The following is a 55,622-nucleotide window of genomic DNA, read 5'->3' on the forward strand; positions in this document are numbered from 1 at the left end:
ATTTTCAGAAGTTTTCAAAGTTTCGCTTGGAAATCTTTAACAACTTCAACCACTTGCGCTTCCGATCACTCGGTAGCGGGAGGCGAATTCTACAGCGTTACACGCTGCTGTCAACACCTCTTTTTCAACTCCTTTCGGACTTCGATGAACTGAAGCCACTCACTGCCGAAAACTGCGTAACTCTTTGTTTACCAATGAGTTTTCCGTTTCGACTGCGCCGGAAGTGGGGCGAATTATAGACACCCTGAATCTGCCGTCAAGCACTGATTTGGCTTTTCTATCAAACAGCCCAAAATCATTGCCATATATAGACGTACACGCCACGAATGCGCACTATATTGCCCAACTGCACAACAAAGAACTTCCGCTTCCTACTTCGGACGACTCCACGTAATGAACGATCAACCCCGCAGCCTTGCCTCGACCTTGTTCTCGGTAGGCCTGCTCATAATAGCCATGGCGTCGATCCAGTCCGGAGCTTCTTTGGCTAAAAGCATGTTCCCGGTTATCGGAGCTCAAGGAACCACCACCCTACGCCTCATTTTCGCCAGCGTGATCATGCTGCTCCTGCTTCGTCCATGGCGGGCGAAGCTCACTGCAAAATCCCTGCGCACCGTCATCATCTATGGCATGGCACTGGGCGGCATGAATTTCCTCTTCTATATGTCCTTACGCACTGTCCCTTTGGGAATTGCAGTAGCCCTGGAGTTCACCGGGCCATTGGCAGTGGCGATCTATGCTTCGCGCCGGGCAATCGACTTTTTGTGGATAGCGCTGGCGGCTGCGGGCTTGCTGCTATTAATCCCCACAGACGCATCAACCGTCGGAATCGACCTGGCAGGGGCCGGTTACGCCCTGGGGGCGGGAGTCTGCTGGGCCCTATACATTCTGTTCGGCCAGAAGGCCGGTGCCGACAATGGTGTACAGACCGCAGCACTGGGCGTGATGATTGCCGCATTGTTCGTGGCCCCTATCGGCATCGTCCATGCAGGGACCGCGCTGCTGACTCCTTCGTTGATCCCCGTGGCCATAGGGGTCGCCATTTTATCCACCGCCCTGCCCTACACGCTGGAGATGGTCGCCCTCACCCGCATGCCCGCACGGACTTTCGGCACATTGATGAGCATCGAACCTGCGATTGGCGCCTTGTCAGGCTTGTTGTTCCTGCATGAGTATCTATCGCTGTCACAGTGGATGGCTATCTTGTGCATCATTCTGGCTTCCGTGGGCGCAACCATGACTATGGGCAGTGCTGCCAAGCCAGCAGTTGCGGCAGATTGATACAGGATTTAACGCAGGTCTGGTAATTGACGCTCAATTAGGCCATGTTTAGGCCCGTAACCCAGCGCCAGACATGGATTTTTCAGGATAGGGATACCAAAACGCTTAAGCGAAAGCGAATGCAGCCAGACCCGGGCACAAGATCCGGGAACGCTAGTAAGGACAGCAATGAAACGAATTTTGATATTGATCGCCGTTCTGGCAGTTGCGGGTTGTGCGGCGACCTCGAAAACACAAGTCAAACATGGCAAGAAAGGGCTGCATATCAACTGTTCGGGGCTCTCATCCTCGTGGGAAAAGTGCTACACCAGCGCCGCCAACTCTTGCGCACCCAAAGGGTACAAGGTCATTGCCAAGTCGGGGGACGCGGTGGAGGAGCCAGGCGATTATCCGTTCGGTCTCAACCCTGCCGGTTACACCAGCCGCAGCATGATCGTCATTTGCAAATAGGCTGATGCCGCCCCGCAATCTGACGGCCAATCTCGTCGTAACTGGATTTCAACACATTGCGCTGGATGTCTGGCGTTGCCAGCATCCGTGCGACAACTAAAGCACCGATGCATTGCGACAGAATTGCCCAAGCCAGGCTGTCGCTTTCCAGAATACGCGCCCAACTCTCCTGTAGCTGACAAATCCAGCGCTCTGCCTGTTTGCGAACCACCATGTCCGAACGAGCAATTTCCGCGCCCAACGCGGGCAGCGCGCATCCGGATTCCGGATGTTCGACATGCGCCATGCTCAAGTAATGCTTCAGGCATCGCTCAAGTTTTTCGCTCCCCCCATCGGTGCCTAATCGTTCCACGCTTTGGCCCAGTTCACGCTCGACGATTGAAGAGAACAGTTCATCCTTTGACGAGAAGTGACTGTAGAAAGCCCCGCCGCTCAAACCGATTGCCTTCATCAATCCGTCGACGCCGACCGTGGAAAAACCTGACTTCTTGGCAGACACCGAACTGCTTTCCAGCAACTTTTGTTTGGTTTCCAACTTGTGATTGGCCGAGTAGCGCATTGCAAGTCCTCAGGATTGATCGTCTTGACGTCTGTGGAATCGTAGCATAACGTTCGTTTAGTTAACGATCGTTTATCAAAGGGGCCACCTATGAATAATAAGAAAGTCGTACTGGTTGTCGGCGCTGGTGATGCTACCGGCGGCGCCATTGCCAAGCGTTTTGCACAGGAAGGCTTCGTCGCCTGTGTCACCCGGCGCAGCGCAGACAAACTTCAGCCATTGGTCGATGCCATCAAAGCTGATGGCGGAGATGCCCATGGCTTTGCCTGCGACGCACGCAAGGAGGAAGATGTAATCGCGCTAGTCGAACAAATCGAAAGCCAGATCGGGCCCATCGAAGCATTTGTCTTCAATATCGGCGCCAACGTGCCCTGCAGCATTCTTGAAGAAACCGCCCGCAAGTATTTCAAGATTTGGGAAATGGCCTGTTTCTCAGGTTTTCTCAATGCTCGCGAAGTCGCCAAGCGCATGGCCAAGCGTCAGCGGGGCACGATCCTGTTCACCGGGGCTACAGCAGGCATGCGCGGTGCTGCGGGCTTTGCTGCGTTCGCTGGTGCCAAACATGGTATTCGTGCCTTGGCGCAAAGCATGGCGCGAGAACTCGGCCCGATGAATATTCACGTTGCTCACGTCGTTGTCGACGGCGCCATCGATACTGACTTCATCCGTGAGAGCTTTCCGGAAAAATACGCAACCAAGGACGAAGACGGCATTCTTAACCCCGAGCACATCGCCGAAAACTATTGGTATCTGCACAGCCAGCCACGGGACTCCTGGACATTCGAGCTGGATTTACGCCCCTGGAGCGAACGCTGGTAAGCCCTCCCCTACAACAATAAACAGAGTGCACCGACCATGAGCAAAACCGTGGAGTTCTTTTTCGACCTCGGCAGCCCTGCCACCTACCTGGCTTATACCCAGCTACCGAAAATCTGCGAACAATCCGACAGCCAACTGATTTACAAGCCAATGCTGCTGGGCGGCGTGTTCAAAGCCACCGGCAACGCTTCACCGGCGACCATCCCGGCCAAGGGTCGTTATATGTTTCAAGATCTCGACCGCTACGCAAAACGTTACGGTGTACCACTGAAATTCAATCCGCACTTCCCCATCAACACACTGATGCTCATGCGCGCAGTGACTGGAATTCAGTTACGTCAGCCCGAACGTTTCCCGGCGTTTATCGACTGCCTGTTCACTGCCCTCTGGGTCGAAGGCCGTAGCCTTGATGATCCTGCCACCGTTGCCGCCGTGTTGACTCAAAACGGTTTTGACCCGCAAACAGTGCTCGCCCTGACGGCCGATGAGGAGGTCAAAGCCGCTCTCAAGGACAATACCGAGAAAGCCATACAGCGCGGTGTATTCGGCGCACCGAGTATGTTCGTCGGCGATCAGCTGTTCTTCGGCCAGGATCGGTTGGACTTCGTGATTGAAGCCCTGAGTTAAATCTCGATCACTAACCGCCCCTTCGCTGCTCCCGAAACGAGCAGTTCATGAGCAGCCTCGGCAGTTTCCAGCGTGAACTGCCGAGAATCGAGCAACGGCTTCAACTGACCCGCCTCAATCAACCGCGCCGCTTCATTAAGAATCTGGCCATGACGTTCAAGTCCCTTCCCCGTCAGCAACGGCAATAGCGTAAACACCCCGGAATAACTCGCCCCACGAAACGAGAGCGGCGCAAGGCTGTGCTGCCCCCAACCCAGACAGCTCACTACATGCCCCTCATAAACCCGAACGGCCTTGAACGAGTCATCCAGCACCGCGCCACCCACCGTGTCATAGACGATATCGAAGCCCTCCCCGGCCGTGAATTCAGCCACATAGCTTTCAACCGAAGACGCGCGGTAATCAATAAACGTTGCACCGAAACTTTCGATAGTTGCCCGCTGCCCCGCTGAACCGGTTGCGAACACGTCAGAACCGAACGCCCGGGCAATTTGCACAGCCACATGTCCGACACCGCCGCCGCCGCCATGGATCAGCACCTTCTGACCGGCCCGCACCCGAGCCCGATCAACTAGCCCTTCCCACGCGGTGATCAATACCAAAGGCAGCCCTGCGGCCTCGCGCATACTCAAGTTGCCCGGTTTGCGTGCCAGAAGCCGCGAATCGACCACCGCGAACTCCGCCAGGGAACCCTGCGCGCCACCGATACCGGTCGCCATCGCGAAGACTTCATCACCAGGCATCCATCCACTGACGCCCTCTCCCAGCGCCTCAACTGTCCCCGCTAAATCCATGCCCAATACGGCCGGTAACGGCTGACGCGCATGAGCAGCTTGCCCCGCACGAATCTTTCCATCCAAAGGGTTCACCCCGCTGGCCTTGATCCTGATCAGCACCTGACCCACTCCCGGCACGGGCCGCGACAGGGAAACCAAGCGTAAAGGCCCATTGGCCGAGTCAACAATCAGAGCGCGCATTTCAAGTGAGTCAGTCATTTCGCAGATTCCCGTCAGAAGTGTGTGTGCGGGATTCATCTTCGTCCAGATCACTCATGCCGATAAGACACCATATAGCTATAGTACGTATGCCCATTTGGCATCAATGAGAACTCCCGTGGACACACTCAACGCAATGGCAACCTTCGTCCGTGTCGTCGAACGCGGCAGCTTTTCGGCCGTCGCCCGGGAGATGCAGACCAGCCAGCCGACCATCAGCAAAATTTTAAAAGCGCTCGAAACCAAACTCGGCACAAAGCTGATTAGCCGCAGCACCCGTCAACTGTCACTGACGGATGAAGGTCAGAGGTACTACGACGAATGTCGCCAAATCCTTGCAGCGGTGGACGCGGCAGAACATCGTTTTCAATCAGGACGCGAATCCATTTCCGGCAACTTGAAAATCGGCTCATCCGTGAGTTTCGGGCGCCTGCAGATTGCACCGCGCCTCCCCGACTTTCTAAAAACGCACCCTCAGGTTCAAATTGACCTGCAACTCAGCGATCAAAACCAGGACCTGGTCAGTGAAGGGCTGGACGTGACATTCAGAATCGGTGAGCTGAGCGACAGCGGTCTGCTCGCACGCCACATCGGCACCACCCACCGGATAACCGTTGCAGCGCCTGAGTACCTCAAGCAATTCGGCCAGCCCCAAACCCCGGAAGACCTCGGCGCGCACAACTGCCTGCAATTCAACTTGCTGAACAGTCAAAACCTATGGATTTACAAAAGAGGCGCCCGGCAACACGAAGTACGCATCAAGGGTAACGCACAAAGCAACAACTCCGAGGCGATCCGCGAGATGGTGCTGGGGGGATTGGGGATTGCGTTGTCGCCAGTCTGGCTGTTCAGTGAGGATCTGAAGGCCGGCCGGGTGAAAGCCATTTTGCAAGACTACACGACGCAGTCACTGCCGATTCATGCAGTGTCCCCGGCGAATCGTCGCCAATCCGCCAGGGTTAAAGCATTTGTCGACTACATGAGCCAGGCGCTCGACCAAGCGCCTGACCTCCAACCCGTCAAATAGCCGCGGTGCGGGTGTTCAACCACTCAAGGGCGGCGCCATCGAGCAATGGACTCAAGCGTTCGCGCACCTCGGCGTGGTAAGCGTTGAACCACTGCTTCTCTTCCAGAGTCAGCAGCGACGGCTCCAGACAGCGGGTGTCAATCGGGCATAGCGTCAGGGTTTCGAACTTGAGGAACTCTCCGAACTCGCTTTTGCCCGCCTCACGGTTCAGCACCAGGTTCTCGATCCGCACGCCCCAACGCCCCGGACGGTAAGTGCCCGGCTCGATGGAAGTGATCATGCCCGGCTGCATCGCGGTTTGCGGCGCAGCAGCGGCCTGATAGGCGATGACCTGCGGGCCTTCGTGAACATTGAGGAAATAGCCAACGCCATGGCCAGTGCCGTGACCGTAGTCGACGTTTTCTGCCCAGATTGGAGCGCGTGCGATGGCATCCAGCAGCGGCGACAAGATCCCTTTGGGGAATTGCGCGCGGGACAGTGCAATCACACCTTTAAGTACTCGCGTGCAGTCGCGCTTCTGCTCATCTGTCGGAGTCCCCACCGGCACCATTCGCGTGATATCGGTAGTGCCACCCAGGTACTGACCGCCGGAGTCGATCAGCAACAGGCCGTCACCCTCGATCACCGCGTGCTCTTCTTCGGTCGCGTGGTAATGCGGCATCGCGCCATTGGCGTTGAACGCGGCGATGGTATTGAAGCTCAGCGACACGTAATCGGGACGTCGGGTACGCGCGGCAGTGAGGTGCTCATCGATGGTCAGCTCGGTGATGCGTTCACGACCCAAGGCCGAGTCCAGCCACGCGAAGAATTCACAGAGGGCGGCACCGTCCTGCTCCATGGCCTGGCGAATGTGCTCGGCATCGGCCAGGCTTTTCTGCGATTTGGCCAGCGTGGTCGGGTTCAGGCCTTCGACCAGTTTTACGCCGGCATCGAGGTTGCCCAGCAAACCGGCGGTGACACGCGCCGGGTCTAGCAGCAGGCTCGTGCCGCTCGGAACGGCGCGCAAGGCAGCGTCCACTTCACTGTAATCACGCAGGATCACACCGTCTTGTTCCAGTACCGCACGCAGCTCGGCATCGACTTTGCTCAGTGCCACGAACAGGGTTGCCTGCTCCTGGCTGACCAGGGCGAAGGACACGAAGACCGGGTTGAACGACACGTCTGCGCCGCGCAGGTTGAACAACCAGGCGATGTCATCGAGGGTGGCGACAAAATGCCAGTCAGCGCCTCGATCTTTCATTACCTCGCGCACCTTCGCGAGCTTTTCGCCACGGCTGACCGTCGCTTGCGGTGGCAAATGTTGATAGATCGGCTCGTTCGGCAACGTCGGGCGATCGCTCCAGACTTCGCTCAACAAATCGATATCGGTACGCAGGCGGGCGCCACGCTCTTCGAGCTTGCCACCCAGCGTTCGCGCCGAGGCCACGGCCATGACCGCACCGTCCACCGCGACGACGCCACCTTCTGGGGTTTGCTCGGCCAGCCAGTCCAGCGGGCCTGGTTGGCCCGGCTGCAGCTTGACCAACTCGATGCCGCTGCCTTTGAGCTCCTTGGTCGCTTGCTCCCAATAACGGCTGTCGGCCCAGACGCCAGCAAAGTCCGGCGTCACGATCAGTGTGCCGACCGAGCCATGGAAGCCCGACAACCACTGCCGTCCCTGCCAGTAGCCTGGCAAGTATTCCGAGAGGTGCGGATCGGCCGACGGCACCAGCAAGGCATGAATGCCTTCGCGGCTCATCAGTTCGCGGGTTTGCGCCAGGCGCTGGGGCACCGATCCATTGATCGAAGGCTGCGTACTCATCATGTCTCCTGCTAATCACTTCAGCTTATTGTTGAGTGCCGATCTGAGTCGGCGCTTTAAGGCGCTACTGCCAGAATGCCGGGGCACTGGCGCAGGCGGCTTTGATCAGGTGCACCGCTTGGTCGATGTCTTGCTCGGTGGTGAACCGCCCGAGACTCAAGCGAATCGTGCGGCTCGCCGAGCGGGCGTCATGCCCCAGGGCCAGCAACACATGGGATGGAACGTTGCTGGCAGAGTTGCAGGCCGATGTCGCGGAAAATGCGATCGAATGGCTCAATGCCGCGGAGTTGAACTCGCCTTCGCTGAAGGTCAGGCTCAGAGTATGGGGAATGCGTTGGGTCGGGCTGCCATTGAGACGAACGCCGGGAAGGCTCAGCAGTTGCTCAAGCAAGCGCTCCCGCAACCGGACGATCGTGGCTTTCTCTTCATCGAACGCAGCGCCAGCCAAGGCGAAGGCCACCCCCATCGCTGCGATCTGATGAGTCGCGAGGGTGCCGGAACGTAAACCGCCCTCGTGACCGCCGCCGTGAATCTGCGCCTGCAAGCGTGGTTGCGCGCGCGGGCCGACGTACAGCGCGCCGATGCCTTTGGGGCCGTAGATTTTGTGGGCGGAAAACGACATCAAATCCACGGGCAGGTGGGCCAGATCGATGGCAACTTTCCCTGCACCTTGAGCGGCGTCAACGTGAAACAGCGCATCGCGGGCGCGTACGATTTCGCCGATGGCCGCGATGTCATTGAGCGTACCCAGTTCGTTGTTGACCAGCATCAGCGACACCAGGAAGGTGTCTTCGCGCATCGCTTCGCTGACCGCTTGCGCCGTGATCAAACCGTCGGTGTCTGGCACCAGATACGTCACCGCCACACCGGCGTCCTGTAACTGTTTGGCCGTGTCGAGAATCGCCTTGTGTTCGATCTGGCTGGTAATGAGGTGCCCGCCACTGACGCCGCGTGCCTGGGCCACGCCCTTGAGTGCGAGGTTGTTCGATTCGGTGGCGCCGGAGGTCCAGACGATCTGGTCAGCGGTAGCGCCCACCAGTTCGGCGACCTGCTGCCGTGCGTGGTCCACCGACCGCCGAGCCTGCTGGCCATAAGCATGGGAGCTGGAAGCCGGGTTGCCGAAATTGCCGGTAAAACCCAGACACTCGACCATGACCTTGATGACCCGCTCATCCACCGGCGTGGTGGCGGCGTAGTCGAAATACAACGGACGTTTATTCATAAAAGACTCGCAGAGCGTGTTCCGGGATCAGGAAGCTCATAACGGAAACGTCAAAGCGCAGCCTTGTGAGCTGCGCCGATACTTCAGCACGTTAGAAATACCTGATCGGAAGCCGTTAAAGAAGAACAACTTCATTTAAAAGTGCGTAGGAACGCTCCTGAAGTCGAGCTTAACAGGCATCGGGCAACCGGATGAAGCAATGCGTCAGCTAAAGCTTTCAAGAAGTAACGGATACAGAGAAGCCACCAACAGCAGGGCCATGCCCCAATTGAACAGGCGCAACCAGCGGCGGTCCTTCAACACATTGCGTAACAACGTGCCGCACCCGGCCCAGATACCAACGCTCGGCAGGTTGATCACGGCAAACACCGCCGCAATGATGATCACATTGGTGAAATAGCCCTGCATCGGCGTGTAGGTACTGATGGCACCGATGGCCATGATCCACGCCTTGGGATTGACCCATTGGAACGCCGCTGCGCCCAGGTAAGTGATGGGTTTGCTTTCGCCGTTCTCGCTCTCGGAGACCGGACCTGAATGGGCGATTTTCCATGCCAGATAAAGCAAATACGCCGCGCCGACGTAGCGCAACACGGTGTAGAGCAAAGGATAGGTTTGAAACACGGCGCCGAGGCCGAACCCGACGGCGACCACCAGGACAAAGAAACCACAGGTGACGCCCAACATGTGCGGGATGGTGCGGTTAAAGCCGAAGTTCACACCCGATGCCAGCAACATGGTGTTGTTGGGGCCGGGAGTAATCGAGGTGACAAGCGCAAACAGGGCCAGGCCCATCAGCAGATCGAGTGAAAGCGTCATGAGCGGCAGTCCATAAGGGTCAATCGGGTGTTAAGACCCTATCGCACGCCTTGCCGGAAACCCACGGACAGTTTCGGAAAACTTCGAGCGGTACAGTTCTTGATCAGCTTGGGCGACCGTGAAGCTGTACAGCACGCTCGGCGTTCATCTCGCCTTGTTTATCGAAACCAAAGGATTTTTGCGGCTGCCCGAGCAAGGCGGCTTTCCTGGCGTGGTACTCCTCAAAAGACAGACCACGACGGTTCAATTCCTCAAGCGCCAGTTCCTTGGATTCTTCGGCGGTATATGGCCGCAATTCCGGAGACACATGGCTGGCACAACCGGCGAGAACAGAGAGCGCGAGCAGCAGGAAAGTGGCGGTGAGAGTGTTCATTGTTAGCGTCCTGGCATCTGGGTTCGGGGCAATGAACACAGGCTACCTGCGCGGCTTCAAGGGCAGAAATCAACGCTCTCGATAGTGGCTATCAACTTTGGCAAACGTCGTTCTGTTCTCAACCTGCATATCTCCAAAAGATCTATAAATATTTATTTATGTTCTTTTACGGAATAACAGACTCTCTTTATAACACCTCCAGCGCCTCACCCACTGCCGACTGGCCCGCGTCCCATGTCTTTCAAACGAGAGGCTGAGTCAGGACTTGTTTTCATAGCCATTTCCTCATGGAGCGACCCCCATGCAACTGCTGACCTTGCCGCCCTCACCCGCGCTGGCGACCTCGATCCGCGCCACCGCGCAGGTGTTCGAAGATCCGAAATCCCAAGCCTTGCTTGCCCATGTGCAGCAGGTCGCGCCCAGCGAAGCCAGCGTACTGATCAGTGGCGAAACCGGCACTGGCAAGGAGTTGGTGGCGCGGCACATCCACAACCTGAGTACCCGACGCAACCGGCCCTTCGTGGCGGTGAATTGCGGCGCATTTTCCGAATCGCTGGTTGAGGCCGAATTGTTCGGTCACGAAAAAGGTGCATTCACCGGCGCGCTGAACGCCAAGGCCGGCTGGTTCGAGGAGGCCCACGGCGGCACGCTGTTTCTCGATGAAATTGGCGACCTGCCAATGGCGATCCAGGTCAAGCTGCTGAGGGTGCTGCAGGAGCGTGAAGTGGTCCGACTCGGCTCGCGCAAGAGCATTCCCATCGATGTGCGCGTAGTGGCGGCGACTAACGTGCAATTGGAAAAGGCCATCAACGCCGGGCATTTTCGCGAGGACCTTTATTACCGACTCGACGTGGTCAGCCTGGACCTCAGCCCGTTGCGCGAACGCCCCGGCGACATCCTGCCGCTGACCCGGCATTTCATCCAGGTCTACAGTCAACGCTTGGGTTACGGCAGCATCACCCTCAGCAAAGAAGCCGAACTGAAACTGCGAGGCTACAGTTGGCCGGGCAACATCCGAGAGCTGGAAAACGTTATTCACCACACGCTGTTGATCTGCCGTAACGGCGTGATTGAACGCGATGACCTGCGCCTGTCCAACATGCGCATCGAGCGTCAGGATGACCAACACGTCGGCACCGATGATTCACCGGAAGCCATGCTGAATCAGGCCTTTCAAAAACTCTTCGCAGAACAGGCCGGTGCACTGCATGAAAAAGTCGAAGATGCGTTGTTGCGCGCAGCCTATCGCTTCTGTCATTACAACCAGGTGCACACCGCTGCCCTGCTGGGTCTGAGCCGTAACGTAACCCGCACGCGGCTGATCAAAATCGGCGAACTGGCAGTCAACAAGCGTCGGGTCACGGAGAATGTCCAGGGCGAGCGCGTGATGCAGTTGTCGATTTAGCCCACCAGATTGCAGTGCAGCGCATCATCGGGGCCAAGCGCCAAGCTGTGCAGCACCTGGAACGAACCGAACGTCACAGTTTTCGCCTGGTGGGCGCGGATCAAACCCCAGAAATCCTGCTCACCCCGTTCAAAGCTGCGAAATGCGGCTTCACCGGCTTCGCGCGTTTGCCATTGCAAGTAGTTGAGTACCCGCCGGCCATCATCGCTGGCCTGGATACTCGCACTCAAGAAGCCACTGAAATCCCGGGCCAGGCGCTCGGTCTGCAGGGACAGGGCCATCACCAGCGCCGGTTGCCGATGGGGCTCGATCTCGAATTCGATCAATTGGGTGAAGCCGCGGTTGTTTGCTGACAATTGCATGAACAGTCCCCTTCATGTGTAAACCGATTGTTGCGATCCGAAGGCCTGCAGGGTAAAACCTCTAGCTAACTAGAGGTCAATAGGCAATGTTCAAATGATCACCCCGGAAAATCTGCATAAAGAACTCACCGTCGGCCAACTGGCCGCCCGCAGCGGTGTGGCGGTCACGGCGCTGCACTTTTATGAGTCCAAGGGTTTGATCAAAAGCAACCGCAATCAGGGCAATCAGCGGCGCTATCCACGAGAAGTGTTGCGGCGGGTGGCGTTGATCAAAGTGGCCCAGCGTCTGGGAATTCCATTGGTGGAGATCGGTGAGGCGCTGAAATCGTTGCCGGATAACCGGGCGCCGACGGCGGCAGACTGGAAGGCGTTGTCAGCGCAGTGGAGCCGGGATCTGGACGCGCGGATCAATCAGTTGATGTTGCTGCGCGACAAGCTCAATGGCTGCATCGGGTGTGGATGTCTGTCGATGGAGGCGTGTCCACTGCGCAATTTTGGCGATGTGCTGGGGGAGCGTGGGCCGGGCGCGCAGCTGCTGGAATCCGCTGCAGAACCGAAATAGCGACGCGGCCTTCGCGGGCAAGCCCGCTCCCACAGGTACAGTGGTGAACTTGTTCGCGAAGGCGACCTTCTGGTCGGCGAGTGTTTAGAACCCCGGCGCAATTTGCCCTTTATAGCGGGTCAAGATGAACTGCCGCACTTCATCCGAATTCAATGCTTTTGCCAGTTTCTGCAAGCCAGGATCATTGATGTTATCCGGCCGTGCCACCAGAAACTCGATGTACAAGCTCTTGCCCTTCTCGACGATCAAGGCGCTGTTGGTGTCGATCCCCGCTTCAAGTGCGTAGTTGGCGAAGACAAAGGCCAGGTCGACCTGACTCACCGAGCGCGCCAGCAATGCGCCTTCCAGCTCACGAATCTTCAGGTGTTTGGGGTTTTCGATGATGTCCCGCTGGGTGGCCAAGGTGTTGCTCGGGTCCTTGAGTTTGATCAGCCCGGCTTCGTGCAACAGCACCAGCGCACGGCCGGTGTTCACCGGGTCGTTGGGGATCGACACGGTGGCGCCATCCTTGAGCTCGGCGATGTTTTTGATTTTGGTCGAGTAGGCACCGAACGGTTCAATGTGCACGCCGACGACCGGCACCAGATCGGTGTGGCGAGTCTTGTTGTAATCATCGAGAAACGGGCGGTACTGGTAATAGTTGGCGTCGAGGTTCTTCAGGGCCAATTGCTGGTTGGGCTGGATAAAATCGGTGAAGACTTTGATGTCCAGGTCCACGCCTTCCTTGGCCAGGGTCGGTTTGATGAACTCGAGGATTTCCGCGTGCGGCACCGGGGTCGCGCCGACGATGAGTTTTTCGTTGGCGTGAGCGCTCAACGACACTAAGGCAGCCAGAATGGCCAGGGTCTTTTTCATGCTTTGCTCCTAGACAGATTAAGTGGCCGTCGTGGGGTGGACGTGGGGCCTGTTGTATTTTTTTGGATCGAATATTTAACGTCGGCTGTAACGCGCCACCAGTCGGTCGCCGGTCATTTGCAGGGCCTGAACCAGAATCAGCAACAGCACCACCGTGACCACCATGACGTCAGTCTGAAAACGCTGATAACCGTAACGAATCGCCAGATCGCCCAGTCCGCCACCGCCAATCACACCGGCCATCGCCGTGTAATCGACCAGCACGATCGCAGTCACGGTGACCGCCGCCAACAGCCCTCCCCGTGCTTCGGGCAACAAGGTGTGGCGGATGATCTGCCACGTATTCGCGCCCATCGCCTGGGTCGCTTCCACGACACCGCGATCCACTTCGCGCAACGCGGTTTCCACCAGCCGTGCAAAAAACGGCGTGCAGCCGACCACCAGTGGCGGAATGGTCCCCGGCACGCCGAGCGAGGTGCCGACCAGCAGCGTGGTCAGGGGAATCAACACGATCAGCAATATGATGAACGGCAGCGAACGCAGCATGTTCACGACCACCGACAGCACACGGTAAACGCCGACCGCTTCATGCAACTGGCGCTTGCCGGTAAGAAACAGCACCACCCCCAACGGCAACCCCAACAGCACGGTGAACCCCAGCGCCGCACCGAGCATGCTCAGGGTGTCGAGGCAGGCCTGGGCGATGTCGGCCCAATAGATATTTTTCAGCAACTCGGCCATCAATCACGACCAGTCGTGGCGCGGCGGTTTCACGCCGTTGAGTAGCCAGTTGCCAACGACGTGGTACTTCCAGCGCACCGGATCGTGCAGGGTATGGACCCGGGCGTTGCGCCAGTGCCGGTCGAAATTGTGCTTCTTCAAGGTCGAGCGGGTGCCACCGAGCTCGAAGAGTTTATTGCTGGTTTCGATGGCGATTTCGGTGGTCAGCACTTTGGCCTTGGCCACCGCCAGGGAGGCTTGGGCGACGTTGTCTTCATCGGGCGCCGGACGCGCCGCATCCAGCGCTCGCCCTGCCCGTTCCAGCAAGGCTTCGGCGGCTTCCAGACGGATCTCCAGGCCACCGATCTGAATGATGGTCAGCGGATCTTCACTGGCCTTCTCCACGCCCGCGTCGATCCACGGCCGAGCGTATTGCTGAACGAAAGCAATGGTGTCACGCAGTGCCGCACGGGCAATGCCGGCGTCGATGGCCGCCGTGGTCAATTGCGCGAAGGGGCCGGCCAGCGTTGGCGTTTCATAGGACCGATAGGTCGGGAACAGATTGAACGCCGACACGTGCAAGTCTTCGGCGAGCACGGTGCCGCTGGACGTTGTGCGCTGACCGATGCTTTCCCAGTCATCCACGATCACCAACCCTTTTGATCCGCGTTCGACGAAGGCCAACTGCCCCTTCTGTTCTTCATCCAGCGCCAGCACCGCCAGCCAGTGAGCATAGAGCGAACCGGTGCAATAACCCTTGCGCCCGTTGATCACATGACCATCGCCATAGCGGCGGATCGTCGCCTGGATGTCCTGCACGTTTTTGCCGCCGGTTTCCGACAAGGCATTGGCAAAGCGATGCCCTTGCAGCGCCAGTTCGAAAAAATGCGCCTGCTGTTCGGGCGTGCCTTGCAGACGGATGTCTTCGAGCAGGCAATAGTGGTTTTGCGGAATCTGCCCCAGTGACGGATCGGCGGCCGAGATGATCGCAATGACTTGCGCCAGCACCGCACAGGACACCTGCGCACCACCAAATGCTTTCGGCACGCTGATGCCCCACAGTCCACTGTTGGAATACAGATCGACGATCTCGGCGGGCACCTGTCGGGTGCGGTCGCGTTCGGCGTCCTGCTCCAGCAATACAGCGGCAACGCGCTCGGCGACGCGCAAGGCTTCGGTGTCATCGGCGATCCGATGGGCGGCCGGCGGGTTAATCGGATAAACGGCAGATTCAGGCATTTGAGGTTCCGGGCAGCAGTGTTTATCAGAGCCATTGCAGCTTCTGTGCCGAGGTCCATCGCCAATGTTTTCGGGCAGTTGACGGGGGTTTTTCAGGTCTTGGGGTCACGCAGCCCAGCAATCTGCTGCTTCGCTGTTGATGGCTGAACAGTGTTGCTGCTCGTCGGGTGCGCGGATGCCAACAAGGGAGTGACCTATATTTATCCGGTCGGAAATCGGTACAGGACACCTTTTCACCCACAACAACAAACAGGGAGATTCATCATGAGCGTTAAACCCATTCCAGAGGGTTATCACAGCATCACCCCGTACTTGGGCATTCAAAAAGCCGCCGAAGCCATCGAGTTCTACAAGAAGGCCTTCGGTGCCATAGAAGTCATGCGCCTGGCCATGCCGGACGGCGGGATCGGGCATGCCGAACTGCGGATCGGCGACTGTCCGATCATGCTCGGCACACCTTGCGACCAGGGTCCATTGAGCAACCCGGACACGTCACCGTCGGTGGGCCTGCATCTGTATGTGACGGACGTGGACAAGTCCTATAAACAGGCGATTGACGCGGGCGGCACGGTGGTGTCCGAGGTCAAGGATCAGTTTTACGGCGACCGCTCCGGGACGTTGAAAGATCCGTATGGGCACCTTTGGTTCCTGGCCACGCGCAAGGAAGACCTGACTCAGCAACAGATTGAGCAGCGGGCGAAGGAGATGTTCCAGCAGGGTTGAGGTCGTTGTTGCCACTTCTGGCCCCTTCGCGAAAGAGGCCTCACCGTCAACACACATTTCAGACCTGAAAAAAACCCGCTGACGGGCCACCGGTTCAGCGGGCTTTTTTTAGGCGCAACATGGAACCCATGCGACTCAGATGGACTGCAACGGCATGGTCAGCTCAACCCGCAACCCGTCCGGCTGACTGTTGAAATGCAACGTGCAGCCGCAACGCTGGACTATCGCCTGGACAATGGCCAGCCCCAACCCGCAACCGGTGCTCTGACCGTTGCGCCAGAAGCGTTGGGTCAGGTGTTGCAAGTCCTCTTCGGCGATACCCGGGCCATGGTCGCGAACCAGAAAACGCACACGGTTGCCAGTGGTTTCCAGGCTCAACTCTACCGCCCCATCCCCAGGGGTGTGGCGCAAGGCGTTATCGAGCAGGTTGCGCAACGCAGCAATCGACAACACAGCGGGCATCTGCACCGGCGCAGTGGAGAATGTGCTCGGCATCTGCAGTCTGATGCGTTGGCGATCACCGCTGGCCGCATCCTGAATCGCCAGTTTCGCCACTTGCTCGGCGCTGCACTGCACACCGTCGTCAAACGACAGGCTGCCCTCGACCCGCGCCAGCAACAGCAATTGTTCAAGGGTGCGGTGCATGCGGTCAGCGCCCTCTTCGGCCCGGGCCAGTGATTGATCCCGAGACGCGCCGTCGGTCATGCGCGCCACTTGCAGGTGGGTCTTGATGGCGGTCAGCGGGCTGCGCAGTTCGTGCGCCGCGTCGCCGGTCAGGCGTCTTTCGCGCTCGATGGTCTTGCCGATGCGCTGCAACAGCTGATTCTGGGTTTCCAGCAGCGGTTGCAGTTCACTCGGCAGCGGCTGGATCTGCAAGGGTTCAAGGGAGTCGGCGCTGCGGCGCATCAAGGCATCGCGCATCCGGTTGAGCGGCGCCAGACCTTGTCCGATACCGAGCCACAACAGGCACAGACAACCGAGCAACGCCACCCCGACAGGCACCGACGCCGCCAGCAGAATCGACATGTTCAATGCCTCGCGCTCGATTTGCCGGTCGGCCGTGGTAATGCGCAGGTCACCCCGGGCCAACGTGAAACTGCGCCACGGCGCACCATCAATCATCTGATCGTGGAAACCCATTTTCTCGGCTTCCAGTTTTTGTTCGGGATCGCTGTGACTGCGAGCGAGAATTTCCCCACGCAATGAACTGACCTGACAGGCCATGCCACCAGGAATGTTCAGTTGCTCCGCACTGAAATGGGTGCCCTCGCCTTTGCTCGGCAATGCCGGCAATTGTTCCAGCAACCCGGCGACCATCCGCGCTGAAGCCACCAGCCGCTGGTCGAGGGAAAACATCATTTGGTTACGCAAGTCGCTGAGCATCCAGGCTGCCGCCAGGGCCCAGATCAAGGCAAAAGCGGCGCCAAGAGTCAGGCTCAGGCGCAAACGCAGGCTCATCACTTCGACTGTTCTCCGCCATCAGCCGGCCCCAGGCGATAGCCCAGGCCGCGCACGGTTTCGACGATGCCGTTGCCGAGTTTGCGCCGCAGGTGATGGATGTGCACGTTGAGGGCGTTACTTTCCAGTTCGTCGTTGAAACCGTAGACGCTGTCTTTGAGTTGCTCGGTGGAGAGCACGCGCCCGCGATTATGCAGCAAGGCCTGCAATAACGCCTGCTCGCGGCGCGACAGGTCCACCGGTTGACCGCCGAGCAAGGTTTCGCGACTGCTGGGGTCGTACGTCAGGCGACCGTGCTCGATCAAGTTGACACTGCGCCCCGCCACGCGTCGCAACAAGGTGTGCAGGCGCGCGGCAAGCTCACGCAGATCGAAAGGTTTAAGCAGGTAATCATCCGCACCGGCTTGCAAGCCATCGACGCGATCCATCACTGAATCGCGCGCGGTGAGAATCAGCACCGGAATCTCCAGGCCATTGTGACGCAGCTGTTGTAGCAGCTTGAGGCCATCCTCATCGGGAAGACCGAGGTCGAGCACCATGACGTCAAATTCCGCGACCTTGAGCATCGCTCGCGCCGACGACGCGGTGGCGACGTGCTCGACCGTCAGGCCCTGTGCGGTGAGCCCGGCAACAATGCCGCTGGCAATCAGCTCATCGTCTTCACAAACCAGTACGTGCATGGGAGCCCCGCAGAAAAAAGGTGATTAAGCCGTTGGCCGATTAAGCGGACATTATGCCGCAAGCACCATGACAACAAGGCCGGCACGGTTAATCACTGGTTAATCGCCACCTCCCATTGTGCACCTCACCTGCACAGGGATAAGGCTTACCCATGCGTCGTCTGTTTCTATTTTTTGTCCTCTTGATCTCGGGTCTGGCCCAGGCAGGGACCAATCCGTTCGATACCAAACCTGAATTTCTACCGGTGGAAAAGGCGTTCGCTTTCACCTCTGAACGCCTTGAGACGGGTGAGACCCAGCTCTATTGGCAGATCACGGACGGTTATTACCTTTATCAGAAGCGCCTCAAACTCGACGGCTTGCCTGCTGAGCAGCACCCCGTGCTACCTGAAGGCGAAGCGCACAGTGATGAGTTCTTTGGCGAACAACAGGTTTACCGCCAGGGCCTGGAACTGAAGATCCCGGCCGGCGCGACCGGTCAGATCAAAGTCGGTTTCCAGGGCTGTGCCGATGCAGGCTTGTGTTACCCGCCGCAAACGCAGGTGGTGGATTTGGGCGGCAACGTCACGGTTGCCGCAAACGAAGCACCGGATCAAGCCTTGGCCAGCGACCTGCAACAGCGGGCACTGGGCTGGAGTTTGCTGGTGTTTTTCGGTTTGGGGCTGTTGCTGGCGTTCACCCCTTGCTCGTTGCCGATGCTGCCTATCCTGGCTGGTTTGATTGTGGGCAGCGGCGCCACCTCTAAACGTGGTTTTGCCCTGGCGGGCAGCTATGTGGTCAGCATGGCGCTGGTGTATGCGGCGATGGGCGTATTGGCCGCACTGCTCGGTGCGAACGTGCAAGCGTTGCTGCAAAACCCGTGGCTGCTGGGCAGTTTCGCGGCGGTGTTCGTGTTGCTGGCATTGCCGATGTTCGGTTTCTTCGAACTGCAACTGCCGGTGGCCGTGCGCGACCGTCTGGAAAATGTTTCACGCAATCAGCGTGGCGGCAGTCTAGTCGGTGCCGGTGCACTGGGCGCCTTGTCTGGTCTGCTGGTGGGGCCGTGCATGACCGCGCCGTTGGCCGGCGCCCTGCTCTATATCGCGCAAAGTGGTAATGCACTGCATGGCGGACTGATTCTGTTTGCCATGGGCATCGGCATCGGTGTGCCACTGCTGTTGCTGGTGACGATCGGCAACCGCTTCCTGCCCAAACCGGGCGCCTGGATGAACCTGCTCAAAGGCGTGTTTGGTTTCCTGTTCCTCGCCACTGCACTGCTGATGTTGCGCCCGGTACTGGATCAATCGCTCTGGATCGGTTTGTGCGGCGCGCTGCTGTTGATTGCCGCTTACAGTGCCTGGCGCCAGTCCGGTGGTTTTGGTCGAACGGCGCAGGTGTTCGGCGCCGGTTCATTGCTGCTCGGTTTGTGGGGCAGCCTGCTGATGATCGGCGCTGCAGGTGGCAGCGATGACCTGTTTCAACCGCTGCAGGTCTATCGCGGCTCCAACACGGCCAGTGCCTCTACATCGACCGGCCACGAGGCATTCACTACGATCAAAGACCCCAATGCGCTGCAACAGGAACTGGACGCGGCGCGGGCGCAGGGCCAATGGGTGCTGCTCGATTACTACGCCGACTGGTGCACCTCCTGCAAAGTCATGGAAAAACAGGTCTTCGGTAAAGCCCACGTGATGCAAGCGTTGAGCGATGTGCGCTTGCTCCGGCTCGACGTCACCGCCGACAATGCCGCCAGCCGCGAACTGCTCGGCCGTTATAAAGTGCCGGGGCCACCGAGTTTCCTGTGGATCGGCGCCGACGGCGAAGAGCGTCGCAGCCAGCGCATCACCGGCGAGGTCGATGCCGACACCTTCCTGCAACGCTGGACCACTACCCGAGACGCCCGTTAATGCTGACTTTCACCCTCGGCACCTTTGCCATCGCGCTTAACCACCTGCTGCTGATCAGTGCTCTGGCGCTGGCAACGTTTGTCGGCTGGCGGGTGGCCAAGCGCGGTGGCGATAATCCCGAGTCGGTGCTGTTCAGCCTGTTCCTGATCGGCATGCTGGCGGCCAGGGTCAGTTTCGTGGCTGTGTATTGGGCACACTATCGCAACGATCCGTGGCAGATTATCGACCTGCGCGACGGTGGTTTCCTGGCCTGGCCTGGCGTGATTGTGCTGCTGCTTGCCAGCCTGTATCGCGGCTGGCGCCGTCCGGGTTTACGCCGGCCGCTGGGCTTTGGCGTAGGCAGCGGCCTGGCGTTCTGGCTGCTGGCAACGTTCTCCCTGAGCATTTACGAACAAGGCACGCGCCTGCCGGAAATCTCCTTGCGCAATGCCGCCGGCGAAACGGTGCAACTGGCCGATTACAAGGGTGGCCCGCTGGTGATCAATCTCTGGGCGACCTGGTGCCCGCCCTGCCGTCGGGAAATGCCGGTGCTGGAAAACGCCCAGCAGCAACGCCCGGACTTGATCTTCCTGTTCGTCAATCAGGCTGAAAGCATGCAAAGCGTCAGCACGTTCCTGGAAACCCAGGGCCTGAGCCTGAGCAACGTGTTGTTCGATGGCAGCGGTCGCCTGGGCCAAGCCGTGGGTTCCATGGCATTGCCGACTACGCTGTTCTATAGCAATGACGGTCGCCTGCTGGGCAGCCATTTGGGCGAACTCTCGCAAGCCAGCCTGGCCCGTGCCCTGGAAAACTTCGACACCCCTCCTTCTGCCACACCGTCCACCCCTTCAAGGAAACTGCCATGCCACGCCTCCGCCACCTGCTGACGCTCACCCTGGGCGCAGCCCTGCTGCACCTGCCGTCGGTACAGGCCGCCGAAGAACTGCCTGAAGCGATCAAGAAGATCGAAGCCAAGGGTGCGAAAATCGTCGGCCAGTTCGACGCGCCTGACGGCTTGCGCGGTTATGCGGCGCAATACCAAAACCGTGGCATGGCGCTGTACCTGACCCCGGATGGCAAGCATGTGTTGCTCGGCAATCTCTACGATGCTGACGGCAACGACCTGACCTCCGCGCCGTTGCAGAAGCTGGTCTACGCACCGATGTCGAAGGAAGTCTGGGGCAAGATGGAAGCCAGTAACTGGATCGGCGACGGCAAAAAAGATGCCCCGCGTGTCGTCTACCTGTTCAGCGATCCGAACTGCCCTTACTGCAACGTCTTCTGGGAGCAGGCGCGGCCGTGGGTCAAGGCTGGCAAGGTGCAATTGCGCCACATCATGGTCGGCATCATTCGCGAAGACAGCCCGGGTAAATCGGCTGCACTGCTGGCGGCCAAAGACCCGGGCAAAGCGCTGGAAGAACACGAAAAGGCTGGCAAGGACAGCTCACTCAAAGCGCTGAAAGAAGTCCCTCCAGCGATTCAGGCAAAACTGGCGGCGAACATGCAGTTGATGGAAAACCTGGAGTTGCAGGCCACGCCAGCGATTTTCTATATGGACGACAAGGGTGAACTGCAACAACAGCAAGGTGCGCCTTCGCCGGACAAACTGGCGAAAATCCTCGGGCCGAAGTGAACCCACTGGTGCGCCAGTCCGACGGCATGGCACGTTTTGCGGCACGTACTGCATTGCGCCGAAATAGGCGCTGACAGGCCAGTGGCTGCAAACGAGGGCACCGCATGCCGGTGTTCGCACGTCGCACCCAGTCTCAGTATCAATTCTTCCTCTCAATTGACAATCATTATCATCAAGCCTAGCTTATTGCTCAATGTGTCGGACGGCTCAAGTCTGCGTGCCGTCCCACCAACCTATTGGCAGCAAGGTGATTTCCATGACGGAACAAGTATTCACAAGCAGGTGCGACTCACCGCTACTTCAGGCCTTCGTCGAGAATCGACTGATACTGGTCAAGATTGCCGCTCGCATCACCGGTTGCAGGTCACGTGCTGAAGACGTCGTGCAGGATGCGTTTTTCCGGTTGCAATCAGCGCCGCCGATCACGACTTCATTCAAGGCCCAACTCAGCTATCTGTTCCAGATCGTGCGCAACCTGGCGATCGACCACTACCGCAAACAGGCGTTGGAGCAGAAGTATTCCGGCCCTGAAGAGGAAGGTTTGAACGTGATGATTCAAGGTGCGTCACCCGAAACCTCGCACATCAATTTCTCGACCCTTGAGCACATTGCCGACGCGCTGACGGAACTGCCGAGCCGTACCCGCTACGCTTTCGAGATGTACCGGCTGCACGGAGTACCGCAAAAGGATATTGCCAAGGAACTCGGCGTTTCGCCGACCCTGGTGAACTTCATGATCCGCGATGCGCTGGTGCACTGCCGCAAAGTGTCGGGGCGTCAGGCGGATACATTTATCCGTCGCTAACATCTGAATTTCAGCCTCCCGTGGCGTTCGTCATCAAGTTCGCGGCACCGGCACCACCGCGATCTTGTACGGGTCGAAAATCTTCAGCATCTCGCCATTGTCCCTCAGGCCTTGCAACAACTTGCCGAATGCCTCGCCACTGATGGGTGCGGTCGGGCGCAGGATGGCGTAGTGGTGATAGACCTGATCGATGCGCTGGGACACCAGCAACTGATCGGCAACTTTATCGTTGCGCAGCAGGTAATCGCTCAGATAAGAGCGTGTCACCAGGGCGATGTCCGCTCGACCGCGCAGCACCATCAGCAAATTGCTGTCGTGGGAATAGGTCAGCGTAGCGTTGTAGTTCTGTGCGAGGAATTTAGGCTCAGCGTTGAAGTTGGCAAATTCGTAGTGATAGCCGCTGAACAGGGCCAGGCGCTTGCCGGTGAGGTCGGTAAAATAACTCTGCTGTCGATCCGGCAGGCGTTGCGCGACAAAAATCTCGGCGTCTTCAAGGCCCATATCGACGTTGGTGTGGGGAATGTCCTGCCACCCCCATAGCGGGTTCTCGAAAATCGCCATGTCGACCCGGCCTTGCTTGAAATCACCGAAGCGCCGGGGAATGGAGGTGGGCACCAGGACAAACTGATAATCACTTTGCTGGCGATTCAACGCCTCGACCAATTGTGGCAGCAGGCCGGTGTCGGCACCGGATTCCGGACGGATCGTGTAAGGCGGAAAATGGGCGGCACCCACCCGCACCAGTTGCGCAGCCTGGGACGGCAAAACCCAGAGCGCCGCAAGCGACGCCAGCAAAAGCCGCGAAGCCGTCCTGATTGGCGAAGACATCAAAACAACCACTCCCCAAAAATACGCATCAATGCATTCAAGCTAGGCGGTTTCGGCCACTTAGCCAGTTTCCCTGGTCCGGCACAACCTTACTGCTTTTCTTCCAGTACGAGAATCAATGCCTCATCGGCCAATTGATCGAGGCTCATGCTGCCGCCAGCGCGAAACCAGGTCGTGGTCCAGGACAGCGCGCCCGTCAGGAAACGACGCGTGATGAACACATCGCCGCGAATAAAACCCGCCTCTCTGGCTTCACCCAGCACTTGCAGCCAGAGCTCTTCATAAATGTCACGCAGCGCCAACACCTGCGCCTGCCCTTCTTCGGATAACGAGCGCCATTCATACACCAGCACCGCCATGGCCTCGCCGCTGCCCCCCATGATCGACTGCAATTCGCAGCGGATCAGTGCCAGCACGCGCTCGCGCACATTACCGGCGTCGGCCAGGGCTGCATGCATCAATGCCGTGTTGTAGCGGATGGTCTCTTCCATCACGGCCCGCAGGATTTCATCCTTGCTTTTGAAGTGATGAAAAATGCTGCCTGACTGTATGCCCACGGCCCCCGCCAGGTCGCGCACCGTGGTGCGTTCATAACCTTTGTTGCGGAACAGGTGAGCCGCCACTTGCAGCAGTTTGCCGCGGGCGCTGTCCGGGTCGGTCAATTGGCCGTTGTCGACCAATTCGCGCATGACCCTCAGGGCTTTTTGCTCGTCCACCCGTTCTCTCCTACAGTCGATCAATCAAATACACCGCTCGCCGCTAAAACTGCGGGGTTGCGCGGGCAATTTAAGCTGGCCGCGGCAACCAAGCAAGCGCTCGGGCAGAAGATATTTCAGACGTTTACAAACCAAGCGCTTGCTTGGTAGTCTCGATCCACTTCAGTGGGAGGTGGCTATGGAGTTGACTGTGCCTAAAACGATTCGCATCGGCTGCGCCAGCGCCTTCTGGGGTGACACCTCGACCGCCGCCGCGCAGTTGGTGGAAGGTGGACGCCTGGACTATCTGGTTTTCGACTACCTGGCTGAAATCACTATGTCGATCATGGCCGGTGCCCGGATGAAAGATCCGCAGGCCGGCTATGCGGGCGACTTCATCGAAGTGCTCAGCCCACTGCTCACCCGCCTCGCCGAACAGAACATTCGCGTCATCAGCAATGCCGGCGGTGTCAATCCGCAAGCGTGTGCTGCCGCGCTTCAGGCGGCGTGCGACAAGGCCGGCGTCGCCCTGAAAATCGCGGTGCTACTGGGCGATGACCTGCAACCGCAATTCAAACAACTGAGCAACAGCTGCATTCATGAAATGTTCAGCGGCGCACCGTTGCCGCCCATGTGCGTCTCGACCAACGCCTACCTGGGCGCGCCGGGCATCGTCGAAGCCTTGCGCCTGGGCGCGGACATCGTCATCACCGGTCGCGTGGTCGACAGTGCCGTGGTCAGCGCTGCGCTGGTGCATGAGTTCGGTTGGTCCTGGCATGACTACGACAAGCTGGCGCAAGCCGCGCTGGCCGGCCACATCATCGAATGCGGCGCCCAATGCACCGGCGGCAATTTCACCGACTGGCGCGACGTACCCGATTACGAACACATCGGCTTCCCCATCGTCGAGGTAGGTGCCGACAGCCAGTTCATCGTCAGCAAGCCCGAAGGCTCTGGTGGCCTGGTCACGCCCCTGACCGTTGGCGAGCAAATGCTCTATGAAATCGGCGACCCACGGGCGTACCTGTTGCCCGATGTCGTGTGCGATTTCACCCAGGTCAAACTCCGGCAACACGGTAAAAACGCGGTTCAGGTGCACGGTGCCAAAGGCCTGCCGCCGACCGGTCAGTACAAAGTCAGCGCGACGTATCCGGACGGCTTCCGCTGCACCGCCAGTTGCCTGATCGCGGGCATCGATGCAGTCGCCAAGGCACATCGGGTCAGCGAAGCGATCATCAACAAGACCTCGCAAATGTTCAGCCAGCGTGGGTGGGCGCCCTACAGCGAAGTGAACATTGAACTGCTCGGCAGCGAAGCCACTTACGGCCCCCACGGCCAGCGCCGGGACACCCGCGAAGTGGTGATCAAACTCGCCGTGCGCCACCCGAACAAACAAGCATTGATCATGTTCTCCCGGGAAATCGCCCAAGCCGCAACGGGCATGGCGCCGGGGCTGACCGGAATCGTCGGTGGACGGCCAACGGTGTATCCGCTGATCCGCCTGTTCTCCTTCCTTATCGACAAAACCTTCTGCACGCCGGACATTAACCTCAACGGCCAGCGCTACGCCTGCGCCCTGCCCGCGCTCGATGTGCTCGACACCGCAGACCTGCCCGTCGCCTTCGAACCGCCCACACCCACAGACCGCGCCGATGCCAGCGTGCCCCTGGTCAAACTCGCCGTGGCCCGCTCTGGCGACAAGGGCAATCACAGCAACATCGGCGTCATGGCCCGCGATCCCGAGTACCTGCCGTGGATCGCCGAAGCGCTGACACCCGAGGTGATGGTCGACTGGATGAGCCACGTCCTCGATCCTCTTCACGGGCGCGTGGAACGTTGGTATTTGCCCGGCACCCACAGCCTGAATTTTCTACTGGAAAACGCCCTCGGCGGCGGTGGCGTGGCCAGCCTGCGGATCGATCCGCAAGGCAAAGCCTTCGCCCAGCAGCTGCTGGAGATCCAGATTCCGGTGCCTCAGCGCATCGCCGACCAGGTCAACTAGAGGACTGTCGCCATGGCTTACGATTCGATTTTCAAAGCCGATTTGTTTGCGGGCCAAACCATCATTGTCACCGGCGGCGGCAGCGGCATCGGCCGGTGTACCGCGCATGAACTGGCGGCCCTCGGCGCGCACGTGCTGCTGGTCGGGCGCAAGGCCGACAAGCTGAAAAGCGTCGCCGCCGAGATTGCCGAAGACGGTGGCAAGGCGGATTGGGCCACCTGCGATATTCGTGAGGAAGAAGCGGTCAAGCACCTGGTCAGCGAGCTGATTCGCAAACACGGGCCGATCCACGGGCTGGTCAACAATGCCGGCGGGCAATACCCGTCACCCCTGGCCTCGATCAATCAGAAAGGTTTCGAAACCGTGGTGCGCACCAATCTGGTGGGCGGTTTCCTGATGGCCCGGGAAGTGTTCAATCAATCCATGAGCAAGCATGGCGGCGCCATCGTCAACATGCTCGCCGACATGTGGGGCGGCATGCCTGGTATGGGGCATTCCGGTGCAGCGCGTTCGGGCATGGACAACCTGACCAAGACCGCTGCATTCGAATGGGGTTACGCCGGGGTGCGGGTCAACGCGGTGGCGCCGGGGTGGGTCGCGTCCAGCGGTATGGACACTTACGAAGGCGCTTTCAAAGCGGTGATTCCGACCTTGCGCGAACACGTGCCGCTGAAACGCATCGGGACGGAATCGGAAGTGAGCGCGGCGATTGTGTTCCTGCTCAGCCCGGCCGCGGCATTTGTCAGCGGCAGCACCTTGCGCATCGACGGTGCTGCCAGCCTGGGCGGTCGCGCCTGGCCGATCCACAAGGCTACCAACAGTGAGTCGTACAACGGTTTTCACCGCGCGTACTTACCAGAAGTGCTCAAGGACAAGGAATAAGCCATGCCGGTGATTCAATCGCAAGTGGACCCGTTCAGCGCCCAGTTCGCCCAGAACCGTGACGCGATGCTGGCCGTGATCGAACACGTCCGCCAGCTCGAACAGAACCTGTTGAACAAGGCCGCCGAAGCCAAACCAAAATTCGACAAACGCGGGCAACTGCTACCGCGCGAACGTCTCAACCTGCTGCTCGACCCCGGCGCACCGTTCCTCGAACTGGCGAGCCTGGCCGGCTACAAGCTGCACGATGACAAGGATGGCAGTGCTGCCGGCGGTGGCTTGATTGCCGGGATCGGTTACGTGTCCGGCGTACGGGTGCTGGTGGTGGCGAACAACAGCGCGATCAAGGGCGGCACCATTTCCCCCAGCGGATTGAAAAAGTCCCTGCGCCTGCAACAGATCGCCATGGAGAACAAACTGCCGGTGATCACCCTCGCCGAAAGCGGTGGCGCCAACCTGAACTACGCCGCGGACATTTTCGTCGAAGGCGCGCGCAGCTTCGCCAACCAGGCGCGGATGTCGGCCATGGGTTTGCCCCAGATCACGGTGGTGCACGGCTCGGCCACTGCGGGGGGTGCTTATCAGCCGGGCTTATCGGACTACGTGGTGGTCGTTCGCGGCAAGGCCAAGTTGTTTCTCGCCGGCCCGCCCCTGCTCAAAGCGGCGACCGGCGAAGTCGCCACCGATGAAGAACTGGGCGGCGCCGAGATGCATGCGCAAACCGCCGGCACCGCCGAATACCTGGCCGAGAACGATGCCGACGGTGTGCGACACGTGCGCGAAATCGTCAGCCTGCTGCCGTGGAACGAACAGTTGCCCTGGTTACCCGAACGTCAATATGAAGAACCGCTCTACCCCATCGATGAGCTGTTGGGCCTGATCCCTGACGACCCGAAAAAACCCTATGACGTGCGCGACATCGTTGCCCGTATCGCCGACGGTTCGAATTTCCTTGAGTTCAAGGGTGAGTTCGATCAACAGACCGTTTGCGGCCAACTGAAAATTCAAGGGCGAGCCTGCGGTTTTATCGGCAACAACGGCCCGATCACGCCCAAGGGCGCCAGCAAGGCTGCGCAGTTCATCCAGCTCTGCGACCAAAGCCAGACGCCGCTGCTGTTTTTCCACAACACCACCGGGTTCATGGTCGGCACCGAATCGGAACAACAAGGCGTGATCAAGCACGGCGCCAAGATGATTCAAGCCGTGGCGAACGCTCGGGTGCCGAAACTGACGATTGTCGTCGGTGGCTCGTATGGCGCCGGCAACTACGCGATGTGTGGTCGCGGCCTCGACCCGCGTTTCATCTTCGCCTGGCCCAACAGTCGCACCGCCGTCATGGGCGGCGCCCAGGCCGGCAAGGTGCTGCGAATCGTCACCGAGGCCAAGCAGCTCAAGGACGGCTTGGTGCCCAACCCGAAAATGCTCGACATGCTGGAACAGGTCACCGCGCAAAAACTCGACAGCCAGTCCACCGCTCTCTATGGCAGCGCCAATCTGTGGGATGACGGGCTGATCGATCCGCGGGACACCCGGACGTTGCTGGGTTACTTGCTGGATATCTGCCACGAGGCCGAAGTGCGGCCATTGCAAGCCAACAGTTTTGGCGTCGCGCGTTTTTGATAGATCGTTCCCACGCTCTGCGTGGGAACGCAGCCCGGGACGCTCTGCGTCCCAAAGCGGACGCAGAGCGTCCATAGAGGCATTACCACGCGGAGCGTGGGAACGATCAGGAGAACAACAAAAATGATCTTCACCCAGGAACACGAAGCACTGCGCCGCACCGTCCGCCAATTCGTCGATCACGAGATCAACCCTCACGTCGAAGAATGGGAAAAGGCCGGTCGTTTTCCGATCCACGAGATCTTCCGCAAGGCCGGCGATCTCGGCCTGCTGGGCATATCAAAACCGGAAAAATTCGGCGGCATGGGGCTGGACTACAGCTACTCCATTGTCGCCGCCGAAGAGTTCGGCACTATCCATTGCGGCGGCATTCCGATGTCCATCGGCGTGCAGACCGACATGTGCACCCCGGCGCTGGCGCGGTTCGGTTCCGATGAATTGCGCGACGAGTTTCTGCGCCCGGCCATTACCGGTGAACAGGTCGGCTGCATCGGCGTCTCGGAAGTCGGTGCCGGTTCCGACGTCGCCGGGCTGAAAACCACCGCCCGCAAGGACGGCGACGACTACGTGATCAACGGCAGCAAGATGTGGATCACCAACTCGCCAAGCGCCGATTTCATCTGCCTGCTGGCCAACACTTCGGACGACAAGCCGCACATCAACAAATCGCTGATCATGGTGCCGATGAACACGCCAGGCATCAGCCTCAGTTCGCACCTGGACAAACTCGGCATGCGCAGTTCGGAAACCGCCCAAGTGTTTTTCGACAACGTGCGGGTGCCTCAGCGTAACCGCGTCGGCCATGAAGGGGCCGGGTTCATGATGCAAATGCTGCAGTTCCAGGAAGAACGCCTGTTCGGCGCGGCAAACATGATCAAGGGCCTGGAGTATTGCGTCGACAGCACCGTCGAGTACTGCAAGGAACGCAAAACCTTTGGCAGTGCACTGATCGACAATCAGGTCATTCACTTCCGCCTGGCAGAGCTGCAAACCGAAATCGAATGCCTGCGGGCGCTGGTCTATCAGGCCACCGAGCAATACGTCAAAGGCCAGGACGTCACCCGCCTTGCCTCCATGGCCAAACTCAAGGCCGGGCGTCTGGGCCGCGAAGTCAGCGACAGCTGCCTGCAATATTGGGGTGGCATGGGTTTCATGTGGGACAACCCGGTCGCCCGTGCTTACCGTGACGTGCGACTGGTGTCGATTGGCGGCGGCGCCGACGAAATCATGTTGGGGATCATCTGCAAACTCATGGGCATTCTGCCGGGGAAAAAGAAATGAGCCCCCTGCCCGATTGCCAGACGTTGCTGTTGGAGCCGCATAACGGCGTGCTGCACATCACCCTCAATCGCCCGGAAAGTCGCAATGCCATGAGTTTGCAAATGGTCGCCGAACTGCGCTCGGTACTCGGGGCGGTGCGCGATGATCGCGCGGTTCGGGCCTTGGTGATCGGCGGCGCCGGCGGGCATTTCTGTGCCGGTGGCGACATCAAGGACATGGCCAACGCTCGCGCTCAAGGCTCGAGCGCCTACCGCGAGTTGAATCGGGCGTTCGGCGCCCTGCTGCAAGAAGTACAACACGCGCCACAAGTGGTGATCACGGTGCTGCAAGGCGCGGTGTTAGGGGGCGGCCTGGGGCTGGCGTGCGTCAGCGATGTCGCCCTGGCCGATCACTTGGCGCAATTCGGTTTGCCGGAAACCAGCCTCGGTTTGCTGCCCGCGCAAATAGCCCCCTTCGTGGTCCAGCGCATCGGCCTGACCCAGGCCCGGCGACTGGCGCTGACTGCCGCGCGTTTCGACGGTACGCAGGCGCGGCGCATGGGCCTGGTGCATTTTGTCGAACATGACGCGCAAGCACTGGCCGAGCGCCTCGATGAAATCCTCGCCCATGTGCTGTGCTGCGCGCCGGGTGCTAATGCGACGACCAAAAAACTGCTGCTGGCGAGTGCCGGGCAACCGTCGGACGCGTTGCTGGATGAAGCGGCGCAGTGGTTCAGCGAGGCAGTGACCGGGGCGGAAGGTGTCGAGGGGACGATGGCTTTCGTACAAAAGCGTAAACCGGGATGGGCCTCCTGAAAGCATCGCGGGCAAGCCCGCGCCCACAAGAGATCTTCAGCGTAAAGAGATCCAATGTGGGAGCGGGCTTGCCCGCGATGGGGTCATCACATTCACCGCAAACCAAGGGAACAGAATATGCCCGGACTCAGAAAAATCCTGATCGCCAACCGCGGTGAAATCGCCTGCCGTATCCAGCGTACTGCGCAAGCGCTGGGCTATCGCACGGTTGCAGTGTTCAGCGATGCCGACGCCGATGCCCTGCATGTGCACATGGCCGACGAAGCCATCAACATCGGCCCTGCCCCGGTGCAGCAGTCTTATCTGAACGTCCCGGCCATCATCGACGCCGCCCGGCGCACGGGGGCCGATGCGATCCACCCCGGCTACGGTTTTCTCTCGGAAAACGCCGGCTTCGCCCTTGCCTGCCGCGATGCGGGTATCACCTTCATCGGCCCCAGCCCCGAAGCCATCAAGTTGATGGGCAGCAAACGCCTGTCGAAAATCGCCATGACCGAGGCCGGCGTGCCATGTGTCAGAGGCTATCAAGGCGCCGAACAGGACGACACCACCCTGAGCCGGGAAGCCGAACGCATTGGTTATCCGTTGATGATCAAGGCCAGTGCGGGCGGGGGCGGACGTGGCATGCGCCTGGTGCCGGATGCCAGCGAGTTGTTGGAACAACTGCGCACCGCACGCTCCGAAGCGCAGCATGGTTTTGGCAGCGACGAACTGATCCTCGAACAAGCGTTGATCGACCCGCGCCACGTCGAGATTCAGCTGTTCGGCGATCAACACGGTAACCTCATCTACCTCGGAGAACGCGACTGTTCGATCCAGCGCCGCCATCAAAAAGTCATCGAAGAAGCGCCCTGCCCGGTGATGACCAGCGAGTTGCGCCAGGCCATGGGCGAGGCCGCGCTCAAGGCTGGCAGGGCGGTGAATTACGTCGGCGCAGGCACCGTGGAGTTTCTGCTGGATGCGCGCGGGCAATTCTACTTTCTGGAAATGAACACCCGGCTGCAAGTGGAACACCCGGTCACTGAATTGATCACCGGGCTGGACCTGGTGGCCTGGCAGTTACTCGTCGCCGAAGGACAACCACTGCCGTTACGACAGGAACAGGTGCAGCTCAACGGGCATGCCATGGAAGTGCGCCTGTATGCCGAAGACCCGACCCACGGTTTTCTGCCGCAAACCGGTCAGGTCACGGCTTGGGAACCCGCATTGCCGGGCAGTGTACGGATCGATCATGGCCTGATAGAAGGCCAGAGCATCAGCCCGTTTTATGACCCGATGCTCGGCAAGATCATCGCCCACGGCGCGACTCGCGAAGAGGCGCGGCGCAAGTTGCTGCGGGCCGTGCAGGACAGCGTGTTGCTGGGCGTGCAGAGCAACCAGCGTTTGCTCGCCAGCCTGCTCGACCACCCGCACTTCATCAGCGGTGAATTCAGCACCGGTTTTATACCGACCCGCTTCGTTGACCATCCGTGTTTGCAGGCCTATGTCCCGAATGCCTCAGAACTGGCCATCGCTGCCGCACTGTTCTATCACGCCTCGGCACAGGCTCACCCGGCACCACTGACTGGCTGGCGCAACAATGCCAGTGTGCCCTTGCACTACCGCATCGGCCTGAATGAACAGGATTGGCCGGTGGAACTGAACGCCACACCTGACGCACCCATGCGCATTCGTGTCGCCGGGCAAGCGCTGCAATTGAAGATCATCCAGTGCGACGGGCGCTGGGCAACGCTGGACATCGACGGCATCCGCCAGCGTCATGCCTATCGTCTCCAAGCCGGGCAACTGTGGTTGTTCACTCGCCCCGGCAGCCTGCAACTGGTGGATCGGACCCAGGCGCTGGTCAGCGCTCAGGCCAGCGTCAGTAACGGCACGCTCAAGGCACCTATGGACGGTGCCATCGTCGACGTTCTGGTCAGTGAGGGCAGCCAGGTCAGCAAAGGCCAGCTATTGGTGGTGCTCGAAGCCATGAAAATGGAGCATCCGCTCAAGTCAGGCATCGACGGCGTGCTGAAACGCTTGCAGGTGCAGGTCGGCGATCAGGTCAAAAATCGTCAGATTTTGTTGGAGGTCGAATAAGCCGCTAGGCGGATCCGCCGGGTTTGGCTACGCTCAAGCCCTATCAGGACGCGGATACCAGGAACCCTGCGATGCCTCACTGGCTGGTGATAGATCTGGAAGCCACCACCGATGAAGGTGGCTGGCCAGTAACGGAAATGGAAATCATCGAAATCGGTGCCACCCTGGTGGACCGCAAAGGTCGCGAACTGGACCACTTCCAGCGTTTCGTGCGACCGCTGCGGCGGCCTTTGCTGACACCGTTTTGCCGGGAGCTGACTCACATCACCCAAGGCAATATCGATGCCGCGCAACCGTTGACCGAGGTTTGGCCGTCATTCGAACGCTGGCTGGAGCCGCATCATTCTTGTCTGGATGGTTGGGCGAGTTGGGGCGATTACGATCGCAAACAATTGGTTCAGGAGTGGGAGCGCCTGCAACTCGACAGCGCCCTGAGCCGGATACCGCACATGAACCTCAAGCAACGCTTTGCCAAGGCCAGACGGCTGGAACGTCCGCTGGGGCTCAATGGCGCCTTGCAACTGGCGGGCCTGCAGTTCACCGGGCAGCAACACCGGGCACTGGAAGATGCGCGCAATACAGCACGCCTGTTGCCACTGGTTTTCCCCACCTAGAGAGGTGACGGCGTTCGAGGCCTTGTGCATACTGGCCGGCCCTTTTTAGCCCTTTTCGAGGAATCGCCCATGTTTAAAGTCAACGAGTACTTCGACGGCACCGTCAAGTCGATCGCCTTTGGCACTGCTGAAGGTCCTGCGACCATCGGCGTCATGGCTCCGGGCGAGTACGAATTCGGCACCAGCCAGCGTGAAATCATGCACGTGGTCAGCGGTGCTCTCACCGTTAAACTGCCTGACAGCAGCGACTGGGAAACCTTCGCCGCCGGCAGCCAGTTCAATGTGCCTGCCAACAGCAAGTTCCAGCTGAAAGTGGCCGTCGACACCGCTTACCTGTGTGAATACCGCGGCTAAACCCCCGGGTTCTCATCGCAAAAAAAATGCCCGTGTCCTTGGACACGGGCATTTTTCATTTCGGGGTTCTCATTCGAGAATCGTCACCGACATCCCGACTTCCAGATGACCGTTGCTATCGTTGACCAGGTTCTGCCCAAACATCGCGCCGTCGGCTTGGGCACGGTACTTCTGCAACGTGGCCAGCGGCTCCCGGTCTTCGCTGCGCTCGCCGGTTTGCGGGTCGATGGTGGTCAGAATGCAGCGCGAACAGGACTTGACCACTCGGAACTCGACGTCACCGATGCGAATACGCTTCCAGCCATCTTCGGCAAAAGCTTCACTGCCCTCGATCACCAGGTTCGGTCGAAAGCGCAGCATCTCAAGTGGACGCCCGACCTTTTGCGACAAGTCTTCCAGGGACGCCTGCCCGATCAGCAATAACGGGTAGCCGTCGGCGAACGCAACCTGGTCATCGTCGTTGCCGTAACCGGCCTCCGTGGTGCGTGCACGATCCAGAGGAACTTGCACCAGCCGCGTCGGTTTACCAATGAACTCGCTGACCCAGGCACCTGCTGCGTCACCGGCATCCGGCACACGCAAGGTGTCACGCCAGATAGTCACACCACGCAGTGGCGCGTCGTTACCGGGCAAGGCGATATCGATTGACGTGTGGCCCGGTGCATTGAGGGTCAGCCCGCCATCGGCATTCCACAACGCCGACAATTGGCTCATTGACGCTACCGCGCGCTGGGTCAGGAAGCGCCCGCTGGCCTCATCGACCAGCATCCAGCGTCGATCACCGTCCAAACCCAGCTTGTCGAGGCCGACGCGCTGCAAGGGTTCGCCCTTGCCGGATTTCAACGGATAACGATAAAGCGCGCTCAGACGCAGCATGGCCAGCTCCTTGGTGGGCAAAAAAAACCCACCCTATACGAGCTTGATCGCCGAATCAAAGGCTGACGTAACCGCCAGCCTGTCGCACCGAAATCAGGCCGGCACTTCGTCGAGCATCAGGCGCTGGCGCACCACGTCGACGAGTTTGTCCGGCTGAAATTTGGAGAGGAAGTTGTCACAGCCGACTTTCTTGACCATCGAGTCGTTGAAGCTGCCCGACAGCGAGGTGTGCAGGACGACATAAAGGCCGCGTAGACGTGGGTCATTGCGAATTTCTGTGGTCAGGCGATAGCCGTCCATTTCCGGCATCTCTGCGTCGGTGAACACCATCAGCAATTTGTCGGTCATCGATACGCCCGTATCAGCCCAGGCCTTGAGCATATTCAGTGCTTTCAGACCGTCGCTGGCAATGTGCATCTTCACGCCCAACTGCCCCAGGGTGTCGCGCAATTGCGACAGGGCAACGTTGGAGTCATCGACCAGCAGCACTTCCCTGCCACGGGCGCGCTCCAGCACCGGGTCTTCGAGTTTTTCGCGAGAGACTTTGGCGTTGTACGGCACGATTTCGGCCAAGACTTTTTCGACGTCGATGATTTCGACCAACTGGTCGTCAACCTTGCTGATCGCCGTCAAATAATGCTGGCGACCGGCACTGGTCGGCGGCGGCAGGATGGCTTCCCAGTTCATGTTGACGATGCGGTCCACGCCCCCGACCAGAAACGCCTGCACCGACCGGTTGTATTCAGTGACGATGATCGTGCTGGTCGGGCTCGGCACCAGCGGACGCATGCCGATGGCCTGGGACAGATCAATCACCGGCAAAGTCTGGCCACGCAGGTTGACCACGCCACAAACAAAAGGATGGCGTTGCGGCATCAGGGTCAGTTTCGGCAGTTGCAGCACTTCCTGCACTTTAAAGACGTTGATCGCAAATAATTGCCGGCCGGCCAAGCGAAACATGAGAATTTCCAGGCGATTCTCACCCACCAGTTGCGTGCGTTGGTCTACCGTGTCGAGAATGCCGGCCATTAATGACTCCTGGGCTTGTTCTGATTAATTCACTAAAAGGGTTTATCGGCTGTTATTGCCAGATCTTGACCTTGAGACAAAATGCCACGATCGAGCATTGATGTCACATTAACATCATGCTTTACTGCATCCGCACTCAATCAGCTTTACTCCCTGCGGCGCGACCACGGTTTGCACGTTAGGTTCCCTCACGTAAGGGATTCCCCTAGTAACAATCAGGCCCAACCTGATATTCGCAATATCCAATAGCCATTAATGTGACGCCATTCTCATTGCATGAACGGAGTCAGGCTTTTGTGTGCGATCGCAGGTAAGTGGCCACCCACCCGCTCGAGTTCCCCAGCCTTAGCCCAGGCCTGCCGGAGCGCGATCTCATGCCGGCATGGCAGCGCCGGGACGCAAGACGTCCTCGTCGACATACGCGACATCCCCTCATTTGACATGACGTTGTGGAGATAAGCATGCCGAACAAATCGAAGCAGTGGGCTCAGCGTCTACCCGAGTTTCTTGTTGAGGCGGAAACCCTCCTGGCCAAATCGGAGGAGTGCCTGAACCACTTGCAACTGATCAGTAATGACCAGGACGCAATCGATTGCATGCTCAGCAGCCTGCTCAAACTGGCGAGCCGGGCCGACGCCCTCGCACTGCAAGCCGTGTCGGAGTTTTCCCTGCATATCCACGGTTTGCTCAACCTGGGTCACAACCATATTGACCTGCACGAGCAGGCACTGGGTGCACTGAAGGACTGCTTCACGCTGATGGCCTGGCAGCTCGAACTCATCGACCAGACCACCGGCCAACTCAGCCTTGATGACAGTGAACAGACGTCCCTGATCGAAGCCTTTGCGGTCCAGATCGGACAAAGTCATTTTCAGTTACCGGTTAATTCCAAACCCTTTACGCTCGTTACCTATTCGGAACGACAGGCTTAAATTAGTCAGACAACTTTGCAGTGCGCATTCTTATTGCCCTGATGCAGCTCCCTATATGAGCGCTCATGTCGCAATTGAATACTTCGTACCTGCAAACGACAGTCATTAATCGCCCCCCTCCGTAAAACTTTTTCTATTGTGGAACTATCGTCCAGCCTTCTTGTTTCCTGACTCTGTGGACATATATACCAAACGCGACCAACGGTATCTTAGGTGGTATTATGCCGACCATTAGTTGACGCCAATTAATGGCAAAGTGACGCCAGATGAGAGCAGGCCGATAAAGGTTGAAGTTCCACCATTGGACCGCGCTCTGTTCAAGACGACCACTACAGTTTTTCAGACAGAGACCCGTCAGCCACTATGGCCGGTCTGCCCGCAGCGAACATTCATTGGCTCCATCCGCTATGTACGCCAGCCTCAAGTCACTCACCCAATGGCCACCTTCCCAAAATAACGCGCGACGGTTCACGCTGTTGCTGTGCGTTTGCTCGACCCTTGGCACCCTGCTGGTCTTCGGTTTGTCCGCCCCCCTTCCATTGAGCTTGCTGCTGCTCAATATCGCGGCATTGACCAGCGTCTGGGTACAGCATCGCCTCTCGAGCACGTCCATAAAATTTCAGCCGCAAGAGCTGGCGGACCGCCTGTTGGAAGTACAGGAAAACGAGCGCCATCGGCTGAGCAGAGAATTGCACGACGATATTGGCCAATTGCTGACCGCTGCAAAACTTCAAAGTGAATGGCTCAAGCGCCGGATGCCAGAAGACATGCAGGGCCAGTGTTCAGTGCTTTGCGACACACTGGAAGAAACCCTGACCAAGGTTCGTGACGTCTCGGCCATTCTCAATCCCAGGCAGTTGACGAGTCTCGGGCTGGAAGCCAGCCTTCGTGCGCATCTGCTCAAGACCCTGGCCAATACATCAATGCACTGGAGCCTGGAATGCCATCAACGCTTGACCGGCATACCAGAAGAAATGGCGGTGGCAGCGTTTCGAATTACCCAGGAAGCAGTGACCAATATCCAGCGTCACGCTGAAGCAAAAAATCTGCTGGTTCGCCTGCAACGTATGCCCCAAGGCCTGTCATTATTGATCAGCGACGACGGCCAGGGTTTCGCACCGGCGGCGGATCCTGGTCGAGAGGGCCAGCGTGGGATGGCCGGGATGCGGGAGCGGATCGATCAGTTGGGCGGAACGTTGGCCGTGACCAGCGAGCCGGGTAAAGGTACTCAAATCGAAGCACTCTTCCCCTGGGCGCCCCGCGCGCTCGAACGGGCCAGTACGAATAAGGTTATGCATTGACTTGTAACTTACTTCTGGTGGATGACCACTCGCTTATCAGGGCAGGCGTGCGCGCTCTGGTGCTGGATATTCCCGGCTATGCAGTTATTGGCGAGGCCAACGACGGCGCACAGTTGCTCGAAATGGTCGAGAAACTGTCCCCTGACATTGTTCTGCTGGATATTTCCATGAAGGAGACCAGCGGCCTTGAAGCCTTGCAGCGACTCAAACAAGTGCGCCCTCAAAGCAAAGTACTGATTCTGTCGATGCACACTGATCCTGCACTGATCATGCAAGCCCTGGAGTCCGGCGCTCATGGCTATTTGCTCAAAGACACCACGGCCACCGAGCTGGAACATGCCCTGGATGCCTTGCGCAACAACGAACGCTACCTGAGCCCTGCCATCGCCCACACGGTTATCAACCAGGCGCTGATCCGCAACCAGAAGCAGCAACCGGAAGTACCCGACTCACACAACCTGACGGCACGACAACTGGAAATCCTGCGACTGATTGTTCGCGGAAAATCCACCCGGGAAATCGCCAACGGCTTGGGCCTTAGTATCAAGACCGTTGAAACCCACCGCTCGCAGATCATGAAACGCCTGCAGATCTACGACGTGGCTGGCCTGGTCCTGTTCGCGGTACGCGAGCAAATCATCAGCCTGGACGATTAGCTACCGCGATGCTCGCAATAGCGGTGAATTCTCCGGCAAATGCACGCGCAATGCCGCTGGACGCGCAGAAAAACGCAAGCTGTCGCCTTCCAGAGGCTCGCCATCAAGGTTGATGTGCAGTCCTTCCGAAACCTTGATCTCGACCCAGGGCAATCGAGCGCGCACAAACATGTTGTCGATGCCAAAACCATCGGCCAGCAGGTTTTTCAAGGTCCCGATCACTTCCTGTGGCGCTGGCAAAATGCTGATGTCCAGCAAACCATCGTCCGCCAGCGCTTCCGGGCATAGCACATGCCCACCCCCCGCTTGCCGACCGTTGCCGATGCCGAGTGCCAACAGTTCGCCGCTCCAATGAAAACCTGGCCCCTGCAAATCGCCATAAGCGGCATGCAACTCACTGAAGCGTGAGAGACCGGTAAACAGGTAGGCTGCGCCGCCGAGAACTTTTTTCAACTCTTCCGATGTATTGGCCGTGACCTGACTGCCGAAACCGCCGGTGGCCATGTTCAGAAAGATTTGCCCCCCCACCTCCCCCAAATCGATAGCGTGCGGCGCAACATCCAGAAGTTCCAGTGCCAGTGCTGGCACAAGCGGCACACCGGCGGCGCAAGCAAAATCGTTGGCGGTGCCCAACGGCATCAAGACCAGACTGGCCTGATTCGGGTGCATCGACATGGCCTCGGCGATATCGCGCAAAGTGCCATCGCCGCCACCGGCAATCAGTTGCTTATAGCCTGCGCTCAACGCCTCTTCCACCAACCGCTGTGCGTCGCCCGCCTCCCAGGTCAATCGGACGGCCAGATCCCAACCCTGCTCGCGCTTGCCTTCGACGGCCGCACGAACTGCCTCATTGAGTGCCTGCTTGCCATGCAGAATCAACAGCGCCTTGCGCTCACCCATTGTTGTCGCTCCTGATTGGGATTCATTCTGGAGATGTTGACCTCACAGAGCCCTGGAAAGGTCGCAACGCATTGAGTTTTTTCGACGCGCACAGGTTTGTGTTCCTACAGGGCGGGATATTTTCTTACGACATGTGAGGAATCGGCTCAATTGACCAACCTGGACGATTGGTACACTTTGGTGTCGGCGAATCAGCCATCAACAGCAATCACACAGGGATGTGCAAGCAATGAGTAGACACCCTTCAAGGGCCTTAAAAAACACAATCAATTCGAGTTTCGGCGACCCGAAGGGCATTGATGCAAGGAGCGTTTTTCTCCATGCAAGCTCATGACATCACGTTACCGATGAGCCCGGTGATGCCGTTCTCGGAAAGCCGTGCCAATCATCAGACTGAATTCAACAAAAACGCAAAACCCGCTGGAGCAGTTGATATGGAACCTCGCGTCATTGAGCTGGAGACCCATCTGAAATACATCCGAAGAGACATGGATGAAGTGCGCAGTGACGTCAAATCCATCAAGCACAGGCTTGCCTACTCGGCTGGCGGCGCAGCAGTAGTTCTCGGGTTGTTGGGTTGGGTCGCCAATAGCCGCTTTGACCAGGTCGTGACACTTCTGGTCCGTTAAGCGTTGGACATGCACGCAAGTCCCGGCCGTTTCACCGGGCTTGCGGCAAGAGCGTGCTTTGAGGTCAGTTCAGGATTTCGCTCAGCGGAATGAACACGACATATTCACCCGAGATCAACGTCCGCCCTTCCAACACCTCAACCAAACCATCGGCCCAGGCAGCACTACGAAGTACGCCAGAGCTCTGATTCTTGTAAATGATTGCCCGGCCGTTCTCCAGGCGCCCACGCAAGTATTCTCGGCGATTGCCAGCTTTAGGCCAGTCGAACCCTGCGGGCACCTGAAACTTCAATGGCTCGACCTCTTTTACACCTTGGCGGCGCAACAGATAGGGTTTTGCCAACAAAGCAAACGTGACCAGTGTCGACGCCGGATTGCCGGGCAACCCGATCACAGGTACACCCCGGAAATGCCCGAATGTCAGCGGCTTGCCAGGTTTGATGGCGAGTTTCCAAAGCGACAGTTCGCCCGCTTCGCGCAGCGCCATGCCCAGGAAATCCGCTTCACCTACAGATACCCCTCCCGTAGAGAGGATCAAATCGACATCGTTCAACTCGCCCAAACGGGCACGGGTGATCGCCAGGTCATCAGGAAGAATGCCGGCATCGATGACTTCACAGCCCAGCCGCTGCAACCAACTGCACAGCAACACCCGATTGCTGTTGTAGATCTGTCCCGGGCCCAGGGCCTGACCCGGTTCAACCAATTCATCTCCGGTGGAGAGAACCGCAACACGAACCTTGCGAACCACGTCCAGTTCAGCACAACCCAGCGATGCCGCCAGCCCCTGTTCGATAGACCCAAGTCGCGTGCCGGCCGGCAAAATCAGTTCGCCGACCGTCGTTTCCTGACCTTGTGGCCGGATGTTTTGACCGGGGCTCATCGGTTCGATGAAACGGATCCGTTCATTTTCCAGAACCTCGGCATTTTCCTGCATTTCGACACAGTCGGCGCCTGCTGGCACGGGCGCACCGGTGAAGATTCGGGCACAAGTACCCGGCTTCAACGGTTCAGGCGCCTGACCGGCATATACCTTCTGGCTGACCACCAACGGTTCTCCCGTCCAGTCAGCAACTCGCAAGGCGTAACCGTCCATGGCACTGTTCGGCCAAGGCGGCAGATCGAGCGTCGAGACCAGGTCATCGGCGAGCACACGCCCCTGAACCTGTGCCAGCGGCAAACGTTCACGGTCGTGGATGGGCGAGGCGTCCGCCATTTCCAGCAGACGCGCCAGCGCCACCTCGACAGGCATCAGGCTACCGCTTTTACCTGGCTTACCCGCGGGATTCACAGGGTGCCGCCTGCTTCAAGTGGGCCACGAAATTGCAGGGACGATGACGAGAATCCAGCTGTTCGGCGAGAATGCCATCCCAGCCGGTGCGAACGGCATTGGTAGAACCTGGCAAGCAGCAGACCAGCGTCCCGTTGGCCAAACCGGCCAGAGCCCGGGACTGCACGGTCGAGGTGCCGATATCGGCAACGGAAATCTGCCGGAACAGTTCACCAAAACCATCCACTTGCTTATCCAACAGGCAACTCACCGCCTCCGGCGTGCTGTCGCGCCCCGTAAACCCGGTACCGCCAGTGATCAGCACCACCTGAACCACTTCATCGGCAATCCAATTGGCGACTTGCGCGCGAATTTTGTAGAGATCATCTTTAAGCAACACTCGAGCGGCCAGGTTGTGACCGGCTGCGCTCAAGCCGTCGACAAATACCTGGCCTGACGTATCGGTTTCCAGAGTTCGAGTATCGCTGACCGTCAGCACCGCGATGTTAAGCGGTGCGAACGGTACATCAGCCTTGGCTTTCATAGGCTCGTCCAGTTGTAGGAAAAACAGCTCGGTGTTATATCACAGCGCTTCAATTTTTCAGCGTCCCATGGAGACCTGCCATGACCTCGAATTCACCATTGCCACCCTGCTCCATTCTGCTCCTGGCAGGTGGTCGCGGCCAACGCATGGGCGGTCAGGACAAAGGTTTGCTGAAATGGCATGGCGAGCCGCTGATTGCGCACCTGCATCGAAAAACCCGTGGCCTGAGCGATGATTTGATCATCTCGTGCAACAGGAACCTGGACATGTACGCGCCGTATGCCGATCAGTTGGTCCATGACGACGAAGGTGATTTCCCTGGACCGTTGGCCGGGATTCGCGCGGGTCTCAAAGCTGCGCGCCACGCTCATCTGCTGGTGTTGCCGTGCGACGTACCTCGCATTAGCGCCGCCCTGCTCCAGAGCATGCGCGAAACTGCCAACCAGCATCCGGACAAACCGCTGATGCTGCGCCAGGGCGAACACTGGGAGCCGCTGCTGTGTATCATCCCGATCGCGCTTTGCGCGGCGTTCGACTCCGCATGGAATGACGGTGAACGCAGTCCGGGGCGCATTATGCGCAAGCTGGGGGCCAGCGCTCTGCAATGCGCCGAAAACGACCCTCGCCTGGCCAACCTGAATACCCCGGAACTGTTAAGCGCGCATAGCCCCGAGTCAGAACGACTCTAGCCAAGGAACTTGCGTGCGCTGTATACGTCTCAAGCTCAGTAATCAAAAGAATTCATATTTGGAGACACTCTCATGACTCAACGGATCCTCGCCACTTTCATGCTCGCCGCGGGCATCGCGACCCTCGCCGGCTGCGCATCGCCATCAGTGATTACCCTGAATGACGGTCGCGAAATCCAGGCCGTCGACTCGCCACGGTACGATGAAGAATCAGGCTTCTACGAATTCGAACAGCTGGACGGCAAGCAAACCCGCATCAACAAGGATCAGGTTCGCACCGTTAAAGAGTTGTAATCTTTGCCGCTCCGACCGGATACAAAAAGCCCGCTTAATGCGGGCATTTTCGTGGGCGGTATTTTTCACCACTGCAACGTGATAGTGCTTTCAAAGACTCTTTCCTGGCCGGTGACCGGGTCCAGAAACCGCAAGCCCTGTGCGAGCAATTTCAGCGGATTGGCATAGTCATCTTCAATGTCATTGAGCACCTGCGGATAAAACGGGTCGTTGCAGATACTTGCACCCAGCGCAGTCATGTGTACCCGCAATTGATGTTTCTTGCCCGTCACCGGGTAAAGCGCATATCGCCACAGGTCTCCGTTCTTTTCCCGAACCTCGACTGCTGTCTCGGTGTTGCAGATGCCTGGACCTTCCTGCATGCGAAAAAACGGTTCGCCATCGATGAGACGACTTTTATGAACCAATGGGAAAGACAGCTCAGGCAAGGCACGGGCGATTGCTTCGTAGCGTTTCTCGATTTGTCGTGTTGGAAATAACGACTGATACGCTGAACGGCTCTGAGGGTTAGCCGAAAACAGCACCAGCCCCGCCGTATGCCGGTCAATGCGATGCAACGGCACCAGATGAGGGTTATCCAGTCGACGAATCAGCCTGCGCAGCAGCGTCTGCTCCACGTATTCGCCAGCCGGCGTCACTGGCAGAAAGTGCGGCTTGTCTGCGACGACCAAGTGCTCGTCGGCATAGAGAATCGTCTCGAATACCGGGATCGGCTTCTCGTCCGGCACCTCACGAAAATAATGAATCCGCAGGCCTTCCTTGTAGGGTAGATCAACCGTGATCGGCATTCCGTGCCCGTCCAGCACCCGACCACGCGCCACTCTGTCCAGCCATTGGTCACGGCCGATAGCGCTGAAGTGTTCGCACAGGCAATCGATGACGGTCTGCCACGAACCAGGCGGCAGGTAGAGTGTGCTGGCCTGGTTGTGTGCCGCAGAAAAAGTTGAAGTGGACATACGAACGTTCTGACCCTCGATACAAGCCGGCATTATCCAACAGCAGCCGAGTCGAACCTAGCAGAGAATCCTCATGCTGGAATTTGTGCGCGCGCCGCCGCTTCGGTGAACTCCTTGAGCCAGCGCAATACATCGACGGCTTCCCAGCGAGCAGGATCGTAAAGCGCGTACAACAACCCCTGATAGCCCACGACATCCAGCTGCCGGTGGTAACCCGCACGCTGGAACAACGCCTCGATTTCGGCAAAACAGGTATTGAAATGCACTTTATTGAAGGGCGTTTTGCCTTCCGTCACCAGACCGTCCAGACGCAATTCGAGGACGGCCTCGCGCACAACATCGACCGACATCCGGTTCACGCTGTTTTTCAGTTGTTCGACATTGACCACGATTTATCCCTCTCATACCCCGAACCGCCTGCCCATCCCCGAAAACCCGGGATGGAATGGCAGTATTACGAATAGCTGTATGCGCATACAGTATCCGAAGAGTATCGATTAAGCCAAGGGGATCAATCGCAAAGTTCGACGGGCGGGACCGCCGACCACACAAAAAACGCTTAACGCAAGAACGCCACTACCTCATCGGCACTGAATGGCCACCCCAATTCAGCGCCGGTATCGACTCGTCGCAACACCGGAATGCGCAGGCTGTAGGCGGCGAACCAGGTTTCGTCGTCAGCAATATCGACCAGCTCGACCAACAGGCCACGTTCGACAAACTCCATCAGCATGGCTTCGGCGACTTCACAGAGGTGGCACCCAAGAGTGCCGAACAGCTGACATTCAGGAAGCATGTGCGCTCAACCGAAAAAATTAAGTGTCTATTCTAGGCCTGCCCTGAAAAACCGTCGAGCCGTTGAATCTTCTGCTCAGGAGGATGAATCGCAAGGGCGGGCGGTATAACCCTGATGCAAATCAGTCGCCGCTCGTGCCATTTAAGCAATGCTCACGTTTTTTTTGCTTCTACGCTTGAGTAGCCAGTGTCTATCAGCGGAGTTATTCGTGTTTGCCAATCTCTTGATAATCCTCGTTTCCTCTCTGGTGGTCATCGCGCTGTTCCAGCGCCTGCGATTGCCACCGGTTCTGGGCTATCTGTGCGTTGGGTTGATGATTGGTCCGACCGCCTTCGACTGGGTGAATGAAAGCGAAGGGTTGCCATACCTTGCCGAGCTCGGTGTGGTGTTCCTGCTGTTCTCGCTCGGTCTCGAGTTTTCCTTGACGAAAATGATCGCATTACGCCGTGTGGTGTTTGGTCTTGGCAGTTTGCAAGTGCTGGTCAGCGGACTCTTGCTGGGTGTTTTGTTGATAATGTTCGGGATGCCGACCACACCTGCTTTATTACTGGGCGCGGGACTGTCGCTGTCGTCCACCGCCATTGTCAGCAAGGAGTTGAGCAGCCTCGGCGAAATTTTCAGCAGTCATGGCCAGAATGCCATCGCGGTACTGCTGTTCCAGGACGTTGTGGCCGTCTTGCTGCTGACCCTGGTGCCCGTGTTCGCCGGCAGCAGCGATCAAGCCTGGTACTGGGCGCTGCCCCTGACACTGGTAAAAACCGTGGTGTTGTTTGGTGGTCTGATGCTGGTCAGTCGCTGGCTGCTGCCACGGTTGTTCCACGAAGTCGCTGCTGCCCGTTCTCCCGAACTGTTCGTACTGCTGGCGCTGGTCATTGTTCTGCTGACCGCCTGGCTGACTCACTTGCTGGGCCTTTCCCCGGCCTTGGGCGCGTTTCTCGCCGGCATGCTGTTGGGTGAAAGTCATTACCGACACCAGGTCGAGGCGGATATCCGTCCGTTTCGCGACATTCTGCTCGGGGTGTTCTTCGTCAGCATTGGCATGCTCATCGACTTGAATTTGTTTGCCAGTCACGCCCCGCTGATCCTCGCTATGACACTGGGGTTACTGCTGATCAAGGGCATCGTGATGGCGCTGTTGGTCAAATGGCGTGGCAGCGATGGCGAAACCGCCTGGCGCAGCGGCATGGCACTGGCCCAGGGGGGAGAGTTCTGCTTTGCACTGATGGCGCAAATGCAACAAAACGATCTGATTCCCGCACAACTTAGCGGCCTGCTGCTGGCCGCCACCTTCTGTTCGATGCTGGTCACGCCACTGATGCTACGTGCGGCCCCGACTATTGCCAAGCGCCTGCACCGCAAGTCCAACAGGGAAGCAAAACTTGAAGAAATCAGCGCCTTGAACGCAGAGCTCGACAAGCATGTCGTCATTTGTGGTTACGGTCGCGTTGGTCAGTCCATCGGTCGCTGCCTGCGCCAACAGCAACAACCTTACATTGCGCTGGACCACGATTCGGTACGGATCGAAGAAGCGGCCGTCAGCGAAAGCTGCGTACATTACGGAGACTCCCGACGCGGCGAACTGCTGGAGGCCGTCGGGTTGGCGCGCGCCAAACTGCTGGTGATCGCCGTGGACCAGGCTGAAATCGCGCTGGAGATCCTCAAGGAGGCCCGCCGGCTCAATTCAAGTGTGCCGATTCTGGTCCGCACCCGGGACGACAGTCAGCTGGCCGAATTGAAAGAGGCCGGCGCCAACGAAGTCGTGCCCGAATTGCTGGAGTCCAGCCTGATGCTCGCCTCCCATGCGCTGATCATGCTGGGACTACCCGCCCATCAGGTACAGGAACGAGTCGATCAGATACGGCACGATCGCTACCGGATGCTCCACGGTTTCTATCCCGGGGCTGTAGATGAAGAGAACTGATTCAGTCCTGACTGACGGCGCCAATCTTGTGCACCGACAAATCCGCGCCGTAATACTCTTCTTCCTGGCTCAAGCGCAGCCCGTGAAACGCCTTGATCGTCCCATACACGGCAAAGCCACCGGCCAGCGCCACGACCACACCCAAAGAGGTTCCGATCAACTGGCTGATCAGGCTCACCCCACCCAAACCGCCCAGCGCGGTCTGACCAAAAATGCCGCACGCGATGCCACCCCACGCACCACACAGACCGTGCAACGGCCACACACCCAGCACATCGTCGATGTGCCATTTGCCCTGCGCCGCGGTAAAACACCAGACAAACAGCGCGCCAGCGATGCCCCCCGTCACCAGCGCACCCACCGGGTGCATCAGGTCGGAGCCAGCGCAAATGGCCACCAGACCGGCCAATGGGCCGTTATGCAGGAAGCCAGGGTCATTGCGTCCGACAATCAGCGCCGCCATGGTTCCGCCGACCATGGCCATCAACGAATTCACCGCCACCAGTCCGCTCACGCCTTGCAGCGTCTGAGCGCTCATGACGTTGAAGCCAAACCAGCCGACAATCAGGATCCACGAACCCAACGCAAGAAATGGAATGCTCGACGGCGCAAACGCCACCAGACGACCGTCGCGATAGCGCCCCTGTCTTGGCCCGAGCAACAACACCGCCGCGAGCGCCAGCCAGCCGCCCATGGCGTGAACCACTACCGAACCTGCAAAATCATGGAAGCTGGCCCCCACATGGACCAGCAACCAGGCTTGCAAACCAAAATTGCCATTCCAGATCATGCCTTCAAAGAAGGGGTAGATGCACGCCACGATCAGCGCTGTCGCACACAACTGCGGGACAAACCTGGCGCGCTCGGCAATGCCGCCGGAAATGATCGCCGGAATGGCCGCGGCGAAGGTCAGCAAAAAGAAGAATTTCACCAGTGCGTAACCATGGTCGGCGTTGATCACCGCTGCCGGTTGCAGGAAGGTAACGCCATAGGAAATCCAATAGCCTATAAAGAAGTAGGCCAGGGTCGAAATGGCGAAGTCGCTGAGAATCTTCGACAAGGCGTTGACCTGGTTCTTTTGCCGAACCGTGCCAACCTCAAGAAAGGCGAAACCGGCGTGCATGGCCAACACCATGACTGCGCCGATAAGGATGAACAATGTATTGGAGCTGTGGACCAGACTGTCCACCGCGCTTTGCAGATTTTCCATGGAGTTTGGCAGACCTTAAGGCTGAAAAAAGCACCAAAGCAGTTCGCGCAGGCAAACGATGCACCAGTTTGCGGCTCACCTGGATCGAATCACTGATCCCTGCGAACCGTTTTGGCGCATAGAAGCGTCACCCTCGCGCGAGTTTTGATTGTTTGCGTCAGGGCTTTACTGAAATCATGCCCGGCAACAGCGCATCAGCACCGGCAAACGCACCACGACACAGCAAAAGTTGTACCAGTCATTTGTAATGAACCTTCGCGCAAGGCTCATACTCGAACCCATCAGAAGCCACAGACGGAGATCCACCCATGGCCAGCATCAAGGCAAAGACTGCTCAAGAAATCCTGATGAACGATTTTCAGACTCTGGTCAGCGACACCGAACGGTTGCTGGAACACACCGCCACCCTGGCCGGTGATCAGGCTGATGAGCTGCGTAACCAGATCCACGACAGCCTGTTGCGTGCCCGGGAAACCTTGAAGTTGACCGAAGAGTCATTGAAAGAGCGCGGCCAGGCAGCGGTCACCGCGACCGAGGATTATGTTCAGGCCAACCCATGGCAATCGGTCGGGATCGCCGCCGGGGTGGGCTTCCTGATTGGCCTGCTGGCTTCTCGGCGCTGATATGTCTATCGGCGAATCCAGCTCGTCTGCGACGGGCACAAGCGCTACATCGCGACGCCTGGGCGCCGCTTTTCTTGGACTGTTGCACAGCCATGTCGAACTGTTCGGCATCGAGTTGCAGGAACAAAAAGCGCGCACCGTAAGCCTGCTGCTGTTTGCGGGCCTGGCGCTGGTCTTTGCATTACTGCTGCTGGTGGGGTTGTCGACACTGGTGTTGATCGTGTTCTGGGACACTTATCGCCTGGCCGCCATCATCGGGCTCTGCGTGTTCTATACCTTGGCCGCCATATTCTGTGGGCTGCGTTTGAAAGCAGCGGTCTTCGATGAGTCCTCGCCTTTCCATGGCACCCTGCAAGAATTGGCCAACGATCGGGAGCGTCTGCTGCCATGAGCCTGCCTGAACTGCCTCATAACAGCTCGCGCGCGGAAATGCGCAAGGCGTTGATTCGCCTGCGCATGGAAATGCACCGTCAGGAAATTCGCCATGAATCCAGGGAACTGCTGCTGCCCTTGCAGCGGATGCGCGGTATGACGCAAAACCTGCAGGAGAATTTTGGCATCAAGCATGCTCCGCTCTGGGGCGTGGCGGCTGTCACTTTGCTGGGCTTCCTGACCGGCAAAGGCGCCAGACGCGGTGGCGTCAGCAGCCTGACTCGCCTGGTACGGCTGGGCACCAGCCTGGCGCCCTTGATCAAACTGGTCCTGCAAAGCAATTCACGTAAAGACTGAATAGCATGCTTGCAACACCCGCGGGACGAACCTCTTTATCGAGAGGTTCGATCCTGTGTGTCCATCGACATCGACGCCGCCGGGCGCCAGTTCCACTTGCAGGCACCGGCGCGAACCCGGAAGCTAAGGGCTCAGTCACCTGACGGAGAGACCCGCCTTGGATTGGCAAACCCTGCTTACCCGCGAACGCCTCGGAAAACCTCTGCACAGCCCGGAAGAACTCGGCCGCAGCCCTTTCCATAAAGACCATGACCGCATTATTTTCTCAGGCGCTTTTCGCAGGCTTGGACGCAAGACCCAAGTCCATCCGGTCACCAGCAACGATCATATCCATACGCGCCTGACCCACTCACTGGAAGTCAGCTGCGTCGGCCGCTCACTGGGCATGCGTGTGGGCGAAACCATTCGCGACGCCCTGCCCGACTGGTGCGACCCGAGCGATCTGGGAATGGTGGTGCAATCGGCCTGCCTGGCCCATGACATTGGCAACCCACCCTTCGGCCACTCCGGCGAAGACGCCATCCGACACTGGTTCCAGCAGGCCGCAGGCCGTGGTTGGCTGGATGCCATGAGCGAAGTCGAACGCAACGATTTCCTCAATTTCGAAGGCAACGCCCAAGGCTTCCGGGTGCTCACTCAGCTTGAGTACCATCAGTTCGACGGTGGCACGCGGCTGACGTATGCCACGCTGGGTACGTACCTGAAGTATCCCTGGACGGCGAAGCACGCGGACTCACTGGGTTACAAAAAGCACAAGTTCGGCTGTTATCAGAGCGAACTGCCGTTGCTGGAGCAGATCGCTCACAAACTCGGCCTGCCACAACTGGAAGAGCAGCGCTGGGCGCGCCATCCATTGGTGTACCTGATGGAAGCCGCCGATGACATCTGCTACGCGCTGATCGACCTGGAAGACGGTCTGGAAATGGAGTTGCTGGAATACGCCGAAGTCGAGTCTTTGCTACTCAACCTTGTGGGCGACGACCTTCCGGAAACCTATCGCCAACTCGGTCCACTGGATTCGCGGCGTCGCAAACTGGCCATCCTGCGGGGCAAAGCCATCGAACACTTGACCAATGCTGCGGCGCGCGCCTTCGTCGAACAACAGGACGCCCTGTTGGCCGGCACACTGCCCGGTGATCTGGTGGAGCACATGCATGGCCCGGCCAAGCGTTGCGTCTTGAATGCCAAAGACATGGCCAGAAAAAAGATTTTCCAGGACAAACGCAAGACGCTGCATGAAATCGGCGCCTACACCACGCTGGAAATTCTTCTGAACGCGTTTTGCGGAGCGGCGCTGGAACAACACAACGGTCGAACGCCCTCGTTCAAAAGTCGTCGCATCCTTGATCTATTGGGGAACAATGCACCCGATCCTCGCGGGCCTTTGCATACGTCTTTCTTGCGCATGATCGACTTCATCGCCGGTATGACCGACAGCTACGCCAGTGAAATGGCCCTGGAAATGACCGGTCGTTCAAGCCGCGGGTGAATCCCCCTCGACCAGCTGTTCAGATTGCCTGAAGAGCTGGTTGATGTTCACTCGCAAACAGAATCGCCCTACATCGTGCGCAGCGCTGGCTGATCGACTGCCTGCCCTGCTGGCGCAATAATCACCGTCCACTCTGCTCGACACATGAAGCATGAAAAATGTCAGGTTCAAACACGATTGGCGCATCTTGCTGGTGGAAGATCATCCCTTTCAGCTCAAAGCGACCCAATGCCTGCTAGAGAGTTATGGCTTCACCCAACTCACCGCCTCGGACAGTGCCGCGAGCGCTTTACGCCGGATGCTCGAGTCTTCACAGCCCTTCGACATTCTTCTGTGTGATCAATGCCTGCCGGATCTCCCGGGCCTTGATTTGATCGAGTTCGCCAGCCACCAGGGAATGATCAAGCAAGCGATACTTCTAAGCAGTCTGACACCCCGAGAACTGGACGAGCTCAAAAAAACAGCCGACGAACATGATCTCCCCTTACTGGGTTACTTGATAAAACCATTGCAACAATCAGATTTTAGAAATCTGTTGACCCTGGCCTCACTATAAGTCCTTTAATCCAACACACTTAATACACTAACTATAGATTTAGAGTCCGGCTCACACATATAACATATCCATTGATCTTCATTAAAAACCTAGTTGAGGTGTAGTCCATATCCTCTTTGATTGTAGGATTTGTCCTATATCACTGCTATCGGCTTGTCAGTTCATGCGCCCCCTCAACTATCTGAGCTAAGGTGCGCGCTTTATTTGAGCTCGCATGGGATCTGATTATGAACTCCGTATTTATTGTCGACGATCACCCCGTTATCCGTCTTGCCGTCCGAATGTTGCTCGAACATGAGGGGTATAAAGTCGTCGGCGAAACTGATAATGGGGTCGACGCCATGCAGATGGTTCGCGAATGCATGCCGGACCTGGTGATTCTCGACATCAGCATTCCCAAACTGGATGGACTGGAAGTCCTCTCGCGTTTCAACGCCATGTGCACCCCGTTAAAAACGCTGGTGTTAACCGCTCAGTGCCCGACACTGTTCGGTATTCGCTGCATGCAATCCGGTGCCTCGGGGTATGTATGCAAACAGGAAGACCTCAGTGAACTGGTGAGTGCAATCAAAGCGGTGCTCTCGGGCTACAACTACTTTCCCAGCCAGGCATTGAACCCTGTCCGTAGCGATGACTCGCGATACGCCGATCTGGAACTCTTCAAGTCGGTCAACGACCGGGAGTTGATGGTATTGCAACTGTTTGCACAAGGTCGCACCAATAAGGAAATTGCCAAGGGCATGTTCCTGAGCAACAAGACGGTCAGCACCTATAAAAAGCGCCTGATGCAAAAACTCAAAGCCAAATCACTGGTTGAACTCATCGATATGGCAAAACGTAACGCCTTAGTGTGAGAGACCGGATGCCCAGTCGTTTAAAGGACTATCTAATACTGATAACCGCAGGCTTTTGTCTGAGCCCCTCAGTGTCTGCGGCACATTCCGCCAGCGAACATTTCACCTTGCTCAGTCGATCAATGGTCGGGCACATGGAAGTCCAACTGGATTCATCACAACGACACTGGATCAACAATAAACGTGAACTGATCCTCGGTACTTCAGCCCCCGACTACCCGCCATTCGACCTGACGCAAAGTGGCAACGACTATGAAGGCTTCACCGCCGATTATGCGGGAATCCTTGGCAAGGCCACCGGCCTGCCAGTCAAGGTTCAGCGCTATGCCTCCCGGGAAGACGCGATCGGGGCACTGGAAAGCGGCGCAGTCGACATGCTCGGCAGTGCCAACGGATTCGAGGCACGTAACGCCAATATTGTGCTTTCAGCACCTTACGCCGCGGATCAACCTGTTCTGGTGACACGGGAAGGAGAAACCCGATCCCTGACCGATGGCCTTGCCGGGTTGCGATTGAGCATGGTGTACCACTATTTGCCCATGGAAGAAGTCAAAGCCCTGTATCCAAAGGCGATCATCACGTCCTACCCCTCTTACCAGAATGCAATCAACGCCGTTGCTTTCGACCAGGCCGATGTCTTTCTTGGCGACACCATTTCCACCCATTACCTGATCAACAAGGGCTACCTGAACAACATCCGGATGGCGAACTTCGGTAAGCACGAAGTCCACGGCTTCAGTTTTGCCGTGCACAGGAACAACCCGGACCTTCTTGGGATTATCAACGCGATACTGATTGCCACGCCCACCAGCGAGCGAGAAAACATCGCCAAGCGCTGGAGTGCCGGCAGTGACATTCTTCTCACCGATCACAAGCTGCAACTGACCGGTCGCGAAGAACGCTGGCTGGCGCAACATCCGGTCGTGCGCGTAGTGGTCAATGAAGCGTTTGCGCCGCTGACGTTTTTCGATAATGACGGCAACTTTCGGGGAGTCACCGCCGACCTGCTGGAGCTGATCAGGTTACGCACCGGACTGCGCTTCGAGATCCATCGAACTCGAAGCGATGACGAGATGATCGAGCGAGTCAGTCACCATCAGGCCGACCTGATTGCCGCGCTGCTACCCAGCACACAACGTGAAACGCTGCTGAACTTCAGCCGTCCCTATCTGGAAAACTCCTTTGTCCTGCTGACGCGCAAAGGGGCTGGCAGCTCGACAAACCTCACACAGTTTTCAGGCAAGCGCCTGACGATTGCCCAAGGTAACCCGATGGTGGATTACCTGCGCCATCAGTATCCGCACATCAGTCTGATCGAAACACCGGACACCTTCAGTGCGGTGCAACTAGTTGCAGAGGGCCAGGCTGACGGTGCGATCAATTCACTGGTGATCGCCAACTACTTTGTTTCATCCAGAATCTTCGAAGACACCCTTCAGATCACTTCCACTCTTGGCACTCAGCAGGCGGCGTTCTCTTTGGCGACCGGGCGTGATGCCAAGGAATTGAGTGCCATCCTCGACAAGGCGCTGCTGAGCATTACCCCGGAAGAGTTGGGCATCATCAACAGCCGCTGGCGGGGTTACGCGTCGACTTCGCAAAACACCTGGCAAAGCTATCACCGGGTGTTCTATCAGGTGGTCCTGGGGGTAGGCGTGCTGCTGCTGATTTCCATTGCCTGGAACGCTTACATGCGTCGTCAGATAAAACAGCGTCAGTCGGCCGAGCTCGCGCTGAATGATCAACTTGAGTTCATGCGGTCGCTGGTCAATGGAACGCCGCATCCAATCTACGTGCGTGATCGGCAGGGGTTACTGCAAAGCTGCAACGACAGTTACCTGGAGGCCTTTAGTGCGAAATACGAAGACGTGATCGGCAAAAGCGTCATTGAGGGCAAGATGAGCAATGCTTTCGAAGCGCGTGAATACGAGACGGATTACCAGCGCGTCATGAGTGAAGGGATACCGCTGATTCTCGATCGCACGCTGCACATCGGCAATCGCCAGATGACGATTTATCACTGGGTTTTGCCTTACCGGGACTCAAGCGGTGAAGTGCAGGGCATCATCGGCGGCTGGATCGATATCAGCGAACGGCGACAACTGTTCGATGAACTTCGCGCCGCAAAGGAACGTGCCGATGAAGCGAACCGGGCCAAAAGCACCTTCCTGGCGACCATGAGCCATGAAATTCGCACCCCGATGAATGCAATCATCGGCATGCTGGAACTGACCCTCAAACGTATCGAAGCGAATCATCCAGACCGACCCGCCATCGACGTCGCCTACAACTCGGCAAGAGACCTGCTGGAACTGATCGGGGACATTCTTGATATTGCGCGAATCGAATCCGGGCACCTGAGTTTGAACCCGGAACGCGTCAACCTGGGCGAAACGATGGCTTCGGTGGTCAGGATCTTCGACGGCCTTGCCCGCCAGAAAAACCTGCGCCTGCTGCTCGACTTCAACCCTGCCCAAATGCCAACCGACGTCCTGTTAGACCCGATGCGCTTCAAGCAGGTGCTGTCCAATCTGGTCAGCAACGCCATCAAGTTTACCGAACAAGGTCAGGTCCGGATTGTGAGTGAGTTGCATGCCACTGACGAAACCGATCGGGTTTTGTTGCGTTTGCAGGTTCAGGACAGCGGAATCGGCATCAGCGAACAGGATCAACAGCGCCTGTTCGAACCCTTCGCTCAGGCGACCCATAGCGCGCAGTCGACTCGTGGGGGGGCGGGGCTGGGTCTGGTGATCAGCCGCACGTTGTGCGAGATGATGGGTGGCAGCCTGCAATTGCGCAGTCAGCCCGGTGTCGGTACTCAGGTCGAGATTTCGCTGCAAATGGCCACGTTGCCGCCCGAGCCGGTAACGAACACCGCCGAAGCGCCTGTTCCCCCCACCTCATCCCCCTTGAATGTCCTGGTGGTCGATGATCACCCGGCCAATCGCTTGCTCATGTGTCAGCAACTGGAGTTTCTGGGGCACCACTACTGCGCTGAAACGGATGGCCAGACCGGGCTGGATGCATGGAAAAACGGAGGGTTCGATCTGGTGATTGTCGATTGCAACATGCCTGTCATGAACGGCTATGAACTGGCCCGTCTGATTCGCCAACACGAACGGCAACAGCCGCGCGCGGCCTGCACCTTGCTGGGCTTCACCGCCAACGCGCAGCCGGAAGAAATACAGCGCTGCAAAAAGGCCGGAATGGACGACTGCCTGTTCAAGCCCCTCAGCTTGATGGCGTTGAGGCACTGGATTGAGCGCATCAAACCGATCGCCCGCGAGCCGGCATTCAGCCTCGAAGGGTTGCAACTGCTGACCGGCGGCAATCCGAAGCTGGACCAGCGTTTGTTGTCCGAACTGCTGAACAGCAATCGACTGGACCGCCAGGAATTGCTGGCGCTATCACAATGCAAAGACCGCCAGTCGTTCCTGGACGTCGCTCACAAAATCAAGGGCGCGGCCCGCATCGTCCAGGCGAGTCGAGTGATCGACAGTTGTGAGGCACTCGAAAGCGCCTGCCATGACGTTTTCCACCCCGAAGATGTCGCCAATTGCACCAAGGCGATAGAGCTCACCATGCTCGAACTGGAGCAGGCATTGCAGCAACAAATAGGGCACAACGACCGAAGCAGAAAGAAAGAGCCTTAACTATGCTTGAGCGCTGAGCAGTGTGTTAACCATCACGGAGAGACCAGTAATGTCCAGCCCACTGCGCACCGATCAACGACGGCTTCCGCTGCACGTCCATATCAGCGTGATGTTTACTTTCCTGCTGCTGCTCACGGGCGTGGTGCTGGGCATTTTTAATTACCACCAAACCACGCAGATCATCCTGTCCAGCAGCGAAAAACTGTTCAACCGCATCGAGCAGGATGTCCGGCTGGACCTGCAAGGCACCTATGAACCGATTCGCCACCTGTTGAGCTTGTTGGTG

The 55,622-nt window shown here is 58.3% G+C and carries 58 protein-coding genes (1 of these 58 running past the window's edge); 35 read left to right on the top strand and 23 right to left on the bottom strand.

Annotated features, from left to right (window positions below):
* Nucleotides 1-393: 393 nt before the first annotated feature.
* A complete protein-coding gene (gene rhtA / locus C7534_RS22465) occupies nucleotides 394-1,281 on the top strand; it encodes a threonine/homoserine exporter RhtA (protein ID WP_109787088.1) in 888 nt (295 codons plus the stop codon).
* A 168-nt stretch (nucleotides 1,282-1,449) separates the two neighbouring features.
* Nucleotides 1,450-1,731: a hypothetical protein gene (locus tag C7534_RS22470; RefSeq protein ID WP_046032344.1), complete on the top strand. Its 282-nt coding sequence runs from the start codon at nucleotides 1,450-1,452 to the stop codon at nucleotides 1,729-1,731.
* Here the strand turns inward: C7534_RS22470 and C7534_RS22475 are convergent.
* Entirely contained in the window at nucleotides 1,718-2,290 is a 573-nt protein-coding gene (locus tag C7534_RS22475; protein ID WP_046032345.1) for a TetR/AcrR family transcriptional regulator, read from the bottom strand. The genes C7534_RS22470 and C7534_RS22475 overlap by 14 nt on opposite strands.
* A gap of 90 nt (nucleotides 2,291-2,380) precedes the next feature.
* Between C7534_RS22475 and C7534_RS22480 the strand changes: the two genes are divergently transcribed.
* Together C7534_RS22480 and C7534_RS22485 are read left to right on the top strand one after the other, a co-directional pair.
* Complete coding sequence (locus C7534_RS22480; protein ID WP_046032346.1) at nucleotides 2,381-3,109, top strand: SDR family oxidoreductase; 729 nt, start codon at nucleotides 2,381-2,383, stop codon at nucleotides 3,107-3,109.
* Nucleotides 3,110-3,145: 36 nt separating this feature from the next.
* Entirely contained in the window at nucleotides 3,146-3,736 is a 591-nt protein-coding gene (locus C7534_RS22485) for a 2-hydroxychromene-2-carboxylate isomerase (RefSeq protein WP_109787089.1), read from the top strand.
* Here the strand turns inward: C7534_RS22485 and C7534_RS22490 are convergent.
* Nucleotides 3,733-4,731, bottom strand: a complete 999-nt coding sequence (locus C7534_RS22490) for a zinc-dependent alcohol dehydrogenase family protein (protein ID WP_109787090.1) — start codon at nucleotides 4,729-4,731, stop codon at nucleotides 3,733-3,735. The two genes, C7534_RS22485 and C7534_RS22490, sit on opposite strands and share 4 nt — an antisense overlap.
* 106 nt (nucleotides 4,732-4,837) lie before the next feature.
* Here C7534_RS22490 and C7534_RS22495 point away from each other — a divergent pair, with 106 nt between their 5' ends.
* The gene (locus C7534_RS22495; protein WP_177412269.1) at nucleotides 4,838-5,758 is read left to right on the top strand and encodes a LysR family transcriptional regulator; all 921 of its coding nucleotides are present in this window, start codon (nucleotides 4,838-4,840) and stop codon (nucleotides 5,756-5,758) included.
* Here C7534_RS22495 and C7534_RS22500 read toward each other — a convergent pair.
* The 4 genes from C7534_RS22500 to C7534_RS22515 all read right to left on the bottom strand — a co-directional run bounded on the left by C7534_RS22500 (nucleotide 5,751) and on the right by C7534_RS22515 (nucleotide 9,973).
* A complete protein-coding gene (locus C7534_RS22500; protein WP_109787092.1) occupies nucleotides 5,751-7,559 on the bottom strand; it encodes an aminopeptidase P family protein in 1,809 nt (602 codons plus the stop codon). The two genes, C7534_RS22495 and C7534_RS22500, sit on opposite strands and share 8 nt — an antisense overlap.
* A gap of 64 nt (nucleotides 7,560-7,623) precedes the next feature.
* Complete coding sequence (locus tag C7534_RS22505; protein WP_109787093.1) at nucleotides 7,624-8,781, bottom strand: cysteine desulfurase family protein; 1,158 nt, start codon at nucleotides 8,779-8,781, stop codon at nucleotides 7,624-7,626.
* A 204-nt stretch (nucleotides 8,782-8,985) separates the two neighbouring features.
* Complete coding sequence (locus tag C7534_RS22510) at nucleotides 8,986-9,600, bottom strand: LysE family translocator (protein ID WP_046032352.1); 615 nt, start codon at nucleotides 9,598-9,600, stop codon at nucleotides 8,986-8,988.
* A 103-nt stretch (nucleotides 9,601-9,703) separates the two neighbouring features.
* Complete coding sequence (locus tag C7534_RS22515) at nucleotides 9,704-9,973, bottom strand: hypothetical protein (protein ID WP_077431685.1); 270 nt, start codon at nucleotides 9,971-9,973, stop codon at nucleotides 9,704-9,706.
* Between the two features lie 301 nt (nucleotides 9,974-10,274).
* Between C7534_RS22515 and C7534_RS22520 the strand changes: the two genes are divergently transcribed.
* Entirely contained in the window at nucleotides 10,275-11,378 is a 1,104-nt protein-coding gene (locus C7534_RS22520) for a sigma-54 interaction domain-containing protein (RefSeq protein ID WP_109787094.1), read from the top strand.
* Here the strand turns inward: C7534_RS22520 and C7534_RS22525 are convergent.
* On the bottom strand, nucleotides 11,375-11,740 hold the full coding sequence (locus C7534_RS22525; RefSeq protein ID WP_109787095.1) for an antibiotic biosynthesis monooxygenase: 366 nt from the start codon (nucleotides 11,738-11,740) through the stop codon (nucleotides 11,375-11,377). The two genes, C7534_RS22520 and C7534_RS22525, sit on opposite strands and share 4 nt — an antisense overlap.
* A gap of 94 nt (nucleotides 11,741-11,834) precedes the next feature.
* On the opposite strand from C7534_RS22525, the gene soxR reads away from it, so the two are divergent.
* Nucleotides 11,835-12,302 carry a redox-sensitive transcriptional activator SoxR gene (gene soxR / locus C7534_RS22530; RefSeq protein WP_109787096.1) on the top strand — a complete coding sequence of 156 codons (468 nt, stop codon included), beginning with the start codon at nucleotides 11,835-11,837 and terminating at the stop codon, nucleotides 12,300-12,302.
* An 84-nt stretch (nucleotides 12,303-12,386) separates the two neighbouring features.
* Here soxR and C7534_RS22535 read toward each other — a convergent pair whose 3' ends face one another.
* The 3 genes from C7534_RS22535 to C7534_RS22545 form a co-directional block, all read right to left on the bottom strand.
* On the bottom strand, nucleotides 12,387-13,157 hold the full coding sequence (locus C7534_RS22535) for a MetQ/NlpA family ABC transporter substrate-binding protein (protein ID WP_046032357.1): 771 nt from the start codon (nucleotides 13,155-13,157) through the stop codon (nucleotides 12,387-12,389).
* Between the two features lie 75 nt (nucleotides 13,158-13,232).
* Nucleotides 13,233-13,898: a methionine ABC transporter permease gene (locus C7534_RS22540; RefSeq protein ID WP_046032358.1), complete on the bottom strand. Its 666-nt coding sequence runs from the start codon at nucleotides 13,896-13,898 to the stop codon at nucleotides 13,233-13,235.
* A 3-nt stretch (nucleotides 13,899-13,901) separates the two neighbouring features.
* Nucleotides 13,902-15,116 (bottom strand): SfnB family sulfur acquisition oxidoreductase, encoded by a 1,215-nt coding sequence (locus tag C7534_RS22545; protein WP_109787097.1) that lies wholly within the window; start codon nucleotides 15,114-15,116, stop codon nucleotides 13,902-13,904.
* Nucleotides 15,117-15,380: 264 nt separating this feature from the next.
* Between C7534_RS22545 and C7534_RS22550 the strand changes: the two genes are divergently transcribed.
* A complete protein-coding gene (locus tag C7534_RS22550; protein ID WP_046032359.1) occupies nucleotides 15,381-15,839 on the top strand; it encodes a VOC family protein in 459 nt (152 codons plus the stop codon).
* A 135-nt stretch (nucleotides 15,840-15,974) separates the two neighbouring features.
* Here C7534_RS22550 and C7534_RS22555 read toward each other — a convergent pair whose 3' ends face one another.
* Complete coding sequence (locus tag C7534_RS22555) at nucleotides 15,975-17,300, bottom strand: ATP-binding protein (protein ID WP_046032360.1); 1,326 nt, start codon at nucleotides 17,298-17,300, stop codon at nucleotides 15,975-15,977.
* Nucleotides 17,297-17,977, bottom strand: a complete 681-nt coding sequence (locus tag C7534_RS22560; RefSeq protein ID WP_046032361.1) for a response regulator — start codon at nucleotides 17,975-17,977, stop codon at nucleotides 17,297-17,299. Before C7534_RS22560 ends, C7534_RS22555 begins: the two co-directional genes overlap by 4 nt.
* Nucleotides 17,978-18,129: 152 nt before the next feature.
* On the opposite strand from C7534_RS22560, the gene dsbD reads away from it, so the two are divergent.
* The 4 genes from dsbD (at nucleotide 18,130) to C7534_RS22580 (ending at nucleotide 22,280) form a co-directional block, all read left to right on the top strand.
* The gene (gene dsbD, locus C7534_RS22565) at nucleotides 18,130-19,863 is read left to right on the top strand and encodes a protein-disulfide reductase DsbD (RefSeq protein WP_109787098.1); all 1,734 of its coding nucleotides are present in this window, start codon (nucleotides 18,130-18,132) and stop codon (nucleotides 19,861-19,863) included.
* On the top strand, nucleotides 19,863-20,729 hold the full coding sequence (locus tag C7534_RS22570) for a TlpA disulfide reductase family protein (RefSeq protein ID WP_109787099.1): 867 nt from the start codon (nucleotides 19,863-19,865) through the stop codon (nucleotides 20,727-20,729). Before dsbD ends, C7534_RS22570 begins: the two co-directional genes overlap by 1 nt.
* Nucleotides 20,705-21,475, top strand: a complete 771-nt coding sequence (gene dsbG, locus C7534_RS22575; protein WP_109787100.1) for a thiol:disulfide interchange protein DsbG — start codon at nucleotides 20,705-20,707, stop codon at nucleotides 21,473-21,475. Before C7534_RS22570 ends, dsbG begins: the two co-directional genes overlap by 25 nt.
* Before the next feature lie 256 nt (nucleotides 21,476-21,731).
* On the top strand, nucleotides 21,732-22,280 hold the full coding sequence (locus C7534_RS22580) for an RNA polymerase factor sigma-70 (protein ID WP_077431677.1): 549 nt from the start codon (nucleotides 21,732-21,734) through the stop codon (nucleotides 22,278-22,280).
* 33 nt (nucleotides 22,281-22,313) lie between these two features.
* Here the strand turns inward: C7534_RS22580 and C7534_RS22585 are convergent, their stop codons facing one another.
* Both C7534_RS22585 and C7534_RS22590 read right to left on the bottom strand, forming a co-directional pair.
* Nucleotides 22,314-23,108 carry a substrate-binding periplasmic protein gene (locus C7534_RS22585; RefSeq protein WP_177412267.1) on the bottom strand — a complete coding sequence of 265 codons (795 nt, stop codon included), beginning with the start codon at nucleotides 23,106-23,108 and terminating at the stop codon, nucleotides 22,314-22,316.
* Between the two features lie 89 nt (nucleotides 23,109-23,197).
* Entirely contained in the window at nucleotides 23,198-23,824 is a 627-nt protein-coding gene (locus tag C7534_RS22590; RefSeq protein WP_109787102.1) for a TetR/AcrR family transcriptional regulator, read from the bottom strand.
* 190 nt (nucleotides 23,825-24,014) lie between these two features.
* Here C7534_RS22590 and C7534_RS22595 point away from each other — a divergent pair, with 190 nt between their 5' ends.
* From C7534_RS22595 to ppnP, 8 genes are all read left to right on the top strand, one after another.
* Complete coding sequence (locus C7534_RS22595; RefSeq protein WP_177412268.1) at nucleotides 24,015-25,805, top strand: acyclic terpene utilization AtuA family protein; 1,791 nt, start codon at nucleotides 24,015-24,017, stop codon at nucleotides 25,803-25,805.
* A 12-nt stretch (nucleotides 25,806-25,817) separates the two neighbouring features.
* A complete protein-coding gene (locus tag C7534_RS22600) occupies nucleotides 25,818-26,687 on the top strand; it encodes an SDR family oxidoreductase (RefSeq protein ID WP_046032369.1) in 870 nt (289 codons plus the stop codon).
* Nucleotides 26,688-26,690: 3 nt separating this feature from the next.
* Entirely contained in the window at nucleotides 26,691-28,307 is a 1,617-nt protein-coding gene (gene atuC, locus C7534_RS22605; RefSeq protein WP_109787104.1) for a geranyl-CoA carboxylase subunit beta, read from the top strand.
* Between the two features lie 123 nt (nucleotides 28,308-28,430).
* Nucleotides 28,431-29,588 carry a citronellyl-CoA dehydrogenase gene (gene atuD, locus C7534_RS22610; RefSeq protein WP_109787105.1) on the top strand — a complete coding sequence of 386 codons (1,158 nt, stop codon included), beginning with the start codon at nucleotides 28,431-28,433 and terminating at the stop codon, nucleotides 29,586-29,588.
* Complete coding sequence (locus C7534_RS22615) at nucleotides 29,585-30,382, top strand: enoyl-CoA hydratase/isomerase family protein (protein ID WP_109787106.1); 798 nt, start codon at nucleotides 29,585-29,587, stop codon at nucleotides 30,380-30,382. Before atuD ends, C7534_RS22615 begins: the two co-directional genes overlap by 4 nt.
* Nucleotides 30,383-30,499: 117 nt before the next feature.
* On the top strand, nucleotides 30,500-32,461 hold the full coding sequence (locus C7534_RS22620; RefSeq protein WP_109787107.1) for an acetyl/propionyl/methylcrotonyl-CoA carboxylase subunit alpha: 1,962 nt from the start codon (nucleotides 30,500-30,502) through the stop codon (nucleotides 32,459-32,461).
* A gap of 71 nt (nucleotides 32,462-32,532) precedes the next feature.
* Nucleotides 32,533-33,075, top strand: a complete 543-nt coding sequence (locus tag C7534_RS22625) for an exonuclease domain-containing protein (protein ID WP_109787108.1) — start codon at nucleotides 32,533-32,535, stop codon at nucleotides 33,073-33,075.
* A 69-nt stretch (nucleotides 33,076-33,144) separates the two neighbouring features.
* The gene (ppnP, locus tag C7534_RS22630) at nucleotides 33,145-33,429 is read left to right on the top strand and encodes a pyrimidine/purine nucleoside phosphorylase (RefSeq protein ID WP_007940055.1); all 285 of its coding nucleotides are present in this window, start codon (nucleotides 33,145-33,147) and stop codon (nucleotides 33,427-33,429) included.
* A gap of 69 nt (nucleotides 33,430-33,498) precedes the next feature.
* On the opposite strand, the gene C7534_RS22635 is transcribed toward ppnP, so the two are convergent.
* Nucleotides 33,499-34,305, bottom strand: a complete 807-nt coding sequence (locus C7534_RS22635; protein ID WP_109787109.1) for an MOSC domain-containing protein — start codon at nucleotides 34,303-34,305, stop codon at nucleotides 33,499-33,501.
* 93 nt (nucleotides 34,306-34,398) lie between these two features.
* Entirely contained in the window at nucleotides 34,399-35,334 is a 936-nt protein-coding gene (locus tag C7534_RS22640; protein ID WP_046032376.1) for a chemotaxis protein CheV, read from the bottom strand.
* Between the two features lie 461 nt (nucleotides 35,335-35,795).
* On the opposite strand from C7534_RS22640, the gene C7534_RS22645 reads away from it, so the two are divergent.
* The 3 genes from C7534_RS22645 to C7534_RS22655 all read left to right on the top strand — a co-directional run bounded on the left by C7534_RS22645 (nucleotide 35,796) and on the right by C7534_RS22655 (nucleotide 38,223).
* Entirely contained in the window at nucleotides 35,796-36,266 is a 471-nt protein-coding gene (locus C7534_RS22645) for a hypothetical protein (protein WP_109787110.1), read from the top strand.
* A 407-nt stretch (nucleotides 36,267-36,673) separates the two neighbouring features.
* On the top strand, nucleotides 36,674-37,567 hold the full coding sequence (locus C7534_RS22650; protein WP_077431670.1) for a sensor histidine kinase: 894 nt from the start codon (nucleotides 36,674-36,676) through the stop codon (nucleotides 37,565-37,567).
* On the top strand, nucleotides 37,564-38,223 hold the full coding sequence (locus C7534_RS22655; RefSeq protein ID WP_046032379.1) for a response regulator transcription factor: 660 nt from the start codon (nucleotides 37,564-37,566) through the stop codon (nucleotides 38,221-38,223). Before C7534_RS22650 ends, C7534_RS22655 begins: the two co-directional genes overlap by 4 nt.
* On the opposite strand, the gene yegS is transcribed toward C7534_RS22655, so the two are convergent.
* The gene (gene yegS / locus C7534_RS22660; protein ID WP_109787111.1) at nucleotides 38,224-39,123 is read right to left on the bottom strand and encodes a lipid kinase YegS; all 900 of its coding nucleotides are present in this window, start codon (nucleotides 39,121-39,123) and stop codon (nucleotides 38,224-38,226) included.
* Nucleotides 39,124-39,443: 320 nt separating this feature from the next.
* Here yegS and C7534_RS22665 point away from each other — a divergent pair, with 320 nt between their 5' ends.
* Nucleotides 39,444-39,752 (top strand): hypothetical protein, encoded by a 309-nt coding sequence (locus tag C7534_RS22665; protein ID WP_046032381.1) that lies wholly within the window; start codon nucleotides 39,444-39,446, stop codon nucleotides 39,750-39,752.
* A gap of 64 nt (nucleotides 39,753-39,816) precedes the next feature.
* Here C7534_RS22665 and C7534_RS22670 read toward each other — a convergent pair whose 3' ends face one another.
* Nucleotides 39,817-41,004: a molybdopterin molybdotransferase MoeA gene (locus C7534_RS22670; protein WP_177412271.1), complete on the bottom strand. Its 1,188-nt coding sequence runs from the start codon at nucleotides 41,002-41,004 to the stop codon at nucleotides 39,817-39,819.
* Nucleotides 41,005-41,026: 22 nt separating this feature from the next.
* Nucleotides 41,027-41,566, bottom strand: coding sequence for a molybdenum cofactor biosynthesis protein B (gene moaB / locus C7534_RS22675; RefSeq protein ID WP_077431667.1), 540 nt, complete (start codon nucleotides 41,564-41,566; stop codon nucleotides 41,027-41,029).
* Between the two features lie 80 nt (nucleotides 41,567-41,646).
* On the opposite strand from moaB, the gene mobA reads away from it, so the two are divergent.
* Nucleotides 41,647-42,255, top strand: a complete 609-nt coding sequence (gene mobA / locus C7534_RS22680) for a molybdenum cofactor guanylyltransferase MobA (RefSeq protein WP_109787113.1) — start codon at nucleotides 41,647-41,649, stop codon at nucleotides 42,253-42,255.
* A gap of 72 nt (nucleotides 42,256-42,327) precedes the next feature.
* Nucleotides 42,328-42,549, top strand: coding sequence for a YgdI/YgdR family lipoprotein (locus C7534_RS22685; RefSeq protein ID WP_046032385.1), 222 nt, complete (start codon nucleotides 42,328-42,330; stop codon nucleotides 42,547-42,549).
* Between the two features lie 65 nt (nucleotides 42,550-42,614).
* Here the strand turns inward: C7534_RS22685 and C7534_RS22690 are convergent, their stop codons facing one another.
* From C7534_RS22690 to C7534_RS22700, 3 genes are all read right to left on the bottom strand, one after another.
* The gene (locus tag C7534_RS22690) at nucleotides 42,615-43,505 is read right to left on the bottom strand and encodes a pseudouridine synthase (RefSeq protein WP_109787114.1); all 891 of its coding nucleotides are present in this window, start codon (nucleotides 43,503-43,505) and stop codon (nucleotides 42,615-42,617) included.
* Nucleotides 43,506-43,576: 71 nt separating this feature from the next.
* The gene (locus tag C7534_RS22695; protein ID WP_046032387.1) at nucleotides 43,577-43,894 is read right to left on the bottom strand and encodes a transcriptional regulator; all 318 of its coding nucleotides are present in this window, start codon (nucleotides 43,892-43,894) and stop codon (nucleotides 43,577-43,579) included.
* Nucleotides 43,895-44,064: 170 nt separating this feature from the next.
* Nucleotides 44,065-44,301 carry a glutaredoxin family protein gene (locus C7534_RS22700; protein ID WP_007973483.1) on the bottom strand — a complete coding sequence of 79 codons (237 nt, stop codon included), beginning with the start codon at nucleotides 44,299-44,301 and terminating at the stop codon, nucleotides 44,065-44,067.
* Nucleotides 44,302-44,509: 208 nt separating this feature from the next.
* Here C7534_RS22700 and C7534_RS22705 point away from each other — a divergent pair, with 208 nt between their 5' ends.
* Nucleotides 44,510-46,222, top strand: a complete 1,713-nt coding sequence (locus C7534_RS22705) for a cation:proton antiporter (protein ID WP_109787115.1) — start codon at nucleotides 44,510-44,512, stop codon at nucleotides 46,220-46,222.
* A 1-nt stretch (nucleotide 46,223) separates the two neighbouring features.
* On the opposite strand, the gene C7534_RS22710 is transcribed toward C7534_RS22705, so the two are convergent.
* Complete coding sequence (locus C7534_RS22710; RefSeq protein ID WP_109787116.1) at nucleotides 46,224-47,432, bottom strand: ammonium transporter; 1,209 nt, start codon at nucleotides 47,430-47,432, stop codon at nucleotides 46,224-46,226.
* A 308-nt stretch (nucleotides 47,433-47,740) separates the two neighbouring features.
* Between C7534_RS22710 and C7534_RS22715 the strand changes: the two genes are divergently transcribed.
* The 8 genes from C7534_RS22715 to C7534_RS22750 form a co-directional block, all read left to right on the top strand.
* Nucleotides 47,741-48,055 carry a DUF883 family protein gene (locus C7534_RS22715; protein WP_109787117.1) on the top strand — a complete coding sequence of 105 codons (315 nt, stop codon included), beginning with the start codon at nucleotides 47,741-47,743 and terminating at the stop codon, nucleotides 48,053-48,055.
* A 1-nt stretch (nucleotide 48,056) separates the two neighbouring features.
* Complete coding sequence (locus tag C7534_RS22720; RefSeq protein ID WP_046032392.1) at nucleotides 48,057-48,446, top strand: phage holin family protein; 390 nt, start codon at nucleotides 48,057-48,059, stop codon at nucleotides 48,444-48,446.
* Entirely contained in the window at nucleotides 48,443-48,784 is a 342-nt protein-coding gene (locus tag C7534_RS22725) for a hypothetical protein (RefSeq protein WP_046032393.1), read from the top strand. Before C7534_RS22720 ends, C7534_RS22725 begins: the two co-directional genes overlap by 4 nt.
* 157 nt (nucleotides 48,785-48,941) lie before the next feature.
* On the top strand, nucleotides 48,942-50,273 hold the full coding sequence (locus tag C7534_RS22730; protein WP_046032394.1) for a deoxyguanosinetriphosphate triphosphohydrolase: 1,332 nt from the start codon (nucleotides 48,942-48,944) through the stop codon (nucleotides 50,271-50,273).
* Between the two features lie 151 nt (nucleotides 50,274-50,424).
* Nucleotides 50,425-50,829, top strand: a complete 405-nt coding sequence (locus C7534_RS22735; RefSeq protein WP_109787118.1) for a response regulator — start codon at nucleotides 50,425-50,427, stop codon at nucleotides 50,827-50,829.
* Between the two features lie 227 nt (nucleotides 50,830-51,056).
* Complete coding sequence (locus tag C7534_RS22740) at nucleotides 51,057-51,683, top strand: response regulator transcription factor (protein WP_046032396.1); 627 nt, start codon at nucleotides 51,057-51,059, stop codon at nucleotides 51,681-51,683.
* An 8-nt stretch (nucleotides 51,684-51,691) separates the two neighbouring features.
* Nucleotides 51,692-55,336, top strand: coding sequence for a transporter substrate-binding domain-containing protein (locus tag C7534_RS22745; protein ID WP_109787119.1), 3,645 nt, complete (start codon nucleotides 51,692-51,694; stop codon nucleotides 55,334-55,336).
* Nucleotides 55,337-55,385: 49 nt separating this feature from the next.
* Nucleotides 55,386-55,622 carry the 5' end (the start) of an HD domain-containing phosphohydrolase gene (locus C7534_RS22750; RefSeq protein ID WP_109787120.1) on the top strand. Its footprint extends 2,712 nt past the window's final position, so only the first 237 of its 2,949 coding nucleotides appear in the window; the start codon lies at nucleotides 55,386-55,388; the stop codon falls past the right edge of the window.

This window comes from Pseudomonas sp. OV226 (genome assembly GCF_003148705.1).
Taxonomy (GTDB): Bacteria; Pseudomonadota; Gammaproteobacteria; order Pseudomonadales; family Pseudomonadaceae; genus Aquipseudomonas.

Excerpts from the sequence above, each read along its gene's own strand:
- rhtA (WP_109787088.1), top strand. The coding sequence starts at position 394 with ATGAACGATCAACCCCGCAGCCTTGCCTCGACCTTGTTCTCGGTAGGC.
- C7534_RS22470 (WP_046032344.1), top strand. The coding sequence starts at position 1,450 with ATGAAACGAATTTTGATATTGATCGCCGTTCTGGCAGTTGCGGGTTGT.
- C7534_RS22475 (WP_046032345.1), bottom strand. The coding sequence starts at position 2,290 with ATGCGCTACTCGGCCAATCACAAGTTGGAAACCAAACAAAAGTTGCTG.
- C7534_RS22480 (WP_046032346.1), top strand. The coding sequence starts at position 2,381 with ATGAATAATAAGAAAGTCGTACTGGTTGTCGGCGCTGGTGATGCTACC.
- C7534_RS22485 (WP_109787089.1), top strand. The coding sequence starts at position 3,146 with ATGAGCAAAACCGTGGAGTTCTTTTTCGACCTCGGCAGCCCTGCCACC.
- C7534_RS22490 (WP_109787090.1), bottom strand. The coding sequence starts at position 4,731 with ATGACTGACTCACTTGAAATGCGCGCTCTGATTGTTGACTCGGCCAAT.
- C7534_RS22495 (WP_177412269.1), top strand. The coding sequence starts at position 4,838 with ATGAGAACTCCCGTGGACACACTCAACGCAATGGCAACCTTCGTCCGT.
- C7534_RS22500 (WP_109787092.1), bottom strand. The coding sequence starts at position 7,559 with ATGAGTACGCAGCCTTCGATCAATGGATCGGTGCCCCAGCGCCTGGCG.
- C7534_RS22505 (WP_109787093.1), bottom strand. The coding sequence starts at position 8,781 with ATGAATAAACGTCCGTTGTATTTCGACTACGCCGCCACCACGCCGGTG.
- C7534_RS22510 (WP_046032352.1), bottom strand. The coding sequence starts at position 9,600 with ATGACGCTTTCACTCGATCTGCTGATGGGCCTGGCCCTGTTTGCGCTT.
- C7534_RS22515 (WP_077431685.1), bottom strand. The coding sequence starts at position 9,973 with ATGAACACTCTCACCGCCACTTTCCTGCTGCTCGCGCTCTCTGTTCTC.
- C7534_RS22520 (WP_109787094.1), top strand. The coding sequence starts at position 10,275 with ATGCAACTGCTGACCTTGCCGCCCTCACCCGCGCTGGCGACCTCGATC.
- C7534_RS22525 (WP_109787095.1), bottom strand. The coding sequence starts at position 11,740 with ATGCAATTGTCAGCAAACAACCGCGGCTTCACCCAATTGATCGAATTC.
- soxR (WP_109787096.1), top strand. The coding sequence starts at position 11,835 with ATGATCACCCCGGAAAATCTGCATAAAGAACTCACCGTCGGCCAACTG.
- C7534_RS22535 (WP_046032357.1), bottom strand. The coding sequence starts at position 13,157 with ATGAAAAAGACCCTGGCCATTCTGGCTGCCTTAGTGTCGTTGAGCGCT.
- C7534_RS22540 (WP_046032358.1), bottom strand. The coding sequence starts at position 13,898 with ATGGCCGAGTTGCTGAAAAATATCTATTGGGCCGACATCGCCCAGGCC.
- C7534_RS22545 (WP_109787097.1), bottom strand. The coding sequence starts at position 15,116 with ATGCCTGAATCTGCCGTTTATCCGATTAACCCGCCGGCCGCCCATCGG.
- C7534_RS22550 (WP_046032359.1), top strand. The coding sequence starts at position 15,381 with ATGAGCGTTAAACCCATTCCAGAGGGTTATCACAGCATCACCCCGTAC.
- C7534_RS22560 (WP_046032361.1), bottom strand. The coding sequence starts at position 17,977 with ATGCACGTACTGGTTTGTGAAGACGATGAGCTGATTGCCAGCGGCATT.
- dsbD (WP_109787098.1), top strand. The coding sequence starts at position 18,130 with ATGCGTCGTCTGTTTCTATTTTTTGTCCTCTTGATCTCGGGTCTGGCC.
- C7534_RS22570 (WP_109787099.1), top strand. The coding sequence starts at position 19,863 with ATGCTGACTTTCACCCTCGGCACCTTTGCCATCGCGCTTAACCACCTG.
- dsbG (WP_109787100.1), top strand. The coding sequence starts at position 20,705 with ATGCCACGCCTCCGCCACCTGCTGACGCTCACCCTGGGCGCAGCCCTG.
- C7534_RS22580 (WP_077431677.1), top strand. The coding sequence starts at position 21,732 with ATGACGGAACAAGTATTCACAAGCAGGTGCGACTCACCGCTACTTCAG.
- C7534_RS22585 (WP_177412267.1), bottom strand. The coding sequence starts at position 23,108 with ATGTCTTCGCCAATCAGGACGGCTTCGCGGCTTTTGCTGGCGTCGCTT.
- C7534_RS22600 (WP_046032369.1), top strand. The coding sequence starts at position 25,818 with ATGGCTTACGATTCGATTTTCAAAGCCGATTTGTTTGCGGGCCAAACC.
- atuC (WP_109787104.1), top strand. The coding sequence starts at position 26,691 with ATGCCGGTGATTCAATCGCAAGTGGACCCGTTCAGCGCCCAGTTCGCC.
- atuD (WP_109787105.1), top strand. The coding sequence starts at position 28,431 with ATGATCTTCACCCAGGAACACGAAGCACTGCGCCGCACCGTCCGCCAA.
- C7534_RS22615 (WP_109787106.1), top strand. The coding sequence starts at position 29,585 with ATGAGCCCCCTGCCCGATTGCCAGACGTTGCTGTTGGAGCCGCATAAC.
- C7534_RS22620 (WP_109787107.1), top strand. The coding sequence starts at position 30,500 with ATGCCCGGACTCAGAAAAATCCTGATCGCCAACCGCGGTGAAATCGCC.
- C7534_RS22625 (WP_109787108.1), top strand. The coding sequence starts at position 32,533 with ATGCCTCACTGGCTGGTGATAGATCTGGAAGCCACCACCGATGAAGGT.
- ppnP (WP_007940055.1), top strand. The coding sequence starts at position 33,145 with ATGTTTAAAGTCAACGAGTACTTCGACGGCACCGTCAAGTCGATCGCC.
- C7534_RS22635 (WP_109787109.1), bottom strand. The coding sequence starts at position 34,305 with ATGCTGCGTCTGAGCGCGCTTTATCGTTATCCGTTGAAATCCGGCAAG.
- C7534_RS22640 (WP_046032376.1), bottom strand. The coding sequence starts at position 35,334 with ATGGCCGGCATTCTCGACACGGTAGACCAACGCACGCAACTGGTGGGT.
- C7534_RS22645 (WP_109787110.1), top strand. The coding sequence starts at position 35,796 with ATGCCGAACAAATCGAAGCAGTGGGCTCAGCGTCTACCCGAGTTTCTT.
- C7534_RS22650 (WP_077431670.1), top strand. The coding sequence starts at position 36,674 with ATGTACGCCAGCCTCAAGTCACTCACCCAATGGCCACCTTCCCAAAAT.
- yegS (WP_109787111.1), bottom strand. The coding sequence starts at position 39,123 with ATGGGTGAGCGCAAGGCGCTGTTGATTCTGCATGGCAAGCAGGCACTC.
- C7534_RS22665 (WP_046032381.1), top strand. The coding sequence starts at position 39,444 with ATGCAAGCTCATGACATCACGTTACCGATGAGCCCGGTGATGCCGTTC.
- C7534_RS22670 (WP_177412271.1), bottom strand. The coding sequence starts at position 41,004 with ATGCCTGTCGAGGTGGCGCTGGCGCGTCTGCTGGAAATGGCGGACGCC.
- moaB (WP_077431667.1), bottom strand. The coding sequence starts at position 41,566 with ATGAAAGCCAAGGCTGATGTACCGTTCGCACCGCTTAACATCGCGGTG.
- mobA (WP_109787113.1), top strand. The coding sequence starts at position 41,647 with ATGACCTCGAATTCACCATTGCCACCCTGCTCCATTCTGCTCCTGGCA.
- C7534_RS22685 (WP_046032385.1), top strand. The coding sequence starts at position 42,328 with ATGACTCAACGGATCCTCGCCACTTTCATGCTCGCCGCGGGCATCGCG.
- C7534_RS22690 (WP_109787114.1), bottom strand. The coding sequence starts at position 43,505 with ATGTCCACTTCAACTTTTTCTGCGGCACACAACCAGGCCAGCACACTC.
- C7534_RS22700 (WP_007973483.1), bottom strand. The coding sequence starts at position 44,301 with ATGCTTCCTGAATGTCAGCTGTTCGGCACTCTTGGGTGCCACCTCTGT.
- C7534_RS22710 (WP_109787116.1), bottom strand. The coding sequence starts at position 47,432 with ATGGAAAATCTGCAAAGCGCGGTGGACAGTCTGGTCCACAGCTCCAAT.
- C7534_RS22715 (WP_109787117.1), top strand. The coding sequence starts at position 47,741 with ATGGCCAGCATCAAGGCAAAGACTGCTCAAGAAATCCTGATGAACGAT.
- C7534_RS22720 (WP_046032392.1), top strand. The coding sequence starts at position 48,057 with ATGTCTATCGGCGAATCCAGCTCGTCTGCGACGGGCACAAGCGCTACA.
- C7534_RS22725 (WP_046032393.1), top strand. The coding sequence starts at position 48,443 with ATGAGCCTGCCTGAACTGCCTCATAACAGCTCGCGCGCGGAAATGCGC.
- C7534_RS22735 (WP_109787118.1), top strand. The coding sequence starts at position 50,425 with ATGAAAAATGTCAGGTTCAAACACGATTGGCGCATCTTGCTGGTGGAA.
- C7534_RS22740 (WP_046032396.1), top strand. The coding sequence starts at position 51,057 with ATGAACTCCGTATTTATTGTCGACGATCACCCCGTTATCCGTCTTGCC.
- C7534_RS22745 (WP_109787119.1), top strand. The coding sequence starts at position 51,692 with ATGCCCAGTCGTTTAAAGGACTATCTAATACTGATAACCGCAGGCTTT.